45 protein-coding genes and 1 pseudogene are annotated in these 57,671 nt (G+C 42.6%); 33 read left to right on the top strand and 13 right to left on the bottom strand.

All coding sequences use genetic code 11. From position 1 onward, the window contains the following. The first annotated feature begins 306 nt into the window (after positions 1–306). On the top strand, positions 307–471 hold the full coding sequence (locus PSU72_RS10975) for a rubredoxin (protein ID WP_300432536.1): 165 nt from the start codon (positions 307–309) through the stop codon (positions 469–471). Between the two features lie 46 nt (positions 472–517). Here PSU72_RS10975 and PSU72_RS10980 read toward each other — a convergent pair whose 3' ends face one another. Next, positions 518–1,372 (bottom strand): transglutaminase family protein, encoded by an 855-nt coding sequence (locus tag PSU72_RS10980; RefSeq protein ID WP_300432538.1) that lies wholly within the window; start codon positions 1,370–1,372, stop codon positions 518–520. A 20-nt stretch (positions 1,373–1,392) separates the two neighbouring features. Then, complete coding sequence (locus PSU72_RS10985) at positions 1,393–2,190, bottom strand: transglutaminase family protein (protein ID WP_300432539.1); 798 nt, start codon at positions 2,188–2,190, stop codon at positions 1,393–1,395. A gap of 369 nt (positions 2,191–2,559) precedes the next feature. Here PSU72_RS10985 and PSU72_RS10990 point away from each other — a divergent pair, with 369 nt between their 5' ends. The 7 genes from PSU72_RS10990 (at position 2,560) to PSU72_RS11020 (ending at position 16,281) form a co-directional block, all read left to right on the top strand. Continuing rightward, positions 2,560–3,999: a circularly permuted type 2 ATP-grasp protein gene (locus PSU72_RS10990; protein ID WP_300432541.1), complete on the top strand. Its 1,440-nt coding sequence runs from the start codon at positions 2,560–2,562 to the stop codon at positions 3,997–3,999. Continuing rightward, entirely contained in the window at positions 3,993–4,985 is a 993-nt protein-coding gene (locus PSU72_RS10995; RefSeq protein WP_300432667.1) for an alpha-E domain-containing protein, read from the top strand. The genes PSU72_RS10990 and PSU72_RS10995 overlap by 7 nt, the downstream gene beginning before the upstream one ends. Before the next feature lie 42 nt (positions 4,986–5,027). Then, the gene (locus PSU72_RS11000) at positions 5,028–5,855 is read left to right on the top strand and encodes a transglutaminase family protein (RefSeq protein WP_300432542.1); all 828 of its coding nucleotides are present in this window, start codon (positions 5,028–5,030) and stop codon (positions 5,853–5,855) included. A 62-nt stretch (positions 5,856–5,917) separates the two neighbouring features. Then, complete coding sequence (locus PSU72_RS11005) at positions 5,918–7,150, top strand: hypothetical protein (protein ID WP_300432544.1); 1,233 nt, start codon at positions 5,918–5,920, stop codon at positions 7,148–7,150. Between the two features lie 51 nt (positions 7,151–7,201). Then, entirely contained in the window at positions 7,202–10,567 is a 3,366-nt protein-coding gene (locus PSU72_RS11010) for a transglutaminase family protein (protein WP_300432545.1), read from the top strand. A gap of 178 nt (positions 10,568–10,745) precedes the next feature. After that, a complete protein-coding gene (ppc, locus tag PSU72_RS11015; protein WP_300432546.1) occupies positions 10,746–13,541 on the top strand; it encodes a phosphoenolpyruvate carboxylase in 2,796 nt (931 codons plus the stop codon). A gap of 649 nt (positions 13,542–14,190) precedes the next feature. Next, positions 14,191–16,281: a carboxy terminal-processing peptidase gene (locus tag PSU72_RS11020; protein WP_300432547.1), complete on the top strand. Its 2,091-nt coding sequence runs from the start codon at positions 14,191–14,193 to the stop codon at positions 16,279–16,281. A 34-nt stretch (positions 16,282–16,315) separates the two neighbouring features. On the opposite strand, the gene PSU72_RS11025 is transcribed toward PSU72_RS11020, so the two are convergent. Then, positions 16,316–17,212, bottom strand: coding sequence for a transglutaminase family protein (locus PSU72_RS11025; RefSeq protein ID WP_300432548.1), 897 nt, complete (start codon positions 17,210–17,212; stop codon positions 16,316–16,318). Positions 17,213–17,223: 11 nt separating this feature from the next. Further along, positions 17,224–19,803, bottom strand: a complete 2,580-nt coding sequence (locus PSU72_RS11030) for a circularly permuted type 2 ATP-grasp protein (protein ID WP_300432550.1) — start codon at positions 19,801–19,803, stop codon at positions 17,224–17,226. Between the two features lie 201 nt (positions 19,804–20,004). Here PSU72_RS11030 and PSU72_RS11035 point away from each other — a divergent pair, with 201 nt between their 5' ends. Next, positions 20,005–20,733 carry a proteasome-type protease gene (locus PSU72_RS11035; protein WP_300432551.1) on the top strand — a complete coding sequence of 243 codons (729 nt, stop codon included), beginning with the start codon at positions 20,005–20,007 and terminating at the stop codon, positions 20,731–20,733. A 45-nt stretch (positions 20,734–20,778) separates the two neighbouring features. Here the strand turns inward: PSU72_RS11035 and PSU72_RS11040 are convergent, their stop codons facing one another. The 6 genes from PSU72_RS11040 to dnaA form a co-directional block, all read right to left on the bottom strand. Next, positions 20,779–23,184, bottom strand: a complete 2,406-nt coding sequence (locus tag PSU72_RS11040) for an EAL domain-containing protein (RefSeq protein WP_300432552.1) — start codon at positions 23,182–23,184, stop codon at positions 20,779–20,781. A 35-nt stretch (positions 23,185–23,219) separates the two neighbouring features. After that, entirely contained in the window at positions 23,220–23,915 is a 696-nt protein-coding gene (locus tag PSU72_RS11045; RefSeq protein WP_300432553.1) for a hypothetical protein, read from the bottom strand. A gap of 204 nt (positions 23,916–24,119) precedes the next feature. Further along, positions 24,120–25,475 carry a TAXI family TRAP transporter solute-binding subunit gene (locus tag PSU72_RS11050; RefSeq protein WP_300432554.1) on the bottom strand — a complete coding sequence of 452 codons (1,356 nt, stop codon included), beginning with the start codon at positions 25,473–25,475 and terminating at the stop codon, positions 24,120–24,122. A gap of 208 nt (positions 25,476–25,683) precedes the next feature. Then, complete coding sequence (gene gyrB, locus PSU72_RS11055) at positions 25,684–28,113, bottom strand: DNA topoisomerase (ATP-hydrolyzing) subunit B (RefSeq protein ID WP_300432555.1); 2,430 nt, start codon at positions 28,111–28,113, stop codon at positions 25,684–25,686. A 63-nt stretch (positions 28,114–28,176) separates the two neighbouring features. Then, complete coding sequence (gene dnaN / locus PSU72_RS11060) at positions 28,177–29,277, bottom strand: DNA polymerase III subunit beta (RefSeq protein ID WP_300432556.1); 1,101 nt, start codon at positions 29,275–29,277, stop codon at positions 28,177–28,179. Positions 29,278–29,548: 271 nt separating this feature from the next. Further along, positions 29,549–30,964, bottom strand: a complete 1,416-nt coding sequence (gene dnaA / locus PSU72_RS11065; RefSeq protein ID WP_300432557.1) for a chromosomal replication initiator protein DnaA — start codon at positions 30,962–30,964, stop codon at positions 29,549–29,551. A gap of 260 nt (positions 30,965–31,224) precedes the next feature. Here dnaA and rpmH point away from each other — a divergent pair, with 260 nt between their 5' ends. From rpmH to mnmE, 5 genes are all read left to right on the top strand, one after another. Next, complete coding sequence (rpmH, locus tag PSU72_RS11070; protein WP_300432559.1) at positions 31,225–31,359, top strand: 50S ribosomal protein L34; 135 nt, start codon at positions 31,225–31,227, stop codon at positions 31,357–31,359. Positions 31,360–31,462: 103 nt separating this feature from the next. Continuing rightward, positions 31,463–31,870: a ribonuclease P protein component gene (gene rnpA / locus PSU72_RS11075; protein WP_300432560.1), complete on the top strand. Its 408-nt coding sequence runs from the start codon at positions 31,463–31,465 to the stop codon at positions 31,868–31,870. 18 nt (positions 31,871–31,888) lie between these two features. Further along, positions 31,889–32,098, top strand: coding sequence for a membrane protein insertion efficiency factor YidD (gene yidD, locus PSU72_RS11080; RefSeq protein WP_300432561.1), 210 nt, complete (start codon positions 31,889–31,891; stop codon positions 32,096–32,098). A gap of 35 nt (positions 32,099–32,133) precedes the next feature. Further along, positions 32,134–33,765 (top strand): membrane protein insertase YidC, encoded by a 1,632-nt coding sequence (gene yidC, locus PSU72_RS11085; protein WP_300432562.1) that lies wholly within the window; start codon positions 32,134–32,136, stop codon positions 33,763–33,765. Beyond that, positions 33,752–35,101 carry a tRNA uridine-5-carboxymethylaminomethyl(34) synthesis GTPase MnmE gene (mnmE, locus tag PSU72_RS11090; protein ID WP_300432563.1) on the top strand — a complete coding sequence of 450 codons (1,350 nt, stop codon included), beginning with the start codon at positions 33,752–33,754 and terminating at the stop codon, positions 35,099–35,101. The genes yidC and mnmE overlap by 14 nt, the downstream gene beginning before the upstream one ends. A 64-nt stretch (positions 35,102–35,165) precedes the next feature. Here the strand turns inward: mnmE and PSU72_RS11095 are convergent, their stop codons facing one another. Next, on the bottom strand, positions 35,166–35,501 hold the full coding sequence (locus tag PSU72_RS11095; protein ID WP_013149453.1) for a YegP family protein: 336 nt from the start codon (positions 35,499–35,501) through the stop codon (positions 35,166–35,168). 236 nt (positions 35,502–35,737) lie between these two features. Here PSU72_RS11095 and PSU72_RS14440 point away from each other — a divergent pair. Then, positions 35,738–38,293, top strand: a pseudogene (locus PSU72_RS14440) (class I SAM-dependent DNA methyltransferase); the annotation flags it as partial. Positions 38,294–38,317: 24 nt separating this feature from the next. Further along, positions 38,318–38,629 carry a type IIL restriction-modification enzyme MmeI gene (locus PSU72_RS14445; RefSeq protein ID WP_367186092.1) on the top strand — a complete coding sequence of 104 codons (312 nt, stop codon included), beginning with the start codon at positions 38,318–38,320 and terminating at the stop codon, positions 38,627–38,629. A 175-nt stretch (positions 38,630–38,804) separates the two neighbouring features. Here PSU72_RS14445 and PSU72_RS11110 read toward each other — a convergent pair whose 3' ends face one another. Beyond that, a complete protein-coding gene (locus PSU72_RS11110) occupies positions 38,805–39,254 on the bottom strand; it encodes a DUF1924 domain-containing protein (protein ID WP_300432567.1) in 450 nt (149 codons plus the stop codon). A gap of 334 nt (positions 39,255–39,588) precedes the next feature. Here PSU72_RS11110 and mnmG point away from each other — a divergent pair, with 334 nt between their 5' ends. The 16 genes from mnmG (at position 39,589) to PSU72_RS11190 (ending at position 55,174) form a co-directional block, all read left to right on the top strand. Further along, a complete protein-coding gene (gene mnmG, locus PSU72_RS11115) occupies positions 39,589–41,490 on the top strand; it encodes a tRNA uridine-5-carboxymethylaminomethyl(34) synthesis enzyme MnmG (protein WP_300432569.1) in 1,902 nt (633 codons plus the stop codon). Positions 41,491–41,498: 8 nt separating this feature from the next. Beyond that, entirely contained in the window at positions 41,499–42,152 is a 654-nt protein-coding gene (gene rsmG, locus PSU72_RS11120; RefSeq protein ID WP_300432571.1) for a 16S rRNA (guanine(527)-N(7))-methyltransferase RsmG, read from the top strand. Positions 42,153–42,227: 75 nt separating this feature from the next. Then, positions 42,228–43,013 carry an AAA family ATPase gene (locus tag PSU72_RS11125; RefSeq protein WP_300432573.1) on the top strand — a complete coding sequence of 262 codons (786 nt, stop codon included), beginning with the start codon at positions 42,228–42,230 and terminating at the stop codon, positions 43,011–43,013. After that, the gene (locus PSU72_RS11130; protein WP_300432575.1) at positions 43,006–43,881 is read left to right on the top strand and encodes a ParB/RepB/Spo0J family partition protein; all 876 of its coding nucleotides are present in this window, start codon (positions 43,006–43,008) and stop codon (positions 43,879–43,881) included. Before PSU72_RS11125 ends, PSU72_RS11130 begins: the two co-directional genes overlap by 8 nt. Positions 43,882–44,075: 194 nt before the next feature. Next, positions 44,076–44,414: an ATP synthase subunit I gene (locus PSU72_RS11135; RefSeq protein ID WP_300432577.1), complete on the top strand. Its 339-nt coding sequence runs from the start codon at positions 44,076–44,078 to the stop codon at positions 44,412–44,414. 34 nt (positions 44,415–44,448) lie between these two features. After that, positions 44,449–45,267, top strand: a complete 819-nt coding sequence (gene atpB, locus PSU72_RS11140; protein ID WP_300432579.1) for a F0F1 ATP synthase subunit A — start codon at positions 44,449–44,451, stop codon at positions 45,265–45,267. A 70-nt stretch (positions 45,268–45,337) separates the two neighbouring features. Further along, complete coding sequence (atpE, locus tag PSU72_RS11145; protein WP_013149445.1) at positions 45,338–45,604, top strand: F0F1 ATP synthase subunit C; 267 nt, start codon at positions 45,338–45,340, stop codon at positions 45,602–45,604. Between the two features lie 70 nt (positions 45,605–45,674). Then, positions 45,675–46,145, top strand: coding sequence for a F0F1 ATP synthase subunit B (locus PSU72_RS11150; protein WP_300432581.1), 471 nt, complete (start codon positions 45,675–45,677; stop codon positions 46,143–46,145). A 21-nt stretch (positions 46,146–46,166) separates the two neighbouring features. Further along, entirely contained in the window at positions 46,167–46,703 is a 537-nt protein-coding gene (locus PSU72_RS11155) for a F0F1 ATP synthase subunit delta (protein ID WP_300432583.1), read from the top strand. A gap of 47 nt (positions 46,704–46,750) precedes the next feature. Next, positions 46,751–48,292, top strand: a complete 1,542-nt coding sequence (gene atpA / locus PSU72_RS11160; protein ID WP_013149442.1) for a F0F1 ATP synthase subunit alpha — start codon at positions 46,751–46,753, stop codon at positions 48,290–48,292. Positions 48,293–48,316: 24 nt separating this feature from the next. Then, the gene (atpG, locus tag PSU72_RS11165; RefSeq protein ID WP_300432585.1) at positions 48,317–49,183 is read left to right on the top strand and encodes a F0F1 ATP synthase subunit gamma; all 867 of its coding nucleotides are present in this window, start codon (positions 48,317–48,319) and stop codon (positions 49,181–49,183) included. A 55-nt stretch (positions 49,184–49,238) separates the two neighbouring features. Beyond that, positions 49,239–50,678, top strand: coding sequence for a F0F1 ATP synthase subunit beta (gene atpD, locus PSU72_RS11170; RefSeq protein ID WP_300432587.1), 1,440 nt, complete (start codon positions 49,239–49,241; stop codon positions 50,676–50,678). Between the two features lie 45 nt (positions 50,679–50,723). After that, complete coding sequence (locus tag PSU72_RS11175) at positions 50,724–51,149, top strand: F0F1 ATP synthase subunit epsilon (protein WP_300432589.1); 426 nt, start codon at positions 50,724–50,726, stop codon at positions 51,147–51,149. A gap of 109 nt (positions 51,150–51,258) precedes the next feature. Next, on the top strand, positions 51,259–52,629 hold the full coding sequence (gene glmU, locus PSU72_RS11180) for a bifunctional UDP-N-acetylglucosamine diphosphorylase/glucosamine-1-phosphate N-acetyltransferase GlmU (protein ID WP_300432669.1): 1,371 nt from the start codon (positions 51,259–51,261) through the stop codon (positions 52,627–52,629). A 46-nt stretch (positions 52,630–52,675) separates the two neighbouring features. After that, positions 52,676–54,505 carry a glutamine--fructose-6-phosphate transaminase (isomerizing) gene (gene glmS, locus PSU72_RS11185; RefSeq protein WP_300432591.1) on the top strand — a complete coding sequence of 610 codons (1,830 nt, stop codon included), beginning with the start codon at positions 52,676–52,678 and terminating at the stop codon, positions 54,503–54,505. 42 nt (positions 54,506–54,547) lie between these two features. Then, the gene (locus PSU72_RS11190) at positions 54,548–55,174 is read left to right on the top strand and encodes an adenylate/guanylate cyclase domain-containing protein (RefSeq protein WP_300432593.1); all 627 of its coding nucleotides are present in this window, start codon (positions 54,548–54,550) and stop codon (positions 55,172–55,174) included. A 24-nt stretch (positions 55,175–55,198) separates the two neighbouring features. On the opposite strand, the gene PSU72_RS11195 is transcribed toward PSU72_RS11190, so the two are convergent. Next, the gene (locus PSU72_RS11195) at positions 55,199–55,744 is read right to left on the bottom strand and encodes a YaeQ family protein (protein ID WP_300432595.1); all 546 of its coding nucleotides are present in this window, start codon (positions 55,742–55,744) and stop codon (positions 55,199–55,201) included. Between the two features lie 155 nt (positions 55,745–55,899). Here PSU72_RS11195 and ettA point away from each other — a divergent pair, with 155 nt between their 5' ends. Continuing rightward, positions 55,900–57,564, top strand: a complete 1,665-nt coding sequence (gene ettA, locus PSU72_RS11200) for an energy-dependent translational throttle protein EttA (RefSeq protein ID WP_300432597.1) — start codon at positions 55,900–55,902, stop codon at positions 57,562–57,564. Positions 57,565–57,671: the final 107 nt, after the last annotated feature.

Consider the following 57,671-nt stretch of genomic DNA (forward strand, 5'->3'; position numbering starts at 1 on the left):
ACAGCTACCTGCCAGTTGTGATTAGTATCGCTGAAAACAGGATGGAGTGACTATAATGGGTCGTTAGCACCGATTATGACCGTCTGCTTTAGGAAACTTAAACGCAACAATCAAGTAAACTTAATACTGCAAAAAAACAGCAAATCAACATAACTAAAATCTTATTCAAACCTTAAATACACAAAAAATTTATGAAGGCGATTAATGCTTTTATTTGAAATGTTTCTTGTAAGGCTTTAAGCTAGCACACGACAAAATAGTAAGTCTTTAATTTGAAGGCTTTTAAGCTTAAATAATGGAAAAATCATGAGAATGTGGCAATGTGTAGTATGCGGTTTGGTGTATGAAGAAGAAAAAGGCTGGCCTGAAGATGGGATTGCACCTGGGACGTCTTGGGAAGACGTACCTGCTGAGTGGACTTGCCCTGAATGCGGCGTTTCTAAGGCAGAGTTTGAAATGGTTGAATTTTAAGTAGTTAACCAGCTGGCATTAGCAGCTAAATACTTAGCATTTAAAGCTATGGCAACAAATTCACCTGCACATTCACAATCATCGTAGTCGCCATCAAGCCCAGCCCAGTAAAGCTGCCAGAAATGGGTGGAACTGATTCCGGGTTGCGCGCAACGGCTACAGCAATGTGGCGATTACCTGTGAGTTCGCCTGACGTCGGGTCAAATCCTTTCCAGCCAGTACCTGGCAAATAGACTTCAGCCCATGCATGAGTGGTCGCATTTCCAGCCTCTGTGGCTGGCGCATGTAAATAACCACTCACAAAGCGGCTCGCTAACCCTAAACAACGACAAGCCTCAATGAAAAGCGTCGCGTAATCTCGACAAGATCCGCTGCGCTGCGACAGTGTTTGCGAAGGTGATTGCACCCCCGCCTCTTCTCGCATTTGGTAGCGGAAATTTTGGCTAATATTCTGATTTAAATGCATCAGCAAGCTAAAGGTTTGCATGCCGAATAGGTTTTGTTGTTGCAGCCAAGTATTGACAACAGCTTGGTCATTATAAAAACTAGTTTGTTGAAAAATCGCCAAATCTGCTTGCTCGTCTAATGCGTAGGTAAATGGATATTGAGCGGCGTAGCTTTCTAACATAAAGTCAAAAGGCGCTTGTTCGTAATGTTGAATAACAACCTCACTAGCAATAGTGAGCTTATTTGAGCGTTCCAAGAAATTGACGATGGCCAGCGAGTTATCAAACACATCGCGTTGCCATTTAATAGTGTAAGCGGGCGTAATTTCTAACTTTGATGACTCAATGCGTACATCATGCCCCTCTCTTGGGCGCAATAACAACTTATGCTGATTCAACGTGACCTGAGCTGGGAATGTGTATTCAGTCAGGTGTTTAATGCGTAATCTTTGCATAATTTTAATTCACGAAAGGCTTAATTAGGTGCAGCATCTAACATCTCAACACTGACCGACATGGCTTGTGGATATAAAGCGGGGCCAAATTGGTTAAATATCGCCACATCAGCAGCATCGCGCCCATAAGCCACGGTGACACGGCCACCTATGGGATACGGTTGTGTCGGATCAAAGGTATACCAGCGCCCGCCCACGTAAGCCTCAAACCAAGCATGGAAATCCATAGGCTGTAGCCCGTGTAAGTAACCCACCACCATGCGGGCAGGAATACACAAGCCTCGACATAGCGCGATGCCCAAATGCGCCAACTCACGGCATACACCCTCGCGCTGCTGGTTAACTTCTACCGCAGATAACTGAAAGTGAATGGAGTCTGAATTAAACTTAATATTGTCACGTATCCAAGCCACGATGGTCGCGACTTGATCATAACCAGGTGTCACGCCAGCTACGAGTTCCTGACCTAGGTCGATAAATCGATCAGATTCGCAATATCGCGTAGGTAACAAATAGGTAAGCACATCATCAGGCAAATTTTGTACCTCATCAAAAGGTGCGCCTGCACAAACATCGATGTTGTCTGCGGTCATAATATCAGCAGATGTACGAATAGAAAATTCACCCGGCGGTGCGATAAGGCGCTGGCAAAGATTGCCATAGTTATCGGTATATTCAACCACTGGCACGCTAGGGTTAAGCGTATATGACTCGCGCGCGATCCATTGATTTAAGCCACTGCGCGGCCTGAGCATAAGGATAAACGGGGTTGCAATAGCCACATCAAAAGTAATATCACATCGAGTACGAAGCCACACAGTTGTTTTCCTTTAATGATTAAAGCAAGCGCGACGAAAGTCACACTTTTACAGCTATACTGCCCAGAAGATACAGCAATTACTATACCAACGCCTAGTAAATAAATAAGCTGGCTTTGATTAAAGTAATTTGAGTCTATTATTGCCTATAGGCGTTTTTTGTAACCATTCACTATTAGCATTAACGCACTAACTAAATACCTTAGCAATTTCCAATGCACCAAAATAGCGCGCCAAACAAATTAGACTTTATAAATTAAGTTTTTTACGTTCAACTTTTAAACTGCAATATGCCTGAAAGCCTCATTAAATATACATTTCTGTTACTTTAACCGTAGTTGGCACGCGCCTTGCAAGTAGGACTTTACTATGGCTTCTATTGATTATAAAAATAAACTGCTCACTGCATTTGATGAATCTGTAGATTCAAAAAAAAGTGTTAGACAGGTTTACGCGCCTTATGCTGACTGGTTAGCTGGCAAAGACTTTTCTCAACTTGCGCAAAAATCTCGCGATGCAGAATTACTGTTTCGACGAGTCGGTATCACCTTTGCAGTTTATGGCGAGGAAGAAGGTGCCGAGCGCTTGATTCCGTTTGACGTAATTCCGCGAATTTTAGCTGCAAGTGAATGGGGGAAGCTGTCAGATGGCGCTTGCCAGCGTGTGCGTGCACTCAATATGTTTTTGAACGACATCTATCACGGGCAGGACATTATCAAAGCTGGCATCATGCCAGAAAGCATACTGACTAACGAAATGTATAGGCCAGAAATGCAAGGCGTAGATGTACCGGGCGGCGTTTATGCGCACATCGCCGGTATTGATATTGTGCGCACCGAAGCTGATACATTTTACGTGCTAGAAGATAACTTACGAACGCCTTCAGGTGTTTCGTACATGCTGGAAGACCGTCGCATGATGATGCGATTATTCCCCGAACTCTTCAGACAATACCCAATTTCGCCTGTTGAACACTACCCACAACTCCTGCTAGAAAACCTTAGAGCCGTGGCACCGCGTGGCGCAACGAGTGATCCTACAGTAGTGTTGATGACGCCCGGCGCCTACAACAGTGCTTATTTTGAGCATGCGTTTCTTGCGCAACAAATGGGCATTGAGCTGGTTGAAGGTCGCGATATGTTTGTAAAAGGCAATGCCGTATTCATGCGCACTACGGAAGGGCCTAAAAAGATTGATGTAATTTATCGTCGTATTGATGATGACTTTATTGATCCATTAGCATTCAGGCAAGACTCTATGTTGGGTGTGCCGGGGTTGGTTTCAGTCTATCGCAATGGCGGTGTAGCACTAGCGAACGCCATCGGCACAGGTGTGGCTGATGACAAGGCAACCTATACCTACGTGCCGGACATGATTAAATTCTATTTGGGTGAGGAGCCAATATTGTCAAATGTGCCCACCTATAAACTCAGCAAAGAAGATGACAGGAAGTATGTGTTAGATAACCTAGCTGAATTGGTTGTTAAAGAAGTACAAGGCTCTGGCGGCTACGGCATGCTGGTTGGCCCGACTTCAAGCAAAGCGCAGATTGAAGAGTTTAGATTACGCATTTTAGCGGATCCTGATAACTATATAGCCCAGCCTACACTGGCGCTTTCTACTTGCCCAACCATGGTTGAGCAAGGGGTTGCGCCACGTCATGTAGACCTTCGCCCTTATGTATTAACAGGTAAAACAACCTCAGTAGTACCAGGTGCATTGTGCCGTGTGGCGATGACTGAAGGGTCTTTAGTGGTGAATTCATCGCAAGGTGGCGGCACTAAAGATACATGGGTGCTGCAATGCTAAGCCGCACCGCTGATCACCTTTACTGGATGGCACGTTATATTGAGCGTGCAGAAAACATGGCGCGTATGCTGGATGTGACTTATCGCATGTCGCTAGTACAAAACGCCGCGCAAAGTGAAGCTGCATTGTGGGTACCATTGCTACATATCTCTGACACCGTAGAAGATTTTCATAAAGCTTACGATGAAGTCACTGCGCACAATGTGATTTACTACATTGCAATGGATAGCCGCAATTTGTCGAGCATTTACAATTGCCTACGTGCGGCGCGCGAAAACGCTCATGCGGTGCGCGTGGCGATGTCTTCTGAAATGTGGGAGAACATCAATAGCTTGTGGCTTGAATTTCAGCAAATGGACAAAAAGCTGATTTTAGACAGTGGCTTGTCAGAATTCTGCGATTGGGTGAAATCACGTTCGCATCTGTTCCGTGGCGTGACTTACGGCACGATGTTGCGGGATGATGGCTTCCGCTTTACGCGATTAGGTGGATTTATCGAACGCGCCGATGACATGGCACGCTTACTCGATGTGAAATATCACCTTTTGTTACCTTCAGCAAGCGATGTAGGTGGCGCAGTAGATTATTACGAATGGAGCGCACTGTTACGTTCTGCCAGTGCTTATGAAGCTTATTTAAAAGTTTATCGCGATGCAGTAATGCCATTGCGCGTGGCTGAATTACTGGTTTTACGTCACGACATGCCGCGCTCGCTACATGCGTGTATGGATGAACTGACAACGATACTCGACCAACTGACGGGTGATGCAGGTCGTGAATGTAAGCGTTTGGCGGGTGAAATGCACTCAAGCTTACATTACGGGCGTATAGAAGACATTTTCAGAGGGGGCTTGCATGAATTTTTAGAAGCGTTCCTCAGACAAAACAATCGCTTGGGTGTTGAGATTCAGCGTACTTACCTGAATGCGCCAATTATTAACGAACCTGAAAAACCAAATGTTGGGGAATTACAAAGCCAAGGATAAGTGTTAACTGTAAAAATGAATCATTAAAGTGGGAGAATCGCGATGAAATTTAATATTGAACACCATACCCGCTTCGCATTCAACAAGCCTATCGGGTACACCATACAACAGTTACGCCTCACGCCACAGGATGGTTTTGGTCAGCGCGTGAGCAACTGGCAGGTGAAAGTAAGTGGGCTATCATCCACACAGCTTGATGCTTTCGGCAATACCACCCACACTTTGGTGATGGATACACCACACCAAGAAATTATGATTAGCGCCACAGGTGAAGTAGAAACTGATCTTGATTGGTCTACTGATTTATTAGCAAAAGATAAATCAAAACATGATGATTTGGCGCTGCCTATCTACCTGAGAAGTACTGCGCTCACTGAGGCCAATGATCAAGTAATTCAGTTCGCGCAGCAAGTTGCATCACAACACAAATCCATCAATCAAGATTTGCTAACGGCGCTGATGAATGAAATCTCACAAACCGTTATCTTAAATAAAACAACGGCTGAAAATCAACAATCAGCAATTACAACCTTAACCGCAGGCAAAGCTTTAAGTCAGGGTATGACGCATCTTTTTATTAGTTGCTGCAGGGCTTTAAAAATACCCGCACGATTTGTGCATGGCTATTGTTTTAACCCGATAACTAAGCAACTTGAAAACCATAGTTGGGCAGACGCTTGGCTAGTTGGCAGTGGTTGGCAAAGTTTTGATGTGGCCAATAATGCACCGTCAAATGGCATCCATATACGATTGGCTACCGGCTTAGACTATCGCGATGCATGCCCGATTAGCAGCGTGATGCACGATATTGGCAACGAAAAAATGTCAGTAAATTTTAAAGTACATGAAATGTCACAAATACAGCAATAACCGCATCAGTCTTTTCATTTATACCCAATAGTCACAGATATATTTACATTTCGGATGTCTTAATGAACTCATTGCAACACCAACGTCATGGCGACAAGGTCAATTCACCTTGGTTTGAAGAATTTCTACCCAAGCTTTTGGAAGATAGAAATCGAATCGGCTTAACTGATATGGTGCATGAAATTGACGCCATGATGATTACCGTTGAGCCAGGTTGCTCAGTGGCTTACATCAGCGAATTAGCCTTGATGACGCCGTATCATTATTTAGTCACGCTAGAATCAGAATCGCATTGGACGCATGTACTGCGTATTGATATGAATTCGCCAGATGTGATTATACGAGAAGTACGCGACCCCAATATACACGGCATTTTCCGCAGTTTGAATGATGTTTACCCGATAGGTGCGCATAAGCCAAACTCACGTTATATGGGCGAGATCTTTCGCGTAACTAATCAGCATGAAGTGGTTGAACTACAAAAAGCCCGCGAGATTCGCTTTTTTAATCAAGATCAAATTCGTAAATTAGAGCTGCCGGGCAATATGTCTATTGTCAAACCCTCACCCTATACACACAACATTGTGGGCTATTGGGAGCGGCCAGTAGGCGATATTCGCATTTACGCACTTGGTGTGAGTGTGATTCATGAAGATGTGAATCGTGGCTATATGGAAGCCAAAGAAACGCAAGCCAAACTGGGTTTAGATAAACTGATTTTACCAATTGACCATTTGGCAACACGAATCTACAGCCAAAATCGTGAAGTGGCGATACTCGAATATCTCACGCTCTCCAGCTATTACTACTGGGGTTCATACGACATTGCCAGCCAGAACTCATCGACCAACGTCACCAAAAGTGCGCATTATAGTAGCGAGCAAAAAAGTCCTGCTAAGGTTTTCACTGCGGCAAATCATCCCTATTTCGTTAATCACTTAGTCGGACTACCCTCACCTACTGAAAACTTTGTACGCAATTATGGTCCGCGTTTGCACCACATTGCACTGGGCGTGGCAGATGGCGAAACCAATGGTCAGATTAACATTGACTACGTAGTTGATGCGATCAGGGAAAAAGGCAAAGACTTCTTATTAGATGTGATTGGCTCACGCGAAGAAGGTCTGAAGCAGATTTTCTCTAGCGCCTCAGAACACTCTTCGCTCATCATTGAATACGTGCAACGCTTTGGTGATTTTGATGGTTTCTTCACCAAACAGAATGTGGCTGAACTGACTAAAGCGGCTGGGGTTGAAGAGAGTTTACGCCTACTGCAAGCTGAAAGTGCAAGCTAGTTTTGCCAGTTAGAAACACAACGATTTCGACTCTAAAAAGGTAACACACTAATGACTATTCGAGTCGCGCTCCACCATAAAACGGCTTATCACTACGATAATCCGGTACAACTTGCACCTCATGTTTTCCGTCTGCGCCCAGCGGCCCACTCGCGCACGCCCGTGAGTGCTTACTCACTTAAAATCACACCTGAGAATCACTTTATCAGTTGGCAGCAAGACCCATTCGGCAATTATTTGGCGCGTGTAGTGTTTCCAGAGAAATCTACCGAACTTTCAATTGAAGTCGATTTAATTGCAGAAATGACGGTGATTAATCCTTTCGATTTCTTTTTAGAAGAATACGCAGAAAATTACCCGTTTGCTTACCCAGAGCAATTATTGAAAGAGCTTGCGCCCTATCTTGAAGTGCGTGAACACGGCCCTTTGCTCAAAGCGTGGTTGGCGGAAATTGATGTTGGTAAAAAGGCGATTGTAGATTTTCTTGTGTACTTAAATCAGCGCGTCAATCAAACGATTAATTACTCCATTCGCATGGAAGTTGGCGTGCAAACTTGCGAAGAAACCCTAGACAAAAAACTAGGTTCTTGTCGTGATTCTGCTTGGTTGCTAGTGCAGGCCTTACGCCACATGGGCTTAGCGGCTCGATTCGTTTCAGGCTACTTAGTGCAGCTCACTGCTGATGTGAAATCTTTAGATGGTCCATCAGGTACCGAAGTCGATTTTACTGATTTGCATGCGTGGGCTGAAGTATATATACCTGGCGCTGGTTGGATAGGCTTGGATGCGACTTCTGGCTTACTCGCTGGCGAAGGTCATATACCACTCGCTTGCACGGCTGATTATGTCAGCGCGGCACCAGTGACTGGTGGTTATACAGGTCAAGCCAATATCGAATTTAGTTTTAGTAACAACGTGACCCGTATTCACGAAGACCCTCGCGTGACTAAACCTTATAGCGAAGAGCAATGGGTAGAGATCAACGCGCTTGGTCAAAAAATAGATACGGAGTTAGAAGCAGGCGATGTGCGCTTAACCATGGGTGGCGAACCAACCTTTATCTCTATCGATAACATGGATGCGCCAGAATGGAATATTGATGCGGATGGTGAAGAAAAGCGCGTGCTTGCTGGTAAGTTAGTCAGACGCTTGCGCGATAGCTTTGCACCGGGCGGCTTACTGTATTTTGGACAAGGTAAATGGTACCCCGGCGAACCTCTGCCGCGCTGGCAACTCGCCTGTTTTTGGCGTAAAGATGGCAAGCCAGTTTGGCGCAACCCTGAGCTATTAGCCGATGAAAACAAAGACTATGGTTTTAATCGCGAACATGCTGACACCTTCATTCGCGACCTTTCAAAACGACTAGGCCTCAAAGGTAGCCACATTTGTGCAGGCTACGAAGACCCGCTTTATTATTTATTAGCAGAAGGCCTACTACCGAATAATCTGAATCCGCTTAAATCAGACCTCAAAGATGATTTAGAACGGAAGCGCCTAACAAAGGTGATCACGGGCGATTTAGGTATGCCTGTTGGCTATCTGCTTCCGTTGCATTGGAGCTATCAGCGCAATGCATGGAGCAGCAGCGCTTGGGAGTTCAGGCGCGGCGAGATGTTTCTCGCGCCGGGTGATTCGGCCATGGGCTTACGCTTACCGTTAAACTCGTTGCCTTGGATTGCTTTTGAAGACCGCGACCATGAACACGAGCGCAGCCTGTATGAGGCTGTAGAACCACTAGCGGATATCGATTCTGAAGTGAGCCGTCGTTATAGCAAATTCACCAAAGAAAATATGCATAGCAATGAAATGGGTATGGTTGATGATGAGTCTGATGTTGAAGAATCTGCTCCCACTGACCCAGAATTCACGCCACATACTGCGCTATGCGTGGAAACCAGAGGCGGACGCTTGCATGTTTTTCTACCCCCAACCAATACGTTAGAGCATTATTTAGACATCATTGCCTCGATTGAAGCGACTGCCAGCACATTAAATATGCCAGTGGTGATTGAAGGTTATCAACCACCTCACGACTTACGCCTAACTCGCCTACCTGTTACGCCCGATCCTGGCGTAATTGAAGTCAACATTCACCCAGCCGCCAGTTGGGATGCTTTGGTGCACAACACAACCACTCTCTATGAACAAGCGCGCTTAACCAGACTGGGTTCTGAGAAATTCATGCTAGACGGCCGTCATACTGGCACTGGTGGTGGCAACCATGTCACGCTAGGTGGCATTACGCCAGCGGATAGCCCAATATTGCGCCGCCCTGACTTACTGCGCAGTTTGATTACTTATTGGCAGCACCACCCTTCATTGTCATACCTGTTTTCTGGCTTGTTTATTGGCCCAACCAGCCAAGCGCCGCGAGTGGATGAAGCACGTAATGACAGCTTGTACGAACTAGAAATTGCCTTCCAACAGATGCCCGATGGCGAAGTGCCGGCTCCGTGGTTAGTAGACCGCTTACTGCGCAATCTGCTAGTGGATATGACAGGTAACACACACCGCAGTGAATTCTGTATTGATAAACTTTATGCTCCTGGCTCAGATACTGGTCGCTTGGGTTTATTGGAGTTACGCGCCTTTGAAATGCCTCCACATGCGCAAATGAGCTTAGTACAGATGCTGCTATTGCGTACTTTGGTCGCACGTTTCTGGAAAGAGCCGTACAAAAAACCATTGGTGCGTTGGGGTACACAATTGCACGACCGCTTTATGCTGCCGCACTTTATTGCACGCGATATTGAAGATGTCGCGCAAGATTTACAAGCAGCTGGCTATGCGTTTTCTAAAGACTGGTTTGCACCTTTTATCGAATTCCGCTTCCCACGTTGCGGTACCTTAGAAATTCAAGACTTACAACTTGAACTTAGAACGGCAATTGAGCCTTGGCATGTATTAGGCGAGGAAATCACTAGCGGCGGCACAGCTAGATATGTCGATTCTTCCGTTGAGCGCTTGCAAGTCAAACTCACAGGCATCACTGGTGAACGCTATGCGATTACCTGCAATGGTCGTCGCTTGCCGTTACGCGATACTGGCACGCAAGGTGAAATGGTCGCTGGCGTTCGTTACCGCGCGTGGAATCCGCCTTCTGCATTGCACCCAAGCATAGGCGTACAAGCGCCGCTGGTATTTGATGTGATTGATACATGGAATGGGCGCTCTATTGGCGGCTGTACTTACCATGTCACACACCCGGGTGGTCGTAACTACGACACCTTGCCAGTTAATGCGTATGAAGCAGAAGGTCGCCGCGTGAGCCGATTTACGGTACTTGAACATACGCCGGGCAATATTAAATCACCGAAGAAATCTGCCAATAAGGCAGTGAAGCTAATGGAACCACCCACAGAGTTAAACAATCGCGAGTATCCATTTACTTTAGATTTAAGGTGGCATGCGAATTAGCAGGAATTAAATTTAAAGCCTCACTCTGTCATTCCCGCGAAGGCGGGAATCTAGGCAAGTAATTTATCTAACTGGATTCCCGCCTTCGCGGGAATGACGAGAGCGTAAGTTTTAATAGAAGTAGTAGTGTTTTAAATCATGTAATCCATTGAACATATTTGGTTTGAGGAATTGAAAAATGAATGCACCTATGACATCCGCTGAAACTGCGCTTAAAGAAAATATCCGTTACCTTGGGCGCATTCTAGGCGAGGTGATTAAAGATAACGAAGGTGAAAAAACCTTTGAAACCATAGAGGCAATTCGTCAATCTGCTGTGAAATTTCATCGTGAAGGTGACCAAGAATTTACACAAAAACTAGATGGTTTATTAAAAGAGCTGACCAACAGCCAAACCATTGCGGTGGCGAGAGCCTTTAGCTACTTTAAACACTTAGTGAATATTGCTGAAGACCTTTACAGCAACTACCAATATAGACTGGAAGAAAGCGTAGATGCACCAGGCGGCGTGGCGAACTCTATGCGTTCTTTCAAAGATGAAAAATTAGAGCTAAAGCAAATTGATGATTTCTTTAAATCAGCATTAATTTCACCTGTTTTAACTGCGCACCCGACTGAGGTCCAAAGAAAAAGTCTGTTAGATACTGAACAGGTAATTTCAGCATTACTCGCCAATAAAGCGCAACTCATGTCGCGCCAAGAAACCGAAAAAAACTCGCGCATGCTCTATGCTGCTGTCACGGCTTTATGGCAAACCAGAATGTTGCGTTTTGACAAACTGACAGTGAACAACGAAATTGACAACGCACTTTCCTACTACCGCTTGAGTTTGCTGGATGCGATTCCTGAACTATTACAGGATTTGGAACAAGATATCGGCGACCTGTTTGGTAAAACAGGTACAGAGCGCTATCAACTACCAAGTTTTCTGCAAATGGGTAGCTGGATTGGTGGCGACCGCGATGGCAACCCCAATGTGAACGCCGCCACCTTAGACATGGCGACCATACAACAATCCACCGTGGCGTTTGAGCATTATTTACGCGAAATCAGCAGTTTGCGCAAAGAGCTCACACCTACTACGCGCTTAGTCAAAGTTTCACAAGCATTGCTAGATTTAGCCAGCACCTCGCAAGATCAATCTCCGCATCGACAAGATGAACCCTATCGCCTTGCCATCATGGCGGTAATGGGGCGGCTTTCATTAAGTTTTCAAAATTTAATCGGTAGCGAATCTAGCCTGCATATTGAAACTAACGTTGCCGAGAACTTAAAACCTTACGCCAGCGCGGATGAGCTTTTAGCTGACCTGAATATTATTGCCAATTCATTGATTGAAAATCATGGTGAGTTGCTGGTTTACCCAAGGCTAGGCAAGCTTATTAAAGCGGTTGAAACCTTTGGCTTTCATTTAGCGACCATCGATTTAAGACAAAGCTCAGACGTACATGAAGCCGTGCTAAAAGAACTATTTGTGAATGCAGGCTACAGCTTTGACTATGCAGCACTCAGCGAAGCCGAAAAAGTAAATATCCTGCTAGAAGAACTCCGCCAGCCACGTTTGCTGTTCTCACCGTTTCAAAAATATTCAGACTTACTGCAAACAGAAATGAATGTGATTAGAAAAGCCCGTGAAGTACGTGCAAAATTTGGCAATCGCACGGTGCGACATTACATTATCTCGCACACTGAAACCATGTCTGACCTCCTTGAAGTGGCATTGCTACAAAAAGAAGCAGGCCTGCTGCGCGGTGCTTGGGGTTCAGCCAGCGTAGAGATGGAACTCAATATCGTACCGTTATTTGAAACCATTGAAGATTTACGCAACGCGCCAAAAATCATGAGCGAATGGCTGAGTTTGCTAGGCATACGCCATTTGATTCGCCATCAAGGCAATGAGCAAGAAATCATGCTTGGTTATTCTGATAGCAATAAAGATGGCGGCTTTTTAACCTCAAACTGGGAGCTGTATAAAGCCGAAGTCTATTTAGTTGAGCTATTCAGTCAGGCTGATGTGAGATTACGGTTGTTCCATGGCCGTGGCGGCGCGGTTGGTCGTGGCGGCGGCCCAACCTATCAGGCCATTATGGCGCAACCGCTCGGTACTGTTGCAGGGCAAATACGCTTAACGGAACAAGGCGAAATTATCGCCAATAAATTCTCAGACCCAAAAGTGGCAAGGCGCAATTTAGAAGCCTTTGTAGCCGCCACCATAGATGCTTCACTATTTCCGCAAGATCAACTACCCAAAACGCAACGCAGAGCTTATGAGATGTTGATGGATCAACTCTCTGCCAGTGCAATGCACGCTTACCGAGATTTAGTCTATGAAACACCAAGGTTTGCAGAGTACTTTTTCAGCTCAACTCCAATTTCAGAAATCGCCGATTTGAATCTAGGCAGCCGCCCTGCCTCGCGTAAATCCACACAACGCATTGAAGACTTACGTGCCATCCCATGGGGTTTCTCATGGGGGCAATGCCGACTATTGCTACCCGGCTGGTACGGTTTTGGCAGCGCAATAGATGATTATTTAAGCGCAAGCAAAGACGAAACCGACAAAGAACAACGCACCCTTATTTTAAGAGACATGCTCGCCGCTTGGCCTTTATTCAAAACGCTCATCTCCAATATGGACATGATGCTAGCAAAAACAGACCTCACAATAGCCGCCTGTTATTCAGAACTAGTGCAAGATGAAACACTCAGAACCCCCGTATTTGAACGCATAAAGAAAGAGCATGCACTCACTAACCAAGCACTCAATTTAATTCTACAAAACACCGAGCGCCTAGCCAACAACCCCACACTAGCCAATTCAATTAAAAACCGACTCCCCTACCTAGACCCACTCAATCACCTACAAGTCGCACTCATTAAAAGACATAGGAGCGGTGAAACCGATGTGCTAGTGAAACGCGCAATTCATTTGACGATTAATGGTATCGCGGCGGGGTTAAGGAATACAGGTTAACTTGCAATTCAGCCTGTTAATTTAACATTCAAATTAACTCACCCTCACCAACTCTTGCTACTATTTAGACTGATTACTTTGTAGGATGGGTTCTTGAACCCACGCCTGACTTACCTTGCAACATGCACCGAGTGGGGTTAAACCCCATCCTACGAATTTTATTTGCGCGATAAATAATTTAAAATCACCTAATGTCACACTACCGTCGCGCTAATACCACAAATGCCACTTACTTTTTCACGGTGGTTACCTATCCTCGGCAAACATTTTTATGTGATGAATCTGTTCGCAAAGCTTTAAGAAACGCTATTGAAAAGGTGCATGCGCAATAGCCGTTTGAGATTGACACCTGAGTTTTGCTGCCCGACCATATTCACACCATTTGGGCGGTGCCCGAAAACGATGCCAATTTTTGATTAGGATGGCAGCTCATCTAACACAACCGCGTCTCTTGATACCTGTTCTTATGCCTTCAAAATATGCTATAAGAAACGTAAATTAAAACTATTCATGAATTAATCGGTCTAGAGTAGAGTATAAAAAATTGCGCTATCCCAGCAATCTAGTTGAAGTCGAAGTTAAATTTTAAAAATTAATGTCAGGAATATGAATGAAGATCAAATTGCTCTGCTTACTGTTTGTTTTTTTAATGTCAGCGCAAGCAGCTCAATCAAACGCAGCTCAAACGGTTCCTTTATTAGCGCCAACGCAGCAGCAATCTCAGGCGGCACATTTATCTGCTGAAGTATTAACTCGATATCACTACAAGCCTGTATTACTTGATGATACAAGCTCCTCTAAAATATTTGATGCTTATATCAAGTCGTTAGATGGGCAAAAGATATTTTTCTTACAGTCTGATATTGATCAGTTATCTACATTTCGCACAATGCTTGATGACGCCATATTAAAAGAAGATCTATCCATTCCCTTTGAAATTTTCAATCTCTATCAGCAGCGCATTGTAGATCGCATCACTTATGCTCGCTCTTTACTCAAAAAGGGCTTTGATTTTAAAGTAGATGAGAACTCACAATTAACACGCGAAAAATCTCCATGGGCAAAGTCTCAAGACGAGATGAATGATATTTGGCGTAAACGCGTTAAGAATGATTGGCTTCGCCTTAAGCTAGCAGGTAAAAACGATAAGAGCATCATCGACACCTTAGACAAACGATACGAAAATAACTTGAAAAGTAATGCAAAATTCAAGAGTGATGACGTGTTCCAAAGCTTTATGAACGCTTACACCATGACGATTGATCCACATACTAATTACTTTGGCATTCAGCAGTCGGATGACTTTGACATCTCTATGAAGCTCTCACTAGTTGGGATTGGCGCTGTATTGCAAGATAAAGACGAATACACCACTATTCGAGAACTGGTCGTTGGCAGCCCTGCTGCGCTTTCAGGAAAACTTGAAGTAGGCGATCGAATTGTAGGTGTAGGGCAAGGAGTGAACGGCACCGTGACAGATGTGATGGGTTGGCGGCTTGATGATACGGTTGCACTCATTCGTGGCGCTGAGAACTCTGTGGTAGTCCTAGACATTTTGCCCGTAACAGCCAGTACTGATAGCAAACATAAGTTGATTGCACTTACAAGAAAGAAAATTAGCCTAGAACAACAAGCGGCTAAAAAATCCATCATTAAGGTGACAGATAATGGCGTAACACACCAAATTGGCGTGATTAGTCTGCCTGTTTTTTATCAAGATTTTGAAGCCCGCCAAAACGGTGACAAGTCTTTTAAAAGTGCCACTAGAGACGTATCGCTACTATTAGAAGAGCTTAAAAAAGACAAGGTTGACAGTGTATTAGTCGATTTACGTAACAATGGCGGTGGTTCATTAGACGAAGCCATTGAATTAACAGGTTTGTTTATCAATAAAGGCCCCGTATTACAGGAGCGTAATGATAAAGGCGTGATAAAAGTTGATAGTGATACTAGAAAAGGTGCGCTTTGGGATGGCCCACTAGGTATTCTAATTAACCGCGGCTCAGCATCAGCCTCTGAAATCTTCGCCGCGGCAATACAAGATTATGGTCGTGGTGTCATTATTGGTGAACAGAGTTTTGGTAAAGGTACCGTGCAATCTGTAATAAATCTAGATCAACTGGTTAAGAATGATAAACCTAAATTTGGCGAACTTAAGATGACGGTTGCGCAATTTTTCCGCATCAATGGTGGCACAACGCAATTACGAGGCGTGACGCCTGATATCAGCTTACCAACCATCACCGATCTAGATAATTCGGGTGAATCAAGTTATGACAATCCTTTGCCTTGGTCACAAATTAAGTCTGCTGAATTTACCTCAGCAGGTGATTTGAAAACAGTTATTCCTAAACTTATCGCTAACCATAATTCACGTATTAGCAAAGACAAAGATTTTCAGTACTTACAAGAAGATATTACGGAATACAAAAATCAATTAGACAAAAATCTAATTTCATTAAATGAGGCTGAACGTATTAAAGAGCGTGAAGTGCAAGAAAAGCGCTTGGCATCACGTGAGAAAACCAGCAATTCTCAATTGAATGACTCTTTAAGAGACGATGGACTTCAGATAAACGAGCGAAATCTAAATCGTGAATTAGAAATCGAAAAGATAAGAAAGAATACTAAAGATATTTTACTTAACGAAGCTGCAAATGTGCTTAGTGATGAAATCAGCTTGCCTAGGGTTAATAATACCGTCGCAATAAACCCAACACCTAAAACCGAAATGCATTAGCTTAAGTAGCGTGGGGTTACCCCCACGCAACATTTTACGAACTCAAACACTCCACATGCACCGATACATCCAATTCATGCTGTTGGCCGCCAAATATCACGCCTTTAAGCGGGGTAATATCTGCGTAGTCTCTTCCCCAGCCTAGTGTGATGTGTTGTGTGTTAGGCATTTGATTGTTGGTGGGGTCAAAATCTATCCAGCCTTGTTCTGGCACGTAGACTGAAAACCAAGCGTGTGAGGCGTCGGCCCCGATGAGCTTAACTTCACCAGGAGGAGGTAGCGTTTCTATATAGCCACTGACATATCTAGCGGCCAAACCTACCGAACGTAAGCAGCCGATTGCAAGGTGCGCAAAATCCTGACAAACGCCTCTTCTATGCTCTAGCACTGTCGCGAGCGGCGTGGCAAGGGTTGTAAAGTCTGGGTCAAAAGTAAAGTCTTTATAAATACGCTGCATTAAATCGTTGACCGCGTCTGTCATTGACCTGCCCTGTGTAAAAGAGGGTGCTGCATACTCTGCAAGCTCTGAGGTCACGGCAACTAAGGGTGAATCTAATCTGTATTGGCGGGCATCCAGCGTATCTACAGTTTGTTTTGCAACATGCGTTTGCTGAGCCAGCAAGTCACGTACTTCTTCCCAAGTATAGCCTTGATAGAAATCTAATTGGGCTGGATTTTCTTGCAGTTGCACCTCGCTGATGGCGGTAATGGTGAAAACTTTATGCGCTTGTTGTATAGAAAAATATGCCACATGGTTGCCGAAGAAATCTTCGCGAATACGAAAATCTGCTGCGTAGGGTTCTATATTCAAGGTAGATGAAATCACTTGTTGATTGGTGCAGCTTCTAGGCATCAATCTGGCTTCGCTGTAAGAGCGCCCTACCGCATCGGTGTAATCATACTTTGTGATATGGGTGATTTTATAGTGCATGCTGAATCTCGTTAGACTGGCTTAACCGCGTTTAGAGAATGTTGCACCTGCCCATGCTGAAAATAGGTGGCAGTAACGGTGTCAGATAGCGTGGCAATCAGGTAATACAAGCGGCTGAGCGTTTGATCTAGGTTTTCTCTCACATTGCCATCCGTGGTTTTAATCAGGTCATTGATATTAGTTAAATCTAACAAGCTGCAAGCTTCTAATATCAAACGTTCTTCCATGCTTAGCTTAGCATTGCTTGGTTTTCGTGGCATTTTACTCACGTGTTTCTGAATGCGATTAAATTGGTAGGCTAAAGAACGTGGATTATTTTTATCCAGCATTAACAACTCAATGAACGAAGGCAACTCGATGCTGTTGCGATAGTGTTCACGGTAACAAATCAGATTGTCGCTAGTATCTAACAATGACTCCATCAACAGTTGCTCTGCTCCTTCCACCTGTGCAGTCGAAAAACAACTGCGTAACAGTGAAATAAGCAATAAAGCACGTTCAAGACGACGACCTAAATCTAAAAACAGCCAACCATTGCCACGCGTCATACTCTCCATAATCAAGCCGCTAAAGGCTGACAGCGCGGTGATTAGACCGTCCATATGCTCTTGTATATTCCACAGCGTAGATTCAGTCAGTTGCTGCGATTGTTCTAGGTGGCTCTTAATTTCATCAATCACGCGCCACGTGTCAGACGACCACAAGTTACGCACCGCATAACCTGATTGCACTAAGCAACGCTGATTATTAGCGATGCTGCCGATTTTCTCTTCATCTAACATCAATGACAGAAGTTCATTATCGGGTGTTTCAAGTAGCTCGGCTGAATCTTTACCGATAAAACCCGGGTAGGTATTAGTGATATTGGTCAGGCCGCGCAAAATAGTGTGCAAACTGTTTTTATAATGCGTGTTGTTATTGTCTGGGTTGATATAAAGCTTTTTAACCGTGGTGCGCAGCAACCGGATGCTGCCTTCCGTGCGCTCCGCATAGCGACCTACCCAAAATAGATTTTCTGCAATACGACTAGATAAGGTGCTGCTGTAAGTGCTGGTAATAAACTCTGCATGCTTGTTTTCTGTAGTACTGGCTTGCAGCGCGGTATTGCCGCCCACTATCCATGTATCTTTACTCATGGCACCTAGCTGATTTGAAACCAGCACATCACCGGTTTGCGTCGCACTGCGGGTGAGGCTTCCTGGCATAAGGTGATAGCCGCGCTCTTGAGCGACCATAAAACAGCGCATCAATGACTGCCGCGGCTCTAAACGTCCATCAACCAATGATGGCGCGGTAGAAAACACTTCATGTTCTTGCCCCACAAAGAATGCTGGGTTAGCACGAATACGGTCGCACCAGTAAGCGATTTGTTGCCGACTCAACTGGCTGCCAAAAACCGAGGTCATGGCACCACGGCAGATATGCTTAATCACTAATTTATGCAGATTGTTCAGCACATAATCCAGCTCTTTGGGCTGACCGCACCACCATGTGGCTGCGCTTGGCAAACGTAGTTTCTTGCCCAAAAAGTATTCTGCGATTCTTGGCAGAAATGGCAATAAACCCGGACTTTCTAATACGCCGCTGCCTAAAGGGTTGGCAATCGTCACATTGCCTCTGCGCGCCACTTCTAGCAAACCTGGAATACCCAAGCGAGAATCATCGCGCAACTCTAGTGGATCACAAAACACATCGTCCATGCGGCGCATAATGACATCTACACGCTGCAAACCATTGAGTGATTTCAACCAAACAAAACCATCGCGTACAGTTAGGTCATCGCCTTGAACCAAGGGATAGCCTAAATGTGAAGCTAAATAAGCATGTTCAAAAAAGGTTTCATTAAATGGCCCTGGCGTAAGCACCACCACTCTAGGCGCATCAGAGTTTTGTGGCGCAATTTCTTGCATACCATGACGCAACGATTGAAAAAAGCCATCTAATCGTTGTACTTGGGTGTCACGAAAAATATTTGGAAACACGCGTGACATCGCCAGCCTGTTTTCCAAGGCATAACCAGCGCCGGAAGGCGCTTGGGTACGGTCACCAATCACCCACATGCGATTATCAGGGCCACGCGCTAAATCCGCAGCATAAAGCACTAACTGATGTTTACCGGGTATTTTAACTTTGTCGCAAGCGCGCAAAAAACCACTGTGATTGAACAACATCTCTATCGGTAACAAGCCTTGCCGAATAAGCTCACGCGGTCCGTAAATATCCGTCAGAATCAAGTTCAGCAGCTCTGCACGCTCTAGCAAGCCCAACTCAATATCGCGCCATTCTTCATTAGCCAGCAGCAAGGGCACAGAATCTAGCTGCCACGGGCGACTGCTACCGTCAGGGTCACCATACACATTGTAAGTGACGCCGTTCTCACGTAATAGCTTGTGAATTTCATTCTGCCTTAAGCTAACTTCACCCTGCCCTAATTTTTGTAAGGCTTGAATATAATATGCCCAGTGCGGACGAACCTTGCCAGATTGATCGAGCATTTCATCCAACATGCTTGCGCCCGCCGAATAACCAGCCGTATTACCTAGCCAGGCATTAGCGTTTGAAGCTTGTGAATATTGATTTGAAGTTGCCATGTTTTATCTCAGAAACCTAAGCACATTTTAAGCTTAAATGTGGCTCAGCGGGTAAGTTGCATCACTAGACATAAATTTTAACAAATAAATACCTAGCATCACCTAAATGGAGCCTGATTTAGCGCGATTTACAGCGCAAACAGGTTGCTTGTTGATTCATTAAAAAGTTATTATTAATGCTTTATTTATCAAGCTGCATATATGACTTATTGTGTTGGAATACTACTAGAATCTGGGTTGGTAATGGCATCTGACACCCGTACGAATGCGGGGGTTGACCAAGTGGCTACTTTTCCTAAAATGACCACTTTTGAAGTACCCGGTGAGCGCACTATGGTGATGCTAACCGCAGGTAACTTAGCGGTGACTCAAGCAGTATTGCAGCACTTGCATAAAGACATTGCAAATAACGAAACGCATAATCTACACAATGCTACCAATATGTTTGATGCTGCGCGCCTTATTGGTACGGCCATTCGCACTGTGCATAAAGAAGATGCCGAACATTTACGCCACCACAATACAGATTTCAATATATCCGTTCTGTTTGCAGGGCAAATTGCAGGTGAGCCAACGCGGCTTTTCAATATTTACTCTGCAGGTAATTTTATTGAAGCCAGCCAAGAAACTCCTTACTTCCAAATAGGGGAAACAAAATACGGCAAACCGATTTTAGACCGCGTTATTAACTACAAATGCGGCCTAGAAGATGCGCTTAAGTGCGTGCTGATTTCTTTTGATTCAACTATTCGCAGTAATGTTTCCGTTGACTTGCCAGTTGACGTACTGGTGTATAGAAACAACAAACTCAGCATAGATTACAATCACCGTGTAGCTAAAGACGACCCTTACTTTCTCTCAGTACGCCAACATTGGGGCGAAGGTTTACGAAAAGTCTTTGCTGAAATTCCTGGCCCTGATTGGTGTTAATCAATTTTTAGCTCTAATTTAACAAAGCCCGAAAGGGCTTTTTATTTACCTCAATTTAAATTCTCTGAAGTACTGCTCCGCCTGCTCTGCTGGCATAGGTTTACTGTAGTAATAACCTTGCACCTCATCACAGCCTTGAGCCCGCAGATAGGTGAGCTGCTCGACTGTTTCCACCCCCTCTGCAATAGTTTGTAAGCCAAGACTTTTAGACATACTAATAATAGCGCTCACAATCGCTTTATCTTCAGGGTCGGTGCTAATGTCTCGCACAAAAGATTGATCAATCTTAAGTTTATAGACTTTAAACTTCTTTAAATAACTCAAGGAAGAGTAACCTGTACCAAAATCATCAATAGACACTCGAATGCCGAGGTCGTGTAGCTTATTCATCACTTCAATAGCCGCATGAGGATCATACATTGCGACGCCTTCAGTGAGCTCCAACTCAAGATATTCGGGAGCCAGCCCAACTTCTTCAAGTATTTGGGTGACTAAGTGAGGCAAATCTGGATGACGGAACTGTATTGCTGAGATATTCACCGCCATAATTAACGGGTCGTGACCCTCTTCCATCCATAACTTAGCTTGCTTCACGGCTTGCCGTAGCACCCATTCACCGATAGAAATAATCAAGCCTGAATCTTCAGCAATTGGAATGAATTCCGCAGGTGAAATAGCACCAAGCTCTGGGTGATGCCAGCGTAATAAAGCCTCAGTTCCGATGACGCAATTTTGATGAAGCGATACCTGAGGCTGATAATGCAAGCTTAGTTGATTGCGTTCAAGCGCATAACGCAAAGCATTGACCAATTGCAGATTTCTGGAGGATGTAGCCTGCATTTCAGCAGTAAAGAAACGATAGTTGTTTCTGCCCTCTTGTTTGGCTCGGTACATGGCTGTATCGGCCTTTTGGGAAAGCACCTCAAAATCCACGCCATCATTTGGATATAGTGCAACACCCACTGAGCCTGTGACAGTAAGCTCGAAAGAGTCAATATGATAAGGCTTAGCCATAATGCTAAGCAGTTTTTGCGCTACGTTAGCAGCACCGCGAGAGTCCGTTCCAGGTAATATTAAGATGAACTCATCTCCACCTAAACGTGACAGCGTATCCTCTTCACGCAAGGTTGACTGTAATCTATTCGCGACCTCTATCAGCAATAAATCGCCAATACTGTGGCCTAAGGTGTCATTAATGTCTTTAAAGTGATCGAGATCTAGAAATATAACGGCTAATTTACTATTATTACGTTTAACTAAACTTAATGCGTATTTGAAGTGGTCTTGCAACAAAATCCGATTGGGCAAGCTGGTTAAAGCGTCAAAATGTGCAAGTTTCTGAATTTGGCTTTCAGATTCTTTACGATCAGTAATATCTCTAACGAAGGCACTAAAAAAGACAAGATTACCTGTCTCAATTTTTGCAACAGACATTTCAACAGGTACTTCTGTACCATCAGATCTTAACGCACTCACCTCTACACGCCGGCCTGTCATATTAGATTGATTAGTGGCAATCACTCTGTGCATTCCCTTGATATGCGCTTCTCTGTCTCTTACTGGAATAATAAGATCAGATAGTTTTTGACCAATTGCATCCTCTCGTTTGTAGCCAAACATTTTATGAGCGGCGCCACTCCATTCAATGACTAAACCCTGGCTATTCATATTGATGATTGCATCTAAAGAATTTTTAAGCACTAATCTAGAGATTTCCTCGCTCTCTAACAACTTGCCATTAAATTGTTCACGCTCATTTTCAACATCAAAGTTATCGAGCGCGAAATCAATGTCTGACGTCATTTCAATCAGTAGATTTTGACCTTCCTTATCAAACACGTTTTGGTCATCGGCATATATATTAAATGTGCCAACAACCTTACCATTACGATGCAACGGTAACGCTGCAGAGGCGCCCCATTCAAACTTTGCGCTCAGCTCATGCCAAAATTCTGTTGCTGGGTCATTATGAAAATCTAGGCACCAAAATGGTTTATCTTCACGAAATGCTGTACCACTTGGACCGCGACCAGTAATCTCTTTAGCATCTACTGAAATTTTAAGTAACTCTAAATACTCAGTCCTAGTTCCATAGGATGCAACGGGTGCTAATAACTGACTCTCATCATCAAACAACCCAATCCAAGCCATCTTCACTCCACCAAATATCACCGCATCTTGGCAAATCTTAGGGAACAACTCAGCCTCATTTTTACTGCGCACAATAGCCTGATTGCATTGACTTAAAGCCGCATACAATTGAGTTTGCCGATGACTCCGCGCTTCAGCAGCTTGATGCTCAATATTAATTTTAGCCAACTTAATCTGTGTTTGAGATAACCATCCCATGACACTATTTTCCATGCCTCGGCTGACTGGTATCTTAGATAGAAAATCACCACTGCCAATTCTGACTAAATGCGCATGCACTTCATCTGCAGAAGCACCCAAGGTTGCATTAAGCGCCTGATAAGCACGTAATAATGTTAAAGAAATAATACGCCGAACAAAATAACGAGCGTCCTCAACACCAAAGCAGTCGTTTCAGCATAATGGAGATTAGCTAACGTTCGTTTATCCATCATTTGATTGAAGTTACTAATCGGCTGCATAATGCCAGCTTTAGCTTTATGGTAAGCCAAGTCATTGAGCATCAGACTAGCTTGATTACGATTGAACTCCGTAGTCTCGTTTGTTGGCTCGATTAACCTCATCGCAGCAAATTCTATGTGCGTCAATAAATCAGAATTAGACTTAGCTTTTGATAACTCTGCAAACTCCTCATCGGTAAAGCTAGCCTCTTTCATTAGCTGGAGTAAGGGCTTTTTCTCACCATAAGCACGTGGCCTTATATTGTCAGCTAAAACTAAATCCCAATATATATTGTTGTATGAAGTTGGACGAGGAAGCTTGCCATTGCGTATGTCCAGAATTTCTTGAAAATGCTGCTTATAAATACTATCGCCAGTAATCACATAAGTACGCACCATACGCGTCAGGTCGTCAGACGATTGACGCAACTCTGCCGCTAAAAGGTACGACCGAATTCTTAACTCATTAGCGCGATCAATCTGCTTTTCTGAATAAATATAAGCAAAAAATACCACACAAAAAGCAAGTAACATCGCCAATGTTAGGCGATAACTCTTTGAAATACTGAGTAATGTTATATGAACTGTCAATTACTTAGACCCTAAATAAACCCTACCTTAAAACATTCACAAGATACGCACATAAACACCTCATTCAGCTGAGTGCTTATATAGGATTAAATTGAAGCTTAAATAGATTTAAATATAAGGTTACATGAAAGGTGAATAGAATAATTGCTTAAATTAGCACTTAATAACAACTTTGTTTATAAAATTAATAACTTGTGTTTGTTATCATTCCGTAACATCGGCAATTTGTTCCGCCAACAGCCTAGTACGTACAAAATTAATATGCCCGCGTAATCCATAAAACATATCTGCAAATGCAGCGGGTATTTTTATATTACTCAACTTCGCTTCCAGCTCGTCTAGATTATTCATTATCTCATGACGCTTATCCACATCATTTGCTGAGCCAAATGCATCTTTCTCAAGCTCAAGTAACGCTTTATAAAAAGGATAAATTGCCAGTTGAATTTTCCAGCGATAGATACTTGGTGCTAATTTTATTGCAGGTATTAATATCAACAATAATGGCACCAAAAAGACCAATATTCTATTAATAAAACTGGCCATCCAAAATGGAAAATCACGATATAGAAAACTTTTACCTGACTTGTAATAGCGAGTTGCATCTGGGCTAATTCGGTATTCCTGAGTCGTTAGATTAGGAAACTCCCCACTTTTCACAAATAAAGTGGCCGAACCATGTACTTCGTTTGCTGCATCTAGTAACAAATCAGATAATGCCGGATGCAAGCTATCACGCGCTATTAATTCAACCGTAGGTGCAATTAAATTTAAATCGTTTACAGGAATATTTTTGCCTAAATCGATTGAACCCATAGGCAAAACTAACTTATGTAAATATTTAATACGTCTTGTATAACCATCTGCTTGATCAAAATTAAAGATGTTAATACCTGGTGTTTTCACCAAATCTTTAATCAATTGTAATGAGGCAGAGTCGCCCATCACAAATATTGCATCGATCTTATCCTGCAATAAGTCTTCCACGGGATTTATACTTGGTTTTTCAATTAACTCCGTACTGCCTCCAGGTAAAATTCCATTTTCCTTTAGCATAGACAATGCCAAAGAATGCGTACCACTACCAAGCTCGCCGACATTCAATCGCTCACCAGTAAAATCCGAAATTAAGTTTTTACTTTCACCTCGATAAAAAATCATCATGGGCTGATAAGCAATACTGCCAAGCGACATCAGCTTATCGGTCTTAATTTTGCCGACAACCCCACTTTGTACAAAGCCAATATCAACATTTACGTGCTTATCAACCAACTTATTGAGATTATCAATAGAGCCGTTTGATGGCACTATATTAAGCGTCACGCCCTCTCTAGCCAAAATCGCTTTGTATTTCAGCGCATTTTTTTGATAAATGCTGCCTTCCTCGCCGGTTGTGATAGTTAAGCTAGTTGGTGCGGCAGAATTAAAAAATAAAAATACCGCGATGCAAATGAGCGCTAAAATTCCCAACACCCAGAACATCATCAGAAGAACGCTACTGCCATAGATTGCTGCCAACTTGGCCCATATATTTTTGAAATATGCTTTTAATTCAATCATGTCATTTGAAATTCCGTAGGCAACTATTGGTTACTGGTTAATTTGCAATTCTCTGTAATGCATCTCTATTCATTTCAGTGCGGCTATTCAAGCCAACTCTAGATATGAGAAAAGCCCAAAAGGGCTTTTCTAAAAAATATCAAAAAATCCAAATTTCTGAGATAAATCTCTGAAATAAATCTAAAGTCTGGTGAGAACCCACAAATAACTAAATATCCAAATTACCCACACCTAATGCGTTGCTTTCGATGAAAGCCCTTCTAGGCTCAACATTATCGCCCATTAATGTGGTGAATATTTCATCTGCGGCAATTGCATCGTCAATCTGTACTTTAAGTAAACGACGTACGGTTGGATCCATCGTTGTTTCCCATAGTTGCGATGGGTTCATCTCGCCCAAACCTTTATAGCGTTGTATATTGAGGTTATGTTTAGCCTCTTCTAGCAACCAATCCAGCGCTTGTTTAAATGTGCTTATGGTTTGTTCTTTCTCACCGCGTTTAATTAGCGCGCCTTCGCCTAGCAAACCTTGTAGCATCACAGACATTTTGCTAATTTGACGATAGTCACCTGAGCCTAAGAACTCGGCATCAATCACGCAGCATTGCAAATTGCCATGTACGTATTTATTGATCTCTAAACGATGCGCGCCTGCTTCTTTGTCAAATCCTACAATCACGTCACTGCCAATGGCGCCTAATATTGGGCGTAATTTAGCAGCTGCAATTTCTGTGGTTTCTTCAGTACTTAAACTCATTTCACCCAAATCTTGCATAGCGCGCAACACGCTTTCATCATAAAGCGCTGCAATTCTGCGTATGACTGCTTCTGTCAGCACCATTTGCTTAGCAATTTCAGCTAACGGTGCGCCTGTAATGACTTCTGCACCTGTTTTAGTGGTGAGCTCTGCGCCTTTTAGTGCAGATTGCAGTAAATATTGATCTAACTCTTGCTGATCTTTTAAATAGCGCTCATCTTTGCCTTGTTTTACTTTATACAAAGGTGGTTGAGCGATATAAATATGACCACGTTCTACTAGTTCCGTCATTTGGCGGTAGAAGAATGTTAACAACAATGTACGGATATGCGCACCATCAACGTCGGCATCGGTCATGATAATAATACGGTGATAGCGTAGTTTCTCTGCATTAAAATCCGCTTTACCAATACTAGTACCGAGCGCGGTAATGAGTGTTGCAATTTCTTGCGAACCTAGCAATTTATCAAAACGTGCTTTTTCTACATTTAATATCTTACCTTTTAGAGGCAGAATAGCCTGAAACTTACGATCACGACCTTGTTTTGCTGAACCACCCGCTGAGTCACCCTCAACTAAGTAAATTTCACATTTTGCTGGGTCGCGCTCTTGGCAATCTGCCAACTTACCTGGTAAGCCCATAGTATCCATCACACCTTTACGACGGGTGATTTCACGTGCTTTACGCGCCGCCTCACGGGCGCGAGCCGCATCTACCACTTTACCTACGATGATTTTTGCATCGGCTGGGTTTTCAGCTAAGAATTCGGCTAATTTAGCTGAAACTACTTCTGATACCACTGGCTGCACTTCACTAGAAACTAATTTATCTTTAGTTTGTGATGAGAATTTTGGGTCTGGTACCTTTACTGATAGCACACAGCAAATTCCTTCACGCATATCATCACCAGTTGTTTCTACTTTAGCTTTTTTGGCAATATCACTTTGTTCAATATATTGGTTCAAAGTACGTGTCATGGCCGTGCGTAGGCCTGTTAAATGCGTACCGCCATCGCGTTGCGGGATATTATTGGTAAAACATTGCACGGTTTCAGTGTAAGAATCGTTCCATTGCATAGCAACTTCAATAGTCATCCCGTCTTTTTCACCTATCGCATAAAACGTTTTAGGATGAAGAACGGTTTTAGTACGGTTCATGTATTCCACGAAACCTTTAATGCCACCAGAATAAGCAAAATTTTCACTTTTACCTGTGCGCTGATCAACCAATTCAATTTTTACGCCGTTATTCAAGAATGATAACTCGCGAATACGTTTTGCTAATATTTCAAAATGGTATTCAACCAATACAAAAGTTTCTACTGAGGCTAAAAAATGAACTTCGGTACCACGCTTTTCACTTGTACCTGTTTGTACAAGTGGTGATACAGCAACACCGCGGTGAAACTCCATTTGATGTACTTTACCTTGGCGATATATCTTTAAACGCAACCAATCAGATAACGCGTTTACTACAGAGACGCCCACACCATGTAAACCACCAGAAACCTTATACGAGTTTTGGTCAAACTTACCACCCGCATGAAGCTCAGTCATTACGATTTCAGCCGCTGAGCGCTTAGGCTCATGCTTATCATCATCTTTAATGTCTGTGGGAATGCCACGACCATTATCAGACACGCTGATTGAGTTATCTGAATGAATAGTGACTTTAATATCATCACAATGACCAGCTAAAGCTTCATCAATCGCATTATCCAGCACCTCGAACACCATGTGATGCAAACCTGATCCATCAGACGTATCGCCAATGTACATACCTGGGCGTTTACGAACTGCATCTAAACCTTCAAGGATTTTAATGCTTGATGAATCGTAATCTGGAGATACTGGTTTTAATTCTGGTTGATTTTCAGCCATGCTTTTTGTCTTTGTATAAATATATATTTGGGTTTAATTGAGTGTTTCACGTGAAACATGCGCTTATATACGCATTGGCATGACCACATATTTGTAATCATTATTATTTGGCACAGTAATTAAACAGCTACTATTTGCATCAGCAAATGAGAAAGTGGCTTGTTCGCTACTAGTGTTATTTAACACATCAATCAAATAAGTAACATTAAAGCCTATATCTAAACTATCACCTGCGTAATTGATTTCTAGCTCTTCTTCTGCTTCTTCTTGATCGCTATTTGTGCTGATTAATTTTAAATTATTATTACTTAGCACCATACGAATACCGCGGTATTTCTCGTTAGATAAGATTGAAGCGCGCTGCATTGCTAATAGCACGCCTACTCTATCTGTTGTAAATGAATTTTGATGGCCTGTTGGAATCACACGATTGTAATCAGGGAACTTACCATCAATCACTTTTGAGATTAATTTAAAGTGACTAAAGCTGAAATTTACTTGGTTACTGGCTAATTCAATTTGTACATCTTCATCGCTATCATCTAGCAATTTAATTAGTTCAATCACTGTTTTACGCGGCAAAATGACATCTTGCTTATCATAATTTTGTTTAAGCTCAGTTGATGTGAAGCTTAGTCTATGGCCATCTGTCCCGACAATATTTAAACGATTGGCTACCACCTCAAATAACAAGCCGTTTAAATAATAACGAATGTCTTGTTGCGCCATAGCAAACTCAACTTGTTTTAACAAATCTTTTAACTGCCGCTGACCAATCGTTACCAAAGTGCTTTCACCTTGTGTTTTAGTCATCACCGGATAATCAGCTGCAGGCAGCGTTTGTAAATTGAATCTACTTTTGCCAGCTTTCAAAGTAATACGGCTGTCATTAGTTGCCATATTGATTTCTGAGCTATCTGGCAATGAACGACAAATATCTAGTAATTTTTTTGCTGATATTGTTGTTGAAAAATCACCTGTTGTTGCACTTTCTATTGAAAGAGATATTTGCATTTCTAAATCTGTGGCGGTTAGATGAATTTTGTTCTGCTTAGCCTCTAATAACAAATTAGACAATATTGGTAAGGTATGTCTTTTTTCTACAATACTAGTGACAGAAGTCAAAGGCTTTAACAATGTTTCGCGGTTGATTTGTATATTCATCTTTATAACCTAAATAATATATATATAAATAATAACAATAATAATGTTGCAATTTTCTGTTGATAACTGATTATTTTTTAATTAAATCAGTCAGTTAATGCTAATTTTTTTATCTTGATAAAAGCATATTCTACTGTGGATAAATTGTTGAGTAAAAAATGTAATTCACAAATACACAACCTTATCCTATTTTTATCCACAGAAAGTTCATAACTTAACTTTGTCTAAATGTAGGTAATTTACAAACTTTCATTCAATCTAAATTGTATTTCTAATCTCTAATGACTTGCACTAAAAAGCTAATATCACGGGTAAATGTTGGATCATTTTGCCTTAATAAATCTACTTCATCACATGCATGCATTACCGTAGTGTGGTGTCTACCACCGAATGCCTCGCCAATCTCAGGGAAGCTATGGTTAGTAAGCTCGCGCGATAAAGCCATGGCAATCTGCCTAGGGCGTGCAAAATTCCGCGTACGCTTCTTGCTGTACATCTCAGCGACTTTAATTTTGTAATAATCAGCGACGGTTTTTTGTATATTTTCCATCGTTACCTGCCTACCACGCACCGCTATTAAATCACGAAGCGCGTCTTTTGCTAAATGTACATCAATACTGTGGCCAGTAAACTTTGCCATAGCAATAATACGATTTAGTGCACCTTCTAACTCACGCACACTGGAGCGTATTTGCTTAGCAATAAAAAAGGCGACATCTTCAGGTAAGTTTAAATTAACCGCTTCTGCTTTTTTTAATAGAATAGCTACACGCATTTCAAGCTCAGGTGGTTCTACCGCAACGGTTAAACCCCAGCTAAAGCGTGTCCGCAAGCGTTCATCTACATCGATAATTTCTTTAGGATAAGTATCACAAGTAATGACAATTTGTTTTTTTGCTTCAATCAGTGAATTAAATGCGTAGAAAAACTCTTCTTGCGTACGTGTTTTCTTTGCGAAAAACTGAATATCATCAATCAGCAATAAATCTAAAGAATGATACTGGCGCTTAAACTCATCAAAAGCTTTGTGTTCATATGCCTTTACCACATCTGTGACATAGCGCTCCGCATGTAAATATCGAACTTTCGCATCTGGATTATGTTTTTTTAACTCATTACCAATCGCTTGTAATAAATGCGTTTTACCTAACCCAACGCCGCCATAAATAAACAATGGATTGTAGGCAGTACCAGGATTTTCAGCGACTTGTATGGCTGCAGCGCGTGCTAATTGGTTTGCACGCCCAGTGACATAATTATCAAAATTAAACGCGCTATTTAAGCCAGAGCTAACTTTAGATGGCTCATTATTTTTTTTATTGATGCTTTTAGAGCTTGAAATGGCTTGGCTAATTTGACCGATTTTCGATTCCATCAAATTAATATTACTGCCAACCTCAATTTTAGCTGGCTGTTTAGCAGTTGGTTTTTCAGTATTGTTTTTTTGATCTGAATCAGAAATGACAAAATCAATTTTAATATTAGCTAAATGTAGATCATGCGCAAATTGCTCGATTTTTTTAAGAAAACGCTCTTTCACCCATTGCATGACAAATCGATTAGGCGCGATTAACCTCACTGCATTACCCTCGACTTCTGCCTGCAGAGGTTTAATCCAAGTGTTAAATTGCTGCGTTGAGAGCTCTTGCTCAAAACGACTGAGACAAGTTGGCCAAAAATTTTCCATCTATCGTGATTTACCTAGGTATTTAGTTTGCAGAACACTTGCCAGCACATTAATTAATAGTTAACTGTTTGTTTTTATTGTAATTAATAATATAATTTGTTTATTAATACTGGACAGTTTATCCACTACATTTTAGCTGGTTTACGCTAACTTATCCACAGGCAAATACAATCTTTACAAAACTAAATAAACGTTGACAAAATAGGCAGTTATCGTGTCTAATAGCGCCCTTTATAGCATTTCGCTCGCTGGAGAATTACATGAAACGTACATATCAACCTTCTAAAACACGTCGCGCCACAACTCATGGCTTTTTAGTTCGCATGTCTACTAAAGGTGGCCGTGCTGTAATCGCTCGCCGCCGCGCTAAAGGTCGTAAACGTCTAGGTCTGTAATTTTAAAGTCCATTAGGGCTTTTATATTACATCGCAACATTATTAGCGTTAGTTTTAATAACAGTAATTTTTAATTACAGTATTACTAAAGCGGTTAAAAATAATGGTGCAAAAATATAGGCTTGTTAAGCAAGCCAAGATGATTAAAACGGATGATTTTTCATCCGTTTTTAATTTCCGCAAACGTTTTTCTTTGAAGTATCTGGTGATGCACTATCAGCCAAATAGTCTTCAACGTGCGCGTTTAGGTTTAGTTGTAGGAAAAAAAACAGCTAAATTAGCGGTCAGTAGAAACTATATGCGTCGAGTTTTGCGTGAGTTTTTTAGGTTAAATCAGCATGATATTTGTCATGTTGATTTAATTATAAGAGTGCAAAAAAAATTTGATAAACTAGATTTTTTTCAAATAAAACAAGAGTTTGATACACTTATTCACAAGTTGAACCAACGCATTATTGTAAGCCAACAAAAGAGCCCACAAGTAATGAGACAAGCAAATGATAATCTCTAAAAATTAGTGATGAACATAATGGCGCGTATACTAATATGGTTGATTAAAGCTTACCAAGTATTGCTGAGCCCATTCTTTGGCCAGCAATGTCGTTTTTACCCTACTTGCTCACACTATTCGATAGAAGCTATCAGTAAACATGGTCCGATAGTTGGTAGTTATTACACAGTACACCGCTTGTTGCGTTGCCATCCTTGGCATGCCGGTGGACACGATCCCATTCCTTAACATTTAAAATACTTTATAAGATTGCCCTAAAAATCATGGATACAAAACGTTTAGTTCTGTTTGTTATATTTTCAATGTCAATTTTGATGTTGTGGGATGCTTGGCAGCGCGAACATGCGCCCGCTGAAGTGGTGCAACAAACTAGTCAAACTGTAGCGGCTGGTGCGACAAACGCTACTGCTGCCGTGACTGGAAATGTCGCTGTAGATAGCGATTTTAAACTCTCAGCGGGTCAACGTATTAGCGTCACTACAGACCTATACAAAGCTGATATTGAAACTACCGGCGGCGATTTACGTAGATTAGAGCTGTTGAAGCATCGTGCCTCAGATAACGTGAAAACCAACTTTATTTTGTTGGATGATGCGGCAAACCCAATGACTTACGTGGCGCAAACAGGCTTAATTGGTGCAGACTTACCTTCACATAAAGCAGTGTTCACTTCTTCTGCAGCAACTTATCAAATGCAAGAAGGTAAAGATGCGCTAGAGGTGCGTTTAAGCTGGGTTGGCAATGGTGTAACGGTAGATAAAATTTACACATTCCATCGCAATAAATATGCAATCGATGTTAATTATGAAATCAAAAATGGCTCTGCAGTAGCCATTACACCAGTTGTTTACTACCAAATCGTACATGACAACGAGTCAAATCAAGGTTCTAAATTGATGCCAACGTTTACAGGTGGCACCTACTATACTGAAGCGACTAAATTCAAAAAACTTGCATTTAAAGATATGGCTAAAGAGCCGCTTAAAGTGACCTCAAACGATGGTTGGGTTGGTTTGTTGCAGCATTACTTTGTGAGTGCATGGATTCCTAAAGATGGTTTAGTACGCGAGTTTTATACAGAAAAGCTTAACGAACACATGTACAGAATCGGTTCAAAAAGTACATTAAGTACTATTGCACCAGGCGCGAGTTTAACTGTTCCAGCACGTTTATTTTCTGGTCCACAAACTAAGCATGATTTAGTAGAAACCGCACCGGGCTTAGAGTACACAGTGGATTACGGTTGGTTAAAAATGGTGGCTTCTCCACTATTCTGGGTGTTATCACTTATCCACAGTTTAGTACACAACTGGGGTGTAGCGATTATTCTACTTACCTTGTTAATTAAAGCAGCTTTCTACCCATTATCTGCAAAAAGCTATCGCTCAATGGCGCAGATGCGTGAATTAGCGCCACGTTTAGAGTCGATGAAACAGAAATTTGGTGATGATAGACAGAAAATGCAGCAAGCGATGATGGAGCTCTATAAAACAGAGAAAATCAATCCTATGAGCGGTTGCTTGCCGATTTTGATTCAAATCCCAGTGTTTATTTCACTGTATTGGATGTTACTAGGTTCAATTGAATTGCGCCACGCGCCATTCTTTGGCTGGATTCAAGATCTTTCAGCTGTGGATCCTTACTATATTTTGCCAATAATCATGGGTATTTCTATGATTATTCAAACCAAACTGAATCCTAAACCAACAGACCCGATTCAAGCTAAAGTGATGACTTGGATGCCTGTTATATTCAGTGTTTTCTTCTTCTTCTTCCCAGCTGGTTTGGTGTTGTATTGGGTTGTGAATAACATCATCTCAATTTGGCAACAATGGTATGTGAACAAATCAATCCATGCAGCAGCATTATTGAAAAAGTCAGGTGGCAAACACTAAGCCACTAGACACCATTGCCGCCATCGCCACAGCCAGTGGCGCTGGCGGCATTGGCGTTGTACGGGTGTCTGGGCCATTTTCTGGTCAAATAGCCACTGGCGTTCTAGGGTACATCCCTGCTTCACGCCATGCAGCTTATCTAGATTTTAAACAAGCCAGCGGCGATTTAATTGATCGTGGCATTGCAATTTATTACCCCAATCCTCATTCATATACAGGCGAAGATGTCTTAGAGCTTCAGGCTCACGGTGGTACTGCGCTTATGCAGATTTTGCTGGCGCGTTGTATTGAGTTGGGTGCACGCCAAGCTGAACCAGGTGAGTTCACTCGCCGTGCATATCTCAATGACAAGATTGACTTAGCTCAAGCCGAAGCGGTCGCCGATGTGATTAATGCCGCGACGGCTGAGGCCGCTAAAAGTGCTGTCAGATCTTTGTCGGGCGAGTTCTCGCAGCGCATCAATGCCCTACTTTTAAAACTTATCGATTTACGCATGTTTGTTGAAGCGTGCTTAGATTTTCCTGAAGAAGAAATCGACTTTATTACACAAGGTCGCGTAGCAGATAAATTAGCTGCAATTATCGTAGAGTTGAATTCGGTATTTGCAAAAGCCAAGCAAGGTAGTTTATTGCGCGAAGGCATCAATGTCGTTTTAGTCGGTCAGCCCAATGTTGGGAAATCTAGTTTAATGAATCAGCTCGCAGGTGAAGAAATTGCCATTGTCACCTCAATTGCTGGTACAACTCGCGATACCATAAAAAATGCTATTCAAATAAATGGTGTACCTATACATGTCATTGACACTGCCGGTTTGCGTGAAACTGATGATGAAGTAGAAAAATTCGGGATTGAGCGAACTTGGCGAGCTGCAGAAAGCGCCAATATCGCATTATTATTGATAGATGCAGCTCATGGTATCACGGAAACCGAAAAATCGATTTTAGCTAGGTTGCCGCAAGAAATTCGCAAAATTTGGGTGCATAATAAAATTGATGTGGCAAATCAACCTGCTTTAGTTACAGAAAAAGACGGCGCAACGCATATTTACCTTTCTGCCAAAACTGGAGCAGGTTTGGATTTATTAAAAAGTCATTTACTAAAACTTGCGGGTTATGAAAATAATTCTGAAGGTGTTTTTATGGCACGCGCCAGACATTTAGAAGCATTGAACCAAGTGCAGGCACATTTAAATTTTGCAGCAGAACAAATTAACTCTGCGGAGTTGGTAGCTGAAGAGTTGAGAATATCTCAGGAAGCATTAAGTAGTATTACGGGAGAGTTTACGCCAGATGATTTATTGGGCGAGATATTCTCAAAATTCTGCATCGGTAAGTAGTGATTAATAAGCAATAAAAAAAGGCGCTCAAGGCGCCTTTTTTAATATTACAAAGAGTTAAAACTTATGCTGTTTGGTCATCAACTGTCGCTTCAGGTGCATTTTTCTTTACAGACTCAATACCATTGTCGCGACCTGCTTCGCTTTCGTACATTTGGCTTTGACCAATGACTTGGTGGTTGCCAGCTTTAAGTACGAAGTACGGCTTCTCAGATTTTGAAACTAAGCGATCGTAACGTGCATCATCAGCCGCATTTTTTTGGATTGAAGCAATGCCATTTAATGCGCTAGCTTTGCTTTCGTACATTTCGCTTTGCATAATAATTTGGCCATTACCTGCTAATAGATTGAAATGAAATTGTCCGCTTTTTGCTGTTTTTAATTCGAATTTACCCGCCATACAGTTCTCCTCAATATTTGTTCGGTGAAAGCGCCGTGGTATTTGCACAAATACGCTTGCCATACTATAGGCGCGCAGTCACTCACTAGTCAATACCTTACCCCTTTTATTATGTTTTGAAGATGTTAATTTTTGTGTTTCACGTGAAACAATATCCGTTTCTACGCGGCTAAACAACACGCAAAATAACGGCAGTGTATACTTTCAATCAACTATAAAAACTAATAAGTTTAAACATGCCACTTTCATGGAACGAAATTAAAACCCGCGCTAATGCTTTTTCAAAAGAATGGGAAAGTGAATCGCGAGAAGATGCTGAAGCTAAGTCTTTTTGGGATGCCTTTTTTAATGTATTTGGTATTACACGCCGCCGTATTGCCAGCTTTGAAGAACCCGTTAAAAAGTCAGATGGTAAAGGCGGCTTTATCGACATGCTTTGGCGCGGTCAGTTACTGGTTGAGCATAAATCGCTAGGTAAAAGCTTAGACCGTGCATTTACCCAAGCACTGGATTACTTTCCTGGCATTAAAGAGCGAGATTTACCTAAATACATTCTAGTGTCAGACTTTGCAAAATTTAGGCTTTACAACCTAGAAACGAATGAGCAAATTGAATTTTTGCTGAAAGATTTATATAAAAATATAAAATTATTTGGTTTTATTGCTGGTTATCAAACGCAAATTATCAAAGCGCAAGGTCCAATTAACATCAAGGCCGCAGAGCATATGGGCAAGCTGCACGATGCGCTTAAAGTCGTGGGTTACACAGGGCATGAGCTAGAGGTTTATTTGGTTCGCCTATTGTTTTGTCTGTTTGCAGAAGATACTACGATTTTTGAAAAACGCTTGTTTCAAGATTACATAGAAACCAAAACCAGTGCGGATGGTAGTGATTTAGCGCTGCACCTCAACAGCTTATTTTACGTGCTTAATCAACCTACAGAAAAGCGCCTGACTAACTTAGATGAAAGCATGGCGGCTTTTCCGTATGTGAATGGCAAACTGTTTGCTGAGCCGCTATTGCCCGCTCAGTTTGATAGCAAAATGCGTGAAGCCCTGCTGGATTTATGCGCGCTGGATTGGAGCTTAATCTCCCCCGCTATCTTCGGTAGCCTGTTTCAAAGTATTATGGATGCTGACGCGCGACGTAACCTTGGTGCGCATTACACCAGTGAAGAAAATATATTAAAGCTGATTAAGCCCTTATTTTTAGACGCACTTTGGGCGGAATTTGAAAAAATAAAGAGCAATAAAAAGCGTCTGCCAGAGTTTCATAACAAGCTTCGCAGCCTGACCTTTTTAGACCCCGCTTGTGGTTGCGGCAACTTTTTAGTGATTACCTACAGAGAGCTACGCCTGCTAGAGTTAGCCGTGCTGCGTGCTAGCCGTTAAAGTAACCAGCAAGTATTGGATGTACAAAGCCTGATTAATGTCGATGTAGATCAATTTTACGGCATCGAGATTGAAGAGTTCCCTGCACAAATTGCCCAAGTGGCGCTGTGGCTGACAGACCATCAAATGAATATGCGGGTTTCAGAAGAGTTTGGTGCGTACTTCGCCCGTATTCCGCTAAAAGCCACGCCACATATTATTTGTGCCAATGCGCTTCAGGTTGAATGGTCGGGAGAGTTGCCAATATTTGATTACATTTTCGGTAATCCACCATTTCTTGGGAAATCTAATCAATCTGCAGAACAAAAGATTGATTTGCAAGCCGTATGTTCAGAAATAAAAAATGCGGGATTGCTGGATTTTGTGGCTGCTTGGTATGTTAAATCTGTACGATACATCCGAGGAGATTATATTCGAGGCAATTTGATTATACCAACGCCAGAAGAGCAATCCAAAATGAGAGGTATAGCAACAGATGATACTTACAATAAGTTATATGATAGTTGGGTAAACTCTAAACCCAACCCTAAAACTAAATGTGCATTCGTCTCTACAAACAGCATAACGCAAGGTGAGCAAGTTGGCGCACTTTGGGCTTGGATGTTAGCGCAAGGAATCAAGATTCATTTCGCACACCGCACCTTTAGCTGGAGCAACGAAGTACGCGGTAAAGCGGCTGTGCATTGTGTGATTATTGGTTTTGGCTTGCAAGATGTGGCTGATAAAACCATTTATGAATATGTTGATATTAAAGGTGAGCCGCATGCAGTGAAGGCAGGTAACATTAATCCTTGTTTGGTTGATGCGCCAGATTTGATTATTGAAAAATCCCGCCGTCCAATTTGTGCTGTGCCTAAAATGACCTATGGAAGTAAACCTGCAGACGGTGGAAATTTAATTCTTACTGAAGTTGAACGTGCTACATTGTTGGCAAGTGAACCTTCTGCTGAACATTACGTTCGTCCTTACATTGGCTCTGAAGAATTAATTAACGGTAATGGACGCTACTGCTTATGGCTAAAAGATGCAAGCCCACAGTTGTTAAGAAAAATGCCGCTAGTCCTAGCTCGGGTTGAAGCTGTACGACAAATGCGATTGGCTAGTACAGATCAAAATACACGTAATTGGGCAGAAAAGCCTAGTGAGTTTCAGACAGACAGGCAGCCTGAAAGTGATTATTTGGCATTGCCAGAGGTTTCATCAGAGCTTCGTAAATATATACCAATTGCATATTTGCCAGTAAATGTTATAGCAAGCAATTTGCTTTACACCATTGAGGGCGCTGGCTTATACGATTTTGGTTTTCTTTGTTCAAGTATGCATATGGCTTGGTTGAGAACGATATGTGGGCGCTTAAAGAGCGACTATCGATATTCAGCAAGTTTAGTCTACAACAACTTCCCATGGCCTGTCCTGCAAGCCAATATCCATGCACCTCTCGAGGCATGTTCCCAGGCGGTGTTAGATGCGCGTGCGGCGCATATCAATGCATCGTTGGCTGATTTGTACGACCCGCTCACCATGCCAACCAATTTGCTCAAGGCGCATCAGGCTTTGGATAAAGCAGTAGATGCCGCTTATGGCTACAAAGGAGCTAATACCGATGCCGCACGTGTGGCGTTTTTGTTTGAGCGTTATCAGCAACTCACTAGCCTGCTGCCACCCGAAAAATCCAAAAAACCGCTAAAAAGAGCAAATAACACCTGCCCTGCGAGCCAATATCAATGCGGGTTGTAGGGCAGGTGTTTTAAGTACAAATTTCACAAAAAACAAACAGTGGCGATGTAGCCTGTCATACTTCGCTTTGCTCAGAATGGAGCTTGATGAATTGGGGGTATGGCACTGGCAATATTTAGACGTAAAAAAAGCAGTGTTTCACGTGAAACACTGCTTTTAATTTAAAGCTTATAACTTATTTTTTAGCTTTAGGTGTTGGTGTTTTCTCAGTTAACACGTAGCTGATGTAGTTAGCTTTTTGAGCGGCTGTACAGTCCATACCTAAAATATCAACACAGTGTTGAGTGAATTTGGCTTCAACTTTATCAAAGTCAGAAAAGCGTTTTGTATTCACCACTGGTGATAGTGGTTTAATCACTTTGCCAGTCACAATATTTTTGCCGTTATCGGCTGGGTTTGCAGTATGGCATGATGCACAAGCAGTTTCTTTGCCGTTAGCTGTTTTTACTTTGTTATTGAAAAACGCCTTGCCTTCTTCAACTGAAGGGCCCGCAAATTCTTTGTTTTCAGCAATGGCTTGGGTATGGTAAATCAATACTAATTTTTTTGCATTTGCAATACTAGCATGCGCAGAAATGGCGCTAAAGCCTAACAATGCTACTAAAAGGATACTTAATTTTTTCATTTGCTGCTCCATTATTTTAATAAAAAACTGTTCTTACTTAGCAATCATGCTTCAACATTCACATAATAAAGTAGTTTGCAAAAAGATGCTTTAATTTTTATAAAGCGAATATTATGCCAAGATTATTAAGAAATTGTGTCTATCTTCTAAAGGTAACGTTTTAGCGTGAAAAGAGTTGACTTAATTCTGTGAAAACGCCTGCTTTTACATGACTATTGGCAGTTATTAAAGTAAAATCTAGCCTTTGCATAATGCCTTCAATCGCGTGTTAAGTGATTGTATTGCTTGGTAGTTGTTATATTGTGCCTATTGTTTGAAAGACAAGCTTGAATATATGAATTTCCCTGACATTTTTGATGTGATTGTAGTTGGTGGCGGACATGCCGGCACCGAAGCTGCGCTTGCTAGCGCCAGAATGGGGCAAAAAACCTTATTGCTCACACATAACATCGAAACTTTAGGTCAAATGTCCTGCAACCCCAGTATTGGCGGTATCGGCAAAGGTCATTTGGTTAAAGAAATTGATGCGCTTGGTGGCGCAATGGCCGCGGCGACGGATGAAGGCGGCATTCAGTTTAGAATTTTAAATTCCAGTAAAGGCCCTGCCGTACGCGCCACTCGTGCTCAAGCTGACCGTGTGTTGTATAAAGCTGCGATTAGGCATCGCTTAGAAAATCAGCCTAACCTTTGGCTGTTTCAGCAGGCGGTGGATGACATCATTTTAGACGGTGATCGTGCTACTGGCGTAGTAACGCAAATTGGCTTGCGCTTTGCTTCTAAAACAGTCGTGCTCACTGCGGGTACATTCTTAGGTGGCTTGGTGCACGTGGGATTGCAAAACTACAGCGCTGGTCGCGCGGGTGATCCGCCAGCTATTTCATTAGCTGCGCGTTTACGTGAAATTGGTTTACCTGCAGGTCGTTTAAAAACTGGCACACCGCCGCGTATTGACGGCCGCACGATTGATTATTCTGTGATGACGATTCAACCAGGTGATGATCCTGTGCCGGTGTTTTCCTTTATGGGCAATGTTGCGCAGCACCCTGCTCAACTGCCATGCTGGATAACTCATACGAACGAGCGTACACACGATATTATTCGTAGTGGTTTAGATCGCTCACCTATGTACACGGGAGTGATTGAAGGTGTGGGTCCACGGTATTGCCCAAGTGTGGAAGATAAAATCCATCGCTTTGCCGATAAAGATTCGCACCAAATATTTTTAGAGCCTGAGGGCCTAACTACTAATGAAGTTTACCCAAATGGCATTTCAACCAGTTTGCCGTTTGATATACAACTGGCGTTAGTGCGCTCAGTGCGTGGTTTAGAAAATGCACATATTCTGCGCCCGGGCTATGCGATTGAGTATGACTATTATGATCCGCGTGGTTTGAAAAGCTCACTGGAAACCAAAATGGTGCAAGGCTTGTTTTTTGCAGGTCAAATTAATGGTACGACTGGGTATGAAGAAGCTGCCGCGCAAGGTTTATTGGCGGGTGCGAATGCTGCACTTTATTCACAAGGCAAAGAATCTTGGTGCCCTGCGCGCGATGAAGCCTATTTGGGTGTGATGGTCGATGATCTTATTACTCGCGGCGTCACTGAGCCATATCGTATGTTTACCAGTCGTGCAGAATATCGTTTGCAATTGAGGGAAGATAACGCAGATATGCGCCTCACTGAAATCGGTCGTAAATTAGGCTTAGTGGACGACGCGCGTTGGGAAGCATTTAGCCGTAAGAAAGAAGCGGTTGAGCGCGAGCAAGATCGCCTTAAAAAAACTTTTGTGCAACCTGCTAATGTGCCTACAGAAAAAATGGTGGAAATGTTTGGTAAGCCGCTTGAGCATGAATATAGTTTGTTTGAATTATTGCGTCGCCCAGAAGTAAGTTATGAGGCTGTGCTCACTTTAGGTGAAATCGGCTTGGGCGAAGTTGAACCTGCCGTGCGTGAGCAAGTGGAAATCGCCGCGAAATATCAAGGCTATATTGATCGCCAAACGGATGAGGTCGCACGTAGTCGTGGTCAAGAAAATACAAAGTTGCCTGATGATTTAGATTACCGAGAGATTCACGGTTTGCCAATTGAAGCGCAACAAAAATTGAACGCGCAAAAACCAGAAACTATCGGTCAAGCCAGCCGTATTTCAGGCATTACGCCTGCCGCTATTTCTTTGTTATTGGTGTATTTGAAGCGTAAGTCTCGTAATAAGCCTGCCGCAGATTTGGCCGCGTAAATTCCCGCATGACTTTGATAAGTACGCTACAAAGCAAACTGCAATCTGGCTTGCTAGAAATGAATTTGCAGATTGATGTTGAGAAGCAGGTGAAATTGATTGCCTATTTATTGCTCATTGATAAATGGAACAAGGTGCATAACCTCACTGCAATCCGCGACCCGTTGGAAATGGTAACTTTGCATTTGTTAGATAGCTTGAGTGTATTGCCCCATGTGCAAGCTCTAGCCCCAAAATATTTGTTGGATGTTGGTGCGGGTGCGGGTTTGCCGAGCATTCCCTTGGCGATATGTTTACCAGAGTTGCAAGTGACGGCCATAGACTCAGTCGCTAAAAAAACCAGCTTCATGCGACAAGTAAAAGGCGAGTTAGGCCTGAGCAATTTTCAGGTTGAGGTTGGTCGTGTAGAGACTCTTAAAAAAGACGTGAAATTTGATGTAATAATTTCACGCGCTTTTTCTGAAATCGGCTTGTTTGTTAAGCTCACAAAACATCTGCTTGCCGATAATGGGCAATGGCTCGCGATGAAGGGCGTTATACCGGCGCATGAGTTTGAGCATCAAGATTATAAAAGTGCAGGTGTGCAAGTAAACAAAATTGAAGGCTTGAAGGTGGCGAGTTTAGAGGCGGAGCGCCATCTGGTTTTTTTAAGTACCACGTAGTTAAGTGCCATGTAGTTAAGTCATAGTCGTAAGTTAATCTAGTTAATTTTATTCTGATAAATCTATAAGAAAATAATGAAAATATTAGCAATCACTAATCAAAAAGGCGGTGTAGGTAAAACCACGACTTGCGTGAACTTGGCTGCTAGTTTGGCGAGTTTGGGTAAGCGCGTTTTACTGATTGATTTAGATCCGCAGGGCAATGCCAGTACTGGCAGCGGTATAGATAAAGCACACTTAAAGTTCAGTATTTATCATGTGTTGATTGGTGAAAAGTCGCTAAAAGAAGTGATTTTAACTAGTGAAAAAGGCGGCTTTGATATTGCCCCATCAAATCGCGATTTGGCGGGTGCGGAAGTTGAGTTGGTCAATGAGCTGGCGCGTGAGAACCGTTTAAAGGTGGCGATTGCAAAATTAGTGAGTGCCGAAGAAGCTGCGCCTTATGATTTTGTATTGTTGGATTGCCCCCCTGCCCTGAACTTGGTGACGGTAAATGCACTCACGGCTTCTAGCGCGGTGATGATACCGATGCAATGCGAATATTACGCCTTGGAAGGTTTATCTGACTTAGTGAACACCATCAAAAAAGTCCGCGCGCGCTTGAACCCGGCGTTGGAAATTGAAGGTCTGTTACGTACTTTGTTCGATAATCGCAATATGCTTGCACAGCAAGTATCGGCGCAACTCATTAGCCATTTTGGCGATAAAGTGTACAAAACCATTATTCCACGCAATATTCGTTTAGCAGAAGCGCCCAGCTACGGCGTACCAGTGTTGAGCTATGATAAAGCCTCAAAAGGCGCGGTGGCGTATTTAGAATTAGCAAAAGAAGTTATGCGGAGTGATAAAAAAAATGGCTAAGTTAAAAGGCTTAAATAGAGGCTTGGGTCGCGGGCTGGATAGCTTGCTCGCAGGGGATATGGGCAGCGTTGGTGAAGCGGATTCGCTCTTGGTGCTAAAAGTAGAGCAATTGCAGCCTGGTAAATATCAACCACGTAGCTATATGGATGAGGCCGCCTTGCAAACTTTAGCTGCTTCGATTAAATCACAAGGCATTATGCAACCGATTTTGGTGCGACATATTGACGATGAGCATTATGAAATCATTGCCGGTGAACGCCGTTGGCGCGCTAGCCAGATAGCCGGCTTAGAAGAAGTGCCGGTATTAGTGCGTGAAATCGCCGATGAAGCTGCATTGGCAATGGCGTTGATCGAAAATATTCAACGTGAAAACTTGAATCCATTGGAGGAGGCGCAAGGTATTAAGCGCCTGATTGATGAGTTTGAAATGACACACGAAAAAGCGGCAGCAGCAGTTGGTCGTTCACGTGTGGCGGTTTCAAATTTATTGCGCTTGTTAACTTTATGCGCACCAGTGCAAGATATGTTGATGCATGGCAAGTTAGATATGGGTCATGCACGTGCTCTAATTGGATTGGAAGGCGCGCAACAAGTGATGCTTGCAACACAAATTGTGCAAAATAATTTATCAGTACGCGAAGTTGAAGGTCTGGTAAAAAATCTAGAAGCTACAGGCAATGAAGCACCGCAAAAACAAATACAGAAAACCCATGTAAATCCTGATGTTTTAAGGCTGCAAGAAGCATTAAGTGATAAGTTAGGCGCAACAGTCAGCATAAAAGCAGATGCAAAAGGTGCGGGTACTTTAAAAATTAGTTATGCAAATTTAGATCAATTAGATGAAATTGTGAGCAGAATCTCACGCTAAGTGTTTCATTTTGCTTAAACAAAATGTAAATGCTTGTAACTTAATCCTTGACTAAAAATCGGTAATAATTCAAAATCGCGGTCTTTGCTGGATGGTGAATGTAAGTAATCGATAAAACAGCATCCATCTAAGCGCTAAATTTTATTGGATTTAAGCAATTGTCAGCATCCATCACATCAGATGTTTTTAGTAAAATGCTTAAAGTTCAATTGATTGCAACGTTGACCGTTGCAGTAGTGGCTTTATTGGTTTCTGGTTTAAATGCGGGTGTTTCAGCAGTGCTCGGTGGCGCAAGTGTGGTGTTAGGCGCTCTAGCAGCGACTGCGATTGCTAAGCGTGGTGCGAATCAAACCGACCCGACAGCAATACTGCTAAATCTACTAAAAGCTGAAGCAGTAAAAATTTTGGTGATCATTGTTTTATTGGTGATCATTTTTAAGGTGTATAGACAATTGGTGCCATTTGCACTAATTGCAGGGTTAGCAGCAGCAGCACTGTTTTCAGGGGCTGCATTGAGTAAGTTAAAAGTTTAATTTAAACGAATTTAATTAAAGTAAATAATAGATTATGGCTATAGAACAAGCAGAAAAAGCACTTACCCCTTCTGAATACATTACGCATCATTTAACGTTTAATTCGCAACCAGTTGGTGATGGTAGCTTTTGGATGTTAAATTACGACAGCTTTATTATGTCTGTATTGCTCGGTGTAGTCGTAATGGGTTTAATTTGGTGGGTAGCGCGCGGCGCAACAGCTGGCGTACCTTCAAAAGGCCAAGCATTTGTAGAGCTAATTTTCAGTTTTGTAGATGATCAAGTAAAAAATATATTCCACGGCAATCGCCACAGTTTCATCGCCCCAACAGCATTAACAGTATTTTTATGGGTTTTAGCCATGAACGCCATGGACTTTTTACCTGTAGATGTGATGCATCATTTCGTTTACGCGCCATTAGGTTTAGAGCATTGGCGCAGTGTTCCTACTTCAGATATCAATACAACTTTCGCATTGGCGTTAGCGGTTTGGTTCTTGATGATATTCTTCTCAATCAAAGTTAAAGGCTTTGGTGGTTGGATTCATGAGCTTTTCTACACGCCATTCGGCACTAAATTCTGGGTTTTACCATTGAATTTCCTATTCAATTTAATCGAATACGTATCAAAACCACTTTCACACTCATTGCGACTATTCGGCAATATGTATGCTGGTGAGGTTATTTTCTTGTTGCTCGGTATGTGGGCTGCCACTGGTATTTCAGGCACAATTTTCGGTGCAATTCTAGGTGCTGGTTGGTCAATATTCCATATCTTAATCGTGGCGTTACAAGCGTTTATTTTCATGATGTTGACAGTGGTTTATTTATCGATGGCACACGAGTCACATTAAGTTAAAGTTTTTTGTAGTTTATTTTTTTAGTAGTTTTAGTTGTAAGTTTAATTTTTGAGAGGGTAATAAAATGGATGCATTAGCAATGATTCAAGCCTACACAGGCGTTGGTATTGGTTTAATTATTGGTTTAGGCGCTGCAGGTGCTTGTATCGGTATTGGTATTATGTGCGCAAGCTTCTTAGAAGGTGCTGCTCGTCAACCAGAAATGATTCCACAATTGCAAGGTAAAGTATTCTTGCTTTTAGGTCTTATCGATGCTTCTTTCATTATTGGCGTTGGTCTAGCAATGATGTTTGCATTTGCTAACCCATTATTAAGTGTAGTAGCTAAGTAATTAGCTTATAAATAATTTGGCGCTACTTAAATTTAGCGCAAATTAAACGACTTAAATATTGGAGTAAGTAATGAATATTAACTTTACACTTATCGCACAAGCTATTGCATTTGCTGTGTTGATTTGGTTCACAGTGAAATTCGTTTGGCCACCGCTGTTATCAGCGATTGAAACACGCCAAAAGGAAATCGCTGATGGTTTGGCAGCAGCTCAAGAAGGCAGAAGTGCTTTAGATGTTGCGGCTAAGAAATCAGAAGCGACATTAGCTGAAGCTAAACAAAAAGCGAGTGAGATTATTGGTCAAGCTGAAAAACGCGGTTCACAAATCGTGGAAGAAGCTAAGGATAACGCTAGGACTGAAGGCGAACGCATTTTAGCTGGTGCTAAGGCTGAAATCGACCAAGAAGTAAACCGCGCTAAAGAAGGTCTTCGTTCACAAGTGTCTGCGCTAGCTATTGCTGGTGCTGAAAAAATCTTGCGTAAAGAAATTGACGCAAAAGCACACAGTGAAATGTTATCTAAACTAGCAGCAGAACTTTAAGCTAAGGACAGAGGAAATCACATGGCTGAAATATCAACCATCGCAAGGCCTTACGCAGTTGCTGCTTATAAGTTAGGTCGCGAACAAAAGTCGTTGGCTAAATGGTCTGAAATGTTAGGTTTTGCATCAAGTGTCGCAAGCGACGCGCAGATGCAAGCTTACATTCAAGATCCAAAAGTAGTCAGCAGCGAATTGCAAGCCGCTTTTCTAAAAGTGTGTGGCGATAAGCTTAACGAACAAGGTCAAAACTTGATTAAAGTATTGGTTGAGTACGGACGTATGTCTATTTTGCCTGCGATTACCGAAGCGTTTGAAGAGCTTAAGGCGTTAGACGAAGGTACCTTAGATGCACAAATTATTGCTGCTGCTAAACCTAGTGCCGCAGAAGTCAAAGATTTAGTAAAACGCTTAGAAGCTAAATTCGGTAAAAAAATTGAAGCCAATGTTTCTGTAGATTCAGAACTGATTGGTGGGATTAAAATTATTGTTGGCGATACAGTGATAGACGCATCCGTCAAAGGTCAGTTACAAAATTTAGCGTACACGCTTTCAGCTTAGGCCTAAGCAAAGAATAATTTAGGCAAAGAAAATTATTAGGAGTCAAAATGCAGTTATCTACATCAGAAATCAGTGAACTGATTAAAAGCAGATTAGAAAATTTTTCTACCTCAGCTGAAGCGCGTACTCAAGGTACAGTAATTTCAGTAACCGACGGTATCGTTCGTATTCACGGTCTTTCAAACGTGATGGCTGGCGAGATGATCGAGTTTCCAGGCAACACATTCGGTTTAGCGCTTAACTTAGAGCGCGATTCAGTAGGTGCGGTTGTTCTAGGTGACTATGAGCATATTACTGAAGGCGATATCTGTAAATGTACAGGTCGTATTTTAGAAGTGCCAGTAGGTCCAGAATTAATCGGTCGCGTTGTTAATGCGCTAGGTCAGCCAATTGATGGTAAAGGCCCAGTTAATGCAAAAATGACTGACAAGATTGAAAAGGTTGCACCAGGCGTGATTGCACGTAAATCAGTTTCACAACCAGTACAAACAGGTTTGAAATCTGTTGACTCTATGGTTCCAGTTGGTCGTGGTCAACGTGAATTGATTATTGGTGACCGTCAAACAGGTAAAACTGCGGTTGCGATTGATGCCATCATCAATCAAAAAGGTCAAAACATGACCTGTATCTATGTAGCGATTGGCCAAAAGGCTTCTACTGTCGCTAACGTGGTACGTAAACTTGAAGAAAACGGCGCACTTGCTTACACCATCGTGGTTGCGGCAACAGCATCAGATTCAGCAGCATTACAATTTTTAGCACCGTACGCTGGTTGTACGATGGGCGAGTACTTCCGTGACCGCGGTGAGGATGCATTGATCGTTTATGATGATTTGACTAAACAAGCGATTGCTTACCGTCAAATTTCATTGTTATTACGCCGTCCACCAGGTCGTGAAGCTTACCCAGGTGACGTGTTCTACATTCACTCACGTTTGTTAGAGCGTGCAGCGCGTGTTAACGAAGATTACGTAGAAAAATTCACTAACGGTGCCGTTAAAGGCAAAACAGGTTCATTGACTGCATTGCCAGTGATTGAAACAGCGGCTGGTGACGTTTCTGCTTTCGTGCCAACTAACGTGATTTCAATTACCGATGGTCAAATCTTCTTAGAAACTGACTTGTTCAACGCTGGTATTCGTCCTGCGATTAACGCTGGTATTTCAGTGTCTCGCGTTGGTGGTGCTGCTCAAACTAAAGTCATTAAGAAATTAGGTGGCGGTGTACGTTTAGCATTAGCGCAATACCGTGAATTGGCTGCGTTTGCGCAGTTCGCTTCTGATTTGGATGAAGCAACACGTAAACAATTAGACCGCGGTCGTATGTTTACTGAGTTGATGAAACAAGCGCAATACGCACCATTAAGTGTTTCTAAAATGGCGATTACATTGTTAGCAGCTAACAAAGGCTACTTTGATGATGTTCCAACCAATAAAGTGTTAGCTTTTGAAAACGCATTACACGGTTTCATGGGTTCTAAATACGCTAAATTGATGGAAGGCATTGAATCTAGCAAAGATTTAGCTGGCGATAACGAAAAAGCAGTTGAAGCCGCAATTCAGGACTTCAAAGCTACAAACGCTTACTAATAATTCTACTATCTAGGACTAAAAATGGCTGGTAGTAAAGAGATTAGAACCAAGATCAAGAGTGTTGAAAATACACGCAAGATCACCAAGGCGATGGAAATGGTTGCCGCTTCTAAAATGCGTAAAGCGCAAGATAGAATGCGTGCTAGCCGTCCGTATGCTGAGAAAATTCGTAACGTTGCTGCGCATCTTTCATTTGCAAACCCAGAGTATAAGCACCCATATTTAATCAAACGTGAGGTTGTTAAAAACGTCGGTTTGATTGTGGTGAGCTCAGATAAAGGCCTATGTGGCGGTTTAAATACCAACATGCTGCGCCTCTCAGTTAACCAAATGAAAAATTGGGAATCTGAAGGTAAAGCGATTGCGGTAAGTGCAATTGGTAACAAAGGTTTCAGTTTCATGAACCGCGTTGGTGCTAATGTTAAATCGCACATTACTGGTTTAGGCGATGTGCCGCATTTAGAAACGCTAATCGGTACGATTAAAGTGATGCTAGATATGTATGAAGCTGGCGAAATTGATCAGCTTTATATTAGCTATACCAAGTTCATTAATACCATGAAGCAAGAGCCAGTGATGGAGCAATTATTACCATTGAGCGGCGAGCAACTAGGTAGTCCTAAAGGTCATTGGGATTACATCTATGAGCCTGAAGCTAAGCCAGTAGTTGATCAATTGATGACACGTTATATCGAATCATTAGTTTATAACGCTGTGGCAGAGAATATGGCTTCAGAGCAATCATCACGTATGGTGGCAATGAAATCAGCGTCTGACAATGCGAAAGAAGTGATTGGTGATTTGAAACTGGTTTACAACAAAGCACGTCAAGCAGCCATTACCAAAGAGATTTCAGAAATCGTCGGCGGCGCGGCAGCGGTATCATAGTATTTTTAAGAATTAAATTACAATTCAACAGATTAGCTTGAATAGGATATAAAAAATGAGTACAGCGAACGTAGGTGTAAAAATAGGTAAAGTAGTGCAAATTATTGGTGCGGTGGTCGACGTTGAATTTCCACGCGATCAAATGCCTAAAGTGTTTGAAGCGTTAATTATTGACGATGCATCAAGCAATGCTGAAGTAGGCTTAACGCTTGAAGTGCAACAGCAATTAGGTGACGGTATTGTACGTACGATTGCCATGGGTTCTTCAGATGGTCTTGCACGTGGTACATCATTCAAATCAACAGGCGATCAAATTACTGTGCCAGTTGGTGTAGGTACTTTGGGTCGTATTATGGACGTGTTAGGCCGCCCAATTGATGAGGCTGGTCCAATTGATTGTGATGAGCGTCGTGCAATTCACCAAAAAGCGCCAACTTTTGAAGAGTTATCTCCATCAGTTGACTTGTTGGAAACAGGTATCAAGGTGATTGACTTAGTTTGCCCATTTGCTAAAGGCGGTAAAGTTGGTTTGTTTGGTGGTGCTGGTGTGGGTAAAACAGTTAACATGCTTGAGCTAATCAACAACATTGCTAAACAACACTCAGGTTTATCAGTGTTTGCTGGTGTAGGTGAGCGCACTCGTGAAGGTAACGATTTCTACCACGAAATGGCAGAAGCTGGCGTTATTAAGCTAGATGACATGAAAGAATCAAAAGTAGCGATGGTGTTCGGTCAAATGAACGAGCCACCAGGTAACCGTTTACGCGTAGCTTTGTCAGGTTTGACCATGGCTGAGAAATTCCGTGACGAAGGTCGTGACGTATTGTTCTTCGTTGATAACATCTACCGCTACACATTGGCCGGTACTGAAGTATCAGCGTTGTTAGGTCGTATGCCTTCAGCTGTAGGTTACCAACCTACTCTAGCGGACGAGATGGGCCGTTTACAAGAACGTATTACATCAACTAAAACAGGTTCAATTACTTCTATCCAAGCGGTTTATGTTCCTGCCGATGACTTGACTGACCCATCACCAGCGACAACTTTCCAACATTTGGATTCAACAGTTGTGTTGTCACGTGACATTGCATCTTTAGGTATCTACCCAGCGGTTGATCCACTAGATTCTACTTCACGTCAATTAGACCCATTGGTAGTTGGTGAAGAGCATTACAACGTTGCACGTTCTGTTCAACAAACATTACAACGTTATAAAGAACTTCGCGATATTATTGCTATTTTGGGCATGGACGAATTGTCACCAGAAGATAAATTAGCTGTTGGCCGTGCACGTAAAATTCAACGTTTCTTATCACAACCTTTCCACGTAGCTGAAGTGTTTACTGGCGCGCCAGGTAAATACGTGCCACTAAAAGAAACAATCAAAGGCTTTAAAGCGATTGTTGCTGGTGAATACGATCACTTGCCTGAGCAAGCGTTCTACATGGTAGGTGGCATTGAAGAAGCAGTAGAAAAAGCCAAAACTTTAAACTAAGCTGATTAAGCACTTAGTAAACTTTAATAAAGTATAGAGAAAAATATGGCAAATACTGTTCATATCGATGTAGTAAGTGCAGAAGCCAGCATTTTTGCTGGTGAAGCTGAGTTTGTTGTAGTTCCGGTAAGTACGGGTGAAGTAGGTATATACCCTCACCATGCACCTATGGTCACTACAATCAAACCAGGCTCATTGCGTATTAAACTGGCTGATTCTGCTGAAGAGACTTTGATTTTCATCTCAGGCGGTTTGTTAGAAGTGCAACCAGGTTTAATTACTGTGTTGGCTGATACTGCAGTGCGTGGTCACGATTTAGATGAAGCTAAAGCAGTTGCTTCAAAAGCAGCAGCTGAAGAAGCTATGAAGAATCGAACTTCGGATATGGATTATGCAAAAGCACAGGCTGAATTGTCTGAAGCGATTGCACAAATTCAAGCGATTGAACGACTACGTAAAGTTAATCATTGATGACCAAAATCAATTCGGTGTAACGAAAGTTAACACCAGCAAAAAGGCAGCTTAGGCTGCCTTTTTTGTTATACTTTAGCCATGCAAAAATCACAGAAGTCTTAAAGGCATAATGTCACTCAATATCATTATTCTAGCTGCGGGTAAAGGCACCCGCATGCATTCCAATACACCTAAAGTTCTACATGAAATTGGCGGTCAATCGATATTGGCGCATGTGATTGATTCTGCCAAAGCACTAAATCCAAGCAAAATTATTGTGGTATATGGTTATGGCGGCGAAATCGTTCGTGAAGCATTTTCACACGAAAATATTACTTGGGTAAACCAAGCTGAGCAGCTTGGCACAGGCCATGCTGTGCAACAAGCAGTACCATTTTTAGATGCTGGTGCACAATCTTTAGTGATGCTGGGCGATGTGCCTTTGGTTGACGTAGCCGCTTGCAAGACCTTAATTGAACAAGCCAATAACAAGTTAGCGATTCTATCTTTTAATAAAGCAGACCCCACTGGTTATGGCCGCATTGTGCGTGCAGATAATCAAAACGTGATGGCTATTGTAGAGCATAAAGATGCAACTATAACGCAGCGTAATATCGTTGAAGTGAATACTGGCATTATGGCGATGCCTAATGCTTATTTAACAAAATGGTTATCGCAATTGACCAATAACAATGCTCAGGGCGAATATTACCTTACTGATATTGTGACGCTGGCTGTGCAGCAGGGTATAGAAGTTGTTGCAGAGGTTACAGATGATGAATGGTCAGTCACAGGTATTAACTCTAAAACAGATTTAAGTGCTATAGAACGGGTGTATCAAACACGCATTGCACAAAAGTTGCTTCAACAAGGCGTTACATTAAGAGACCCTGCGCGTTTAGATGTGCGTGGTTTACTAAGCTGCGGCAAAGATGTAGAGATTGATGTTAATTGCGTGTTTGAAGGTAATGTCACTTTAGCTGATAACGTAAAAATCTCAGCAAACTGTGTCATTAAAAATGCCACCATGGAAGCTGGCGTTCAAATCGCGCCATTTACACATATTGATGACACTGAGATTGGCGAAAATAGCCGTATTGGTCCATTTGCAAGATTACGTCCTGGTACTACACTGGCTGCAGATACGCATATTGGTAACTTTGTAGAACTTAAAAATTCGCAAGTGGATGTTGGTAGCAAGATTAACCATCTAAGTTATGTGGGCGATACAACTATAGGCAAAAAAGTCAATATTGGTGCTGGCACAATAACTTGTAATTACGACGGTGCGAATAAATTTAGAACAGTGATTGAGGATGGCGCGTTCATAGGCTCAGACTCACAATTGGTTGCACCAATCACTATTGGTAGAAATGCGACCATTGCCGCAGGTTCAACCATTACTAGAGATGCGCCCGCGGACGCTTTAACATTCTGCCGTGCAAAAGAGCAAAAAACGATAGTGGGCTGGAAGCGGCCCATAAAAATCAAACGGTAAAGATTAAAAAGTAAGCTTAAGTAAATTAATTGATGAAAGACCATTTATGTGCGGAATTGTAGGCGCAGTAGCAAGTAGAAACGTCGTATCAACCCTTATAGAAGGTCTAAGCCGCCTGGAATATCGTGGCTACGACTCTGCAGGCGTTGCTGTATTGAGCGGTGGAAACATAGAGCGTGTACGTGCTGTTGGGCGAGTTGCTGCCATGACAGAAAAGGCTTTAGAGATTAATTTAAGTGGTCAAGTTGGTATTGGTCATACGCGCTGGGCCACACACGGTGGTGTGACTGAAAGCAATGCGCATCCACACGTCTCGAAAGGTGAAATTGCCGTGGTACATAACGGCATTATTGAAAATCACGATGAGCAGCGCACTCGCTTAAAAGCGCTAGGCTATGAATTTACGTCACAAACCGATACGGAAGTGATTGCGCATCTAATACACAATTATCACAAAGATTTACCACTCTTAGCAGCTACGCAAAAAGCCGTGGCTGAACTGACCGGTGCCTTCGCTATCAGCGTGATTTCAGTGAAAGAGCCGGAACACATGATTACCGCGCGCTTAGGTTGTCCGTTATTGATAGGCTTGGGTGAAGGTGAAAATTTCATTGCGTCTGATGTTTCTGCAGTGCTATCAGTGACCCGCAAAGTAATTTACCTTGAAGATGGTGACGTAGCCGATGTGCGTCGTGAGGGCGTCACAATATTTGGACGAGATGGTAATACAGTAGAACGCAAAGTGCATATGAGTGACGTATCGCTCGCCAGCATGGAGCTTGGCCCGTATGCGCACTTCATGCAAAAAGAAATACATGAACAACCTAAAGCGCTGACAGACACCATTGAAGCGCTGATTGATGATAATCAGTTCTCCCCCGCACTGTTTGGTGAAAACGCCAGTGAAGTATTTAAACAAGTCGATAGTATTTTGATTCTTGCTGCAGGAACAAGTTATTACGCTGCGCTTACCGCTAAATACTGGCTGGAAAGCATTGCAAAAATACCTACTAATGTAGAAATTGCCAGCGAATATCGATACAGAGTTTCTGTGTCAAATCCTAAACAATTGATAGTCACTATTTCACAATCAGGTGAAACGTTAGACACGATGGAGGCATTGAAGCACGCTAAATCGTTAGGCCAACATCTGACTTTAGCGATTTGTAACGTGCAAGAGAGTGCTATTCCACGCGCCTCGCAACTGGTGTTTTACACGCGTGCAGGGGCTGAAATCGGTGTAGCTTCTACCAAAGCCTTCACTACCCAATTAGTTGCCCTCTTCACTTTAGCTGCGACATTAGCTAAACAACGAGGAGTGCTTAGTGACGCTCAAGAACATGAGTATCTAACAGCTTTGAGACAATTGGGAGGCAGTGTACAACATGCGCTCAATCTGGAGCCACAAATACGTGAGTGGGCTAAAGCATTTTCTGATAAGCACCATGCTCTGTTTTTAGGCCGCGGTATACACTATCCAATTGCCCTAGAGGGAGCGCTCAAGCTTAAAGAGATCTCGTATATTCATGCCGAAGCCTATCCTGCAGGTGAGCTAAAGCACGGCCCACTAGCGCTTGTGGATAGCGACATGCCCGTCGTCGTGATTGCACCTAACGATACGTTGTTAGAAAAAGTAAAATCTAATATGCAAGAAGTGAAAGCACGTGGCGGAGAGTTGTTTGTATTTGCCGATGATGATAGCCACTTTGCAGAAAGTGAGTGTGTGCATGTCATTCGCACCTTGCGCCACGTAGGCGTGCTATCACCTATTTTGCATACCATCCCTGTACAGCTGTTGGCATATCATGTCGCATTAATCAAAGGAACGGATGTGGATAAGCCTAGAAATTTGGCAAAATCGGTCACAGTAGAGTAGTCTATAAAACTATCAATTTACGTCTCATTTAGTAGAAACAATATGAGTCACAACTCTAAAACCGTAATGCAAAATTCTGAAAGTCGCTTATATGATTTGATTGCACAAAGGCTATTGCCTAATGCAAATAAAGATGAAATAGATCAACGTATTTGGGATTTGTTTGGCGAAGAGTGGTGTGTGATGATGACCGATTTGGCGGGCTTTTCTCGTCGAGTGGCAGAGTATGGCATCATTCATTTTTTGCAGACGATTTATGAGTCTGAACGTTTGTTATTACCAGTGATTGAGCAACATGAAGGTTTTTTACTTAAAACTGATGGTGACTCTTTTTTAGTGATTTTTCGTCAGCCACAAAAAGCATTGCAATGTGCGCTTGTGATGCAGCAGATTTTAATTCCCTATAACGAAGCTAAACTTGAACAAGAAAGAGTTCACCTATGCGTGGGTTTGGGCTTTGGTAAGATTTTGCGTGTAGGCAATACCGAAGTGTTTGGAGCAGAGGTGAATGCCGCCTGTAAACTGGGTGAAGATGTCGCAAAACAAGGCGAAACTTTGGTGACAGGCGCATTTCAGCAAGTTTGCGCGGATTTCGCAGGAGTGACTTATCAAAAGCTAGAGCACGCGCCAGCCGGTGCAAACTCTGCCTACAAAGTGATTTTGATTTAGAAAATGCTCAATTAGTTGTGTGCTTTAGTAAGTACTTGGTTCTTTCAAAATCACAGGAATAATGTCCAAAGTGCCACCATCATGCCCCACCATGATTTGCCCATCTTGAATGGTGCAGCTGATATTAAAGCCACGCTCTGCAATGTTCGCTAATTCTTTTGTTTCGGGTAAATTAATCACCGTTAAGTTGTTGGTTTTAAGCAAGGCTTTACTGTTAGCCGCCCACCACATATCAGCGATTCGCCCACCGTAAAGCACCACCACTACTTGCTTTGCGCGTCCTGCAGCTTTACGAATATCTTTTTCTGTTGGTAAGCCTACATCCATCCATAACTCGATAGCGCCAGTGAGATCTTTTTGCCATAAATCTGGCTCTTCATCATCGCTCAAGCCTTTGCCGAATATCAGCGCTTCATTGGCATACATGGCAAAACCAATTAGTCGCACCATGACGCGCTCATCAGTTTCTGATGGATGTTTAGCAATGGTTAAGTTATGTTGCTGGTAATAATTACGATCCATATCAGAAACTTGCAGATCGATTTTATAAATTGTGGATTTGATTGCCATTTAAGCTGTGCCTTTTATCGTTGGCACATTATACCTACATTCCCATCGCCCTATTCATTGCAATCATTGATGTATAGTCAGGGATAGCGAGCAAGCATGCGGGCTTTCTGTTAAGCTTTCATTTTTTATATTAGCAAAACAAAAAGGTATTTATTTTGGCTCAATATGTCATGTCTATGCTCCGCGTGAGCAAAATCGTTCCTCCTAAAAAAACCATTATTAAAGATATTTCTTTATCTTTTTTCCCAGGCGCAAAAATTGGTTTGTTGGGTTTAAATGGCTCAGGTAAATCTACCGTGCTGCGCATTATGGCGGGTGTGGATAAAGAGTTTGAGGGCGAGGTGCAATGGCAGCCCAATATGACGATTGGCTACTTGCCGCAAGAGCCACAATTAGACCCAGAAAAAACCGTGCGTGAAGAAGTTGAATCAGGCATGGGCGAGGTGATGGAGGCGCAAGCCAAGTTAGAAGCCGTGTATGCCGCTTATGCAGAGCCAGACGCAGATTTTGACAAGCTTGCTGAAGAACAGGCTAAGTGGGAAAACATTATTGCTGCAAGCGGTAGCGACTTAACTACGCAACTAGATATAGCCGCAGATGCGCTGCGTTTACCACCTTGGGATGCAAAAATCGGCCCATTATCGGGTGGTGAAAAACGCCGTGTGGCTTTATGTAAACTATTGCTGTCTAAGCCAGATATGCTGCTGTTAGACGAGCCAACCAACCATTTGGATGCAGAGTCTGTGGAGTGGCTAGAACAGTTCTTGGTTCGCTTCCCAGGCACCGTGGTGGCGGTAACGCATGATAGATACTTCCTCGATAATGCAGCTGAGTGGATTTTAGAGTTAGATCGTGGCCATGGTATTCCATGGAAAGGCAATTACTCAAGCTGGTTAGATCAAAAGCAAGCACGTTTAGCGTTAGAGGAATCGCAAGAATCTACACGTCGTAAAGCATTGAATACCGAATTAGAGTGGGTGCGTCAAAATCCGAAAGCACGCCAAGCTAAAAGTAAATCACGTATTGCACGCTATGAAGAGTTAGCCAGTGCCGAGTATCAAAAACGTAACGAAACGCAGGAGATTTTCATTCCTGCAGGTGAGCGTTTAGGCGACCAAGTGATTGAATTCAACAACGTCACCAAGGCGTTTAAAGACAGATTATTGATTGATAATTTAAGCTTTAGCGTACCAGCTGGCGCGATTGTCGGTATTATCGGCCCGAACGGCGCAGGTAAATCGACACTATTTAAAATGGTGATGGGTTTGGAAGCGCCAGATAGCGGTGAGGTCAATATTGGCCAAACCGTTAAATTGGCATATGTTGACCAAAGCCGCGACGATTTGGGCAATACCAAGACGGTTTTTGAAGAAATAGCAAATGGCTCAGATATTCTTACGGTAGGCCGTTATGAAACGCCATCACGTGCTTACATTGGTCGCTTCAACTTTAAAGGCGGCGATCAACAAAAAATCGTCGGTCAGCTTTCAGGCGGTGAACGTGGCCGCTTGCACTTAGCGAAAACGCTGATTTCTGGCGGCAACGTATTGCTGCTCGATGAACCATCAAACGACTTAGATGTGGAAACATTACGTGCACTAGAAGATGCCTTGCTTGAGTTTGCAGGTTGCGTATTGGTGATTTCACATGATAGATGGTTCTTAGACCGTATCGCGACGCATATCTTAGCCGCAGAAGGTGAATCGCAATGGACGTTCTTTAACGGTAACTATCAAGAATATGAAGCCGATAAACGTAAACGTTTAGGTGAGGAAGGCGCTAAACCGAAACGAATCAGGTACAAACCGATTACGCGCTAGATGAAAAATTCAATCAATTAACTCCCAAAGCCCTCCGTACCTGAAAGGGCATGCCCGCCGAAACTAAGCCACAAAAAACCGTGGCAAGTTCGGCGACAAAGGCGCGA

The sequence above is a fragment of the Methylotenera sp. genome (assembly GCF_029945535.1).
In the GTDB taxonomy this organism is placed as follows: Bacteria; Pseudomonadota; Gammaproteobacteria; order Burkholderiales; family Methylophilaceae; genus Methylotenera.

Coding starts and splice junctions, on each gene's coding strand:
- PSU72_RS10975 (WP_300432536.1), top strand. CDS start 307: ATGAGAATGTGGCAATGTGTAGTATGCGGTTTGGTGTATGAAGAAGAA.
- PSU72_RS10980 (WP_300432538.1), bottom strand. CDS start 1,372: ATGCAAAGATTACGCATTAAACACCTGACTGAATACACATTCCCAGCT.
- PSU72_RS10990 (WP_300432541.1), top strand. CDS start 2,560: ATGGCTTCTATTGATTATAAAAATAAACTGCTCACTGCATTTGATGAA.
- PSU72_RS10995 (WP_300432667.1), top strand. CDS start 3,993: ATGCTAAGCCGCACCGCTGATCACCTTTACTGGATGGCACGTTATATT.
- PSU72_RS11000 (WP_300432542.1), top strand. CDS start 5,028: ATGAAATTTAATATTGAACACCATACCCGCTTCGCATTCAACAAGCCT.
- PSU72_RS11005 (WP_300432544.1), top strand. CDS start 5,918: ATGAACTCATTGCAACACCAACGTCATGGCGACAAGGTCAATTCACCT.
- PSU72_RS11010 (WP_300432545.1), top strand. CDS start 7,202: ATGACTATTCGAGTCGCGCTCCACCATAAAACGGCTTATCACTACGAT.
- ppc (WP_300432546.1), top strand. CDS start 10,746: ATGAATGCACCTATGACATCCGCTGAAACTGCGCTTAAAGAAAATATC.
- PSU72_RS11020 (WP_300432547.1), top strand. CDS start 14,191: ATGTCAGCGCAAGCAGCTCAATCAAACGCAGCTCAAACGGTTCCTTTA.
- PSU72_RS11025 (WP_300432548.1), bottom strand. CDS start 17,212: ATGCACTATAAAATCACCCATATCACAAAGTATGATTACACCGATGCG.
- PSU72_RS11030 (WP_300432550.1), bottom strand. CDS start 19,803: ATGGCAACTTCAAATCAATATTCACAAGCTTCAAACGCTAATGCCTGG.
- PSU72_RS11035 (WP_300432551.1), top strand. CDS start 20,005: ATGACTTATTGTGTTGGAATACTACTAGAATCTGGGTTGGTAATGGCA.
- PSU72_RS11050 (WP_300432554.1), bottom strand. CDS start 25,475: ATGATTGAATTAAAAGCATATTTCAAAAATATATGGGCCAAGTTGGCA.
- gyrB (WP_300432555.1), bottom strand. CDS start 28,113: ATGGCTGAAAATCAACCAGAATTAAAACCAGTATCTCCAGATTACGAT.
- dnaN (WP_300432556.1), bottom strand. CDS start 29,277: ATGAATATACAAATCAACCGCGAAACATTGTTAAAGCCTTTGACTTCT.
- dnaA (WP_300432557.1), bottom strand. CDS start 30,964: ATGGAAAATTTTTGGCCAACTTGTCTCAGTCGTTTTGAGCAAGAGCTC.
- rpmH (WP_300432559.1), top strand. CDS start 31,225: ATGAAACGTACATATCAACCTTCTAAAACACGTCGCGCCACAACTCAT.
- rnpA (WP_300432560.1), top strand. CDS start 31,463: ATGGTGCAAAAATATAGGCTTGTTAAGCAAGCCAAGATGATTAAAACG.
- yidD (WP_300432561.1), top strand. CDS start 31,889: ATGGCGCGTATACTAATATGGTTGATTAAAGCTTACCAAGTATTGCTG.
- yidC (WP_300432562.1), top strand. CDS start 32,134: ATGGATACAAAACGTTTAGTTCTGTTTGTTATATTTTCAATGTCAATT.
- PSU72_RS11095 (WP_013149453.1), bottom strand. CDS start 35,501: ATGGCGGGTAAATTCGAATTAAAAACAGCAAAAAGCGGACAATTTCAT.
- PSU72_RS11110 (WP_300432567.1), bottom strand. CDS start 39,254: ATGAAAAAATTAAGTATCCTTTTAGTAGCATTGTTAGGCTTTAGCGCC.
- mnmG (WP_300432569.1), top strand. CDS start 39,589: ATGAATTTCCCTGACATTTTTGATGTGATTGTAGTTGGTGGCGGACAT.
- rsmG (WP_300432571.1), top strand. CDS start 41,499: ATGACTTTGATAAGTACGCTACAAAGCAAACTGCAATCTGGCTTGCTA.
- PSU72_RS11125 (WP_300432573.1), top strand. CDS start 42,228: ATGAAAATATTAGCAATCACTAATCAAAAAGGCGGTGTAGGTAAAACC.
- PSU72_RS11130 (WP_300432575.1), top strand. CDS start 43,006: ATGGCTAAGTTAAAAGGCTTAAATAGAGGCTTGGGTCGCGGGCTGGAT.
- PSU72_RS11135 (WP_300432577.1), top strand. CDS start 44,076: ATGCTTAAAGTTCAATTGATTGCAACGTTGACCGTTGCAGTAGTGGCT.
- atpB (WP_300432579.1), top strand. CDS start 44,449: ATGGCTATAGAACAAGCAGAAAAAGCACTTACCCCTTCTGAATACATT.
- atpE (WP_013149445.1), top strand. CDS start 45,338: ATGGATGCATTAGCAATGATTCAAGCCTACACAGGCGTTGGTATTGGT.
- PSU72_RS11150 (WP_300432581.1), top strand. CDS start 45,675: ATGAATATTAACTTTACACTTATCGCACAAGCTATTGCATTTGCTGTG.
- PSU72_RS11155 (WP_300432583.1), top strand. CDS start 46,167: ATGGCTGAAATATCAACCATCGCAAGGCCTTACGCAGTTGCTGCTTAT.
- atpA (WP_013149442.1), top strand. CDS start 46,751: ATGCAGTTATCTACATCAGAAATCAGTGAACTGATTAAAAGCAGATTA.
- atpG (WP_300432585.1), top strand. CDS start 48,317: ATGGCTGGTAGTAAAGAGATTAGAACCAAGATCAAGAGTGTTGAAAAT.
- atpD (WP_300432587.1), top strand. CDS start 49,239: ATGAGTACAGCGAACGTAGGTGTAAAAATAGGTAAAGTAGTGCAAATT.
- PSU72_RS11175 (WP_300432589.1), top strand. CDS start 50,724: ATGGCAAATACTGTTCATATCGATGTAGTAAGTGCAGAAGCCAGCATT.
- glmS (WP_300432591.1), top strand. CDS start 52,676: ATGTGCGGAATTGTAGGCGCAGTAGCAAGTAGAAACGTCGTATCAACC.
- PSU72_RS11190 (WP_300432593.1), top strand. CDS start 54,548: ATGAGTCACAACTCTAAAACCGTAATGCAAAATTCTGAAAGTCGCTTA.
- PSU72_RS11195 (WP_300432595.1), bottom strand. CDS start 55,744: ATGGCAATCAAATCCACAATTTATAAAATCGATCTGCAAGTTTCTGAT.